General features: G+C 69.6%; 40 protein-coding genes (1 of these 40 cut by a window edge). 19 read left to right on the forward strand and 21 right to left on the reverse strand.

What is annotated here, in order from left to right:
• The 7 genes from AC07O8_RS23085 to AC07O8_RS23115 form a co-directional block, all read left to right on the forward strand.
• Positions 1–767, forward strand: partial view of a substrate-binding periplasmic protein gene (locus tag AC07O8_RS23085; protein WP_495050273.1) — the 3' portion only. 112 nt of this gene lie to the left of the window's left edge; the window shows 767 of its 879 coding nt (coding positions 113–879); its start codon lies beyond the left edge, outside the window; its stop codon occupies positions 765–767.
• A gap of 49 nt (positions 768–816) precedes the next feature.
• A complete protein-coding gene (locus tag AC07O8_RS23090; RefSeq protein WP_495050274.1) occupies positions 817–1,989 on the forward strand; it encodes a patatin-like phospholipase family protein in 1,173 nt (390 codons plus the stop codon).
• A gap of 155 nt (positions 1,990–2,144) precedes the next feature.
• Complete coding sequence (locus tag AC07O8_RS23095; RefSeq protein WP_495050275.1) at positions 2,145–2,786, forward strand: superoxide dismutase; 642 nt, start codon at positions 2,145–2,147, stop codon at positions 2,784–2,786.
• A gap of 128 nt (positions 2,787–2,914) precedes the next feature.
• On the forward strand, positions 2,915–3,616 hold the full coding sequence (locus AC07O8_RS23100; protein WP_495050276.1) for a hypothetical protein: 702 nt from the start codon (positions 2,915–2,917) through the stop codon (positions 3,614–3,616).
• A 268-nt stretch (positions 3,617–3,884) separates the two neighbouring features.
• On the forward strand, positions 3,885–4,901 hold the full coding sequence (locus AC07O8_RS23105) for a phospholipase (RefSeq protein ID WP_495050277.1): 1,017 nt from the start codon (positions 3,885–3,887) through the stop codon (positions 4,899–4,901).
• A complete protein-coding gene (locus tag AC07O8_RS23110; RefSeq protein ID WP_495050278.1) occupies positions 4,898–6,283 on the forward strand; it encodes a hypothetical protein in 1,386 nt (461 codons plus the stop codon). The genes AC07O8_RS23105 and AC07O8_RS23110 overlap by 4 nt, the downstream gene beginning before the upstream one ends.
• Positions 6,284–6,497: 214 nt before the next feature.
• Positions 6,498–6,953, forward strand: coding sequence for a hypothetical protein (locus AC07O8_RS23115; RefSeq protein WP_495050279.1), 456 nt, complete (start codon positions 6,498–6,500; stop codon positions 6,951–6,953).
• Positions 6,954–7,010: 57 nt separating this feature from the next.
• Here the strand turns inward: AC07O8_RS23115 and AC07O8_RS23120 are convergent, their stop codons facing one another.
• The 8 genes from AC07O8_RS23120 to AC07O8_RS23155 form a co-directional block, all read right to left on the reverse strand.
• A complete protein-coding gene (locus tag AC07O8_RS23120) occupies positions 7,011–7,235 on the reverse strand; it encodes a hypothetical protein (protein ID WP_495050280.1) in 225 nt (74 codons plus the stop codon).
• A 228-nt stretch (positions 7,236–7,463) separates the two neighbouring features.
• Positions 7,464–9,038: a methyl-accepting chemotaxis protein gene (locus AC07O8_RS23125; protein ID WP_495050281.1), complete on the reverse strand. Its 1,575-nt coding sequence runs from the start codon at positions 9,036–9,038 to the stop codon at positions 7,464–7,466.
• Between the two features lie 188 nt (positions 9,039–9,226).
• Positions 9,227–10,234: a hypothetical protein gene (locus tag AC07O8_RS23130; protein ID WP_495050282.1), complete on the reverse strand. Its 1,008-nt coding sequence runs from the start codon at positions 10,232–10,234 to the stop codon at positions 9,227–9,229.
• On the reverse strand, positions 10,231–11,019 hold the full coding sequence (locus tag AC07O8_RS23135; RefSeq protein WP_495050283.1) for a DUF5672 family protein: 789 nt from the start codon (positions 11,017–11,019) through the stop codon (positions 10,231–10,233). The genes AC07O8_RS23130 and AC07O8_RS23135 overlap by 4 nt, the downstream gene beginning before the upstream one ends.
• A 1-nt stretch (position 11,020) precedes the next feature.
• Complete coding sequence (locus tag AC07O8_RS23140) at positions 11,021–12,142, reverse strand: glycosyltransferase (RefSeq protein WP_495050284.1); 1,122 nt, start codon at positions 12,140–12,142, stop codon at positions 11,021–11,023.
• Between the two features lie 239 nt (positions 12,143–12,381).
• Positions 12,382–15,387: a hypothetical protein gene (locus AC07O8_RS23145; RefSeq protein WP_495050285.1), complete on the reverse strand. Its 3,006-nt coding sequence runs from the start codon at positions 15,385–15,387 to the stop codon at positions 12,382–12,384.
• Positions 15,388–15,726: 339 nt separating this feature from the next.
• On the reverse strand, positions 15,727–20,232 hold the full coding sequence (locus tag AC07O8_RS23150) for an SPM autocatalytic domain-containing protein (protein ID WP_495050286.1): 4,506 nt from the start codon (positions 20,230–20,232) through the stop codon (positions 15,727–15,729).
• A gap of 130 nt (positions 20,233–20,362) precedes the next feature.
• Complete coding sequence (locus tag AC07O8_RS23155; RefSeq protein WP_495050287.1) at positions 20,363–29,815, reverse strand: beta strand repeat-containing protein; 9,453 nt, start codon at positions 29,813–29,815, stop codon at positions 20,363–20,365.
• Between the two features lie 578 nt (positions 29,816–30,393).
• Here AC07O8_RS23155 and AC07O8_RS23160 point away from each other — a divergent pair.
• Positions 30,394–30,882, forward strand: a complete 489-nt coding sequence (locus tag AC07O8_RS23160) for a VOC family protein (protein ID WP_495050288.1) — start codon at positions 30,394–30,396, stop codon at positions 30,880–30,882.
• Between the two features lie 17 nt (positions 30,883–30,899).
• On the opposite strand, the gene AC07O8_RS23165 is transcribed toward AC07O8_RS23160, so the two are convergent.
• The 4 genes from AC07O8_RS23165 to AC07O8_RS23180 all read right to left on the reverse strand — a co-directional run bounded on the left by AC07O8_RS23165 (position 30,900) and on the right by AC07O8_RS23180 (position 33,581).
• Positions 30,900–31,580 carry a DUF6928 family protein gene (locus AC07O8_RS23165; RefSeq protein ID WP_495050289.1) on the reverse strand — a complete coding sequence of 227 codons (681 nt, stop codon included), beginning with the start codon at positions 31,578–31,580 and terminating at the stop codon, positions 30,900–30,902.
• A 42-nt stretch (positions 31,581–31,622) separates the two neighbouring features.
• Positions 31,623–32,576, reverse strand: coding sequence for an alpha/beta hydrolase (locus AC07O8_RS23170; protein ID WP_495050290.1), 954 nt, complete (start codon positions 32,574–32,576; stop codon positions 31,623–31,625).
• 101 nt (positions 32,577–32,677) lie between these two features.
• The gene (locus AC07O8_RS23175; RefSeq protein ID WP_495050291.1) at positions 32,678–33,112 is read right to left on the reverse strand and encodes a response regulator; all 435 of its coding nucleotides are present in this window, start codon (positions 33,110–33,112) and stop codon (positions 32,678–32,680) included.
• A gap of 58 nt (positions 33,113–33,170) precedes the next feature.
• Positions 33,171–33,581, reverse strand: coding sequence for a FlxA-like family protein (locus AC07O8_RS23180; protein ID WP_495050292.1), 411 nt, complete (start codon positions 33,579–33,581; stop codon positions 33,171–33,173).
• Positions 33,582–33,681: 100 nt separating this feature from the next.
• On the opposite strand from AC07O8_RS23180, the gene AC07O8_RS23185 reads away from it, so the two are divergent.
• Complete coding sequence (locus AC07O8_RS23185; protein WP_495050293.1) at positions 33,682–34,476, forward strand: inositol monophosphatase family protein; 795 nt, start codon at positions 33,682–33,684, stop codon at positions 34,474–34,476.
• A gap of 186 nt (positions 34,477–34,662) precedes the next feature.
• On the forward strand, positions 34,663–36,084 hold the full coding sequence (locus AC07O8_RS23190) for an MFS transporter (RefSeq protein WP_495050294.1): 1,422 nt from the start codon (positions 34,663–34,665) through the stop codon (positions 36,082–36,084).
• Positions 36,085–36,091: 7 nt separating this feature from the next.
• On the opposite strand, the gene AC07O8_RS23195 is transcribed toward AC07O8_RS23190, so the two are convergent.
• A complete protein-coding gene (locus tag AC07O8_RS23195) occupies positions 36,092–37,021 on the reverse strand; it encodes a glucosamine inositolphosphorylceramide transferase family protein (protein WP_495050295.1) in 930 nt (309 codons plus the stop codon).
• 18 nt (positions 37,022–37,039) lie between these two features.
• The gene (locus AC07O8_RS23200; protein ID WP_495050296.1) at positions 37,040–38,116 is read right to left on the reverse strand and encodes a glycosyltransferase; all 1,077 of its coding nucleotides are present in this window, start codon (positions 38,114–38,116) and stop codon (positions 37,040–37,042) included.
• A 412-nt stretch (positions 38,117–38,528) separates the two neighbouring features.
• Between AC07O8_RS23200 and AC07O8_RS23205 the strand changes: the two genes are divergently transcribed.
• Together AC07O8_RS23205 and AC07O8_RS23210 are read left to right on the forward strand one after the other, a co-directional pair.
• On the forward strand, positions 38,529–39,776 hold the full coding sequence (locus AC07O8_RS23205) for an efflux RND transporter periplasmic adaptor subunit (RefSeq protein ID WP_495050297.1): 1,248 nt from the start codon (positions 38,529–38,531) through the stop codon (positions 39,774–39,776).
• Between the two features lie 20 nt (positions 39,777–39,796).
• Complete coding sequence (locus tag AC07O8_RS23210; RefSeq protein ID WP_495050298.1) at positions 39,797–43,030, forward strand: efflux RND transporter permease subunit; 3,234 nt, start codon at positions 39,797–39,799, stop codon at positions 43,028–43,030.
• A gap of 79 nt (positions 43,031–43,109) precedes the next feature.
• Here the strand turns inward: AC07O8_RS23210 and AC07O8_RS23215 are convergent, their stop codons facing one another.
• From AC07O8_RS23215 to AC07O8_RS23225, 3 genes are read right to left on the reverse strand one after another with little or no spacing between them, the layout of a single operon-like run.
• Entirely contained in the window at positions 43,110–46,439 is a 3,330-nt protein-coding gene (locus tag AC07O8_RS23215; protein ID WP_495050299.1) for a sensor histidine kinase, read from the reverse strand.
• Positions 46,436–47,848: an FAD-binding oxidoreductase gene (locus AC07O8_RS23220; protein WP_495050300.1), complete on the reverse strand. Its 1,413-nt coding sequence runs from the start codon at positions 47,846–47,848 to the stop codon at positions 46,436–46,438. The genes AC07O8_RS23215 and AC07O8_RS23220 overlap by 4 nt, the downstream gene beginning before the upstream one ends.
• Positions 47,845–48,315, reverse strand: coding sequence for a DUF2069 domain-containing protein (locus AC07O8_RS23225; RefSeq protein ID WP_495050301.1), 471 nt, complete (start codon positions 48,313–48,315; stop codon positions 47,845–47,847). Before AC07O8_RS23225 ends, AC07O8_RS23220 begins: the two co-directional genes overlap by 4 nt.
• Positions 48,316–48,334: 19 nt before the next feature.
• Here AC07O8_RS23225 and AC07O8_RS23230 point away from each other — a divergent pair, with 19 nt between their 5' ends.
• Positions 48,335–49,684 (forward strand): YihY family inner membrane protein, encoded by a 1,350-nt coding sequence (locus AC07O8_RS23230; protein ID WP_495050302.1) that lies wholly within the window; start codon positions 48,335–48,337, stop codon positions 49,682–49,684.
• Here the strand turns inward: AC07O8_RS23230 and AC07O8_RS23235 are convergent.
• Complete coding sequence (locus AC07O8_RS23235; protein WP_495050303.1) at positions 49,668–49,988, reverse strand: hypothetical protein; 321 nt, start codon at positions 49,986–49,988, stop codon at positions 49,668–49,670. The genes AC07O8_RS23230 and AC07O8_RS23235 overlap by 17 nt on opposite strands.
• Positions 49,989–50,137: 149 nt before the next feature.
• Positions 50,138–50,716: a helix-turn-helix domain-containing protein gene (locus AC07O8_RS23240; protein ID WP_297526646.1), complete on the reverse strand. Its 579-nt coding sequence runs from the start codon at positions 50,714–50,716 to the stop codon at positions 50,138–50,140.
• 195 nt (positions 50,717–50,911) lie between these two features.
• Here AC07O8_RS23240 and kbl point away from each other — a divergent pair, with 195 nt between their 5' ends.
• The 4 genes from kbl (at position 50,912) to AC07O8_RS23260 (ending at position 54,308) form a co-directional block, all read left to right on the forward strand.
• Positions 50,912–52,129, forward strand: coding sequence for a glycine C-acetyltransferase (kbl, locus tag AC07O8_RS23245; RefSeq protein WP_495050334.1), 1,218 nt, complete (start codon positions 50,912–50,914; stop codon positions 52,127–52,129).
• Between the two features lie 58 nt (positions 52,130–52,187).
• Complete coding sequence (locus tag AC07O8_RS23250) at positions 52,188–53,150, forward strand: NAD-dependent epimerase/dehydratase family protein (RefSeq protein WP_495050304.1); 963 nt, start codon at positions 52,188–52,190, stop codon at positions 53,148–53,150.
• A gap of 60 nt (positions 53,151–53,210) precedes the next feature.
• A complete protein-coding gene (locus tag AC07O8_RS23255; RefSeq protein ID WP_495050305.1) occupies positions 53,211–53,897 on the forward strand; it encodes a hypothetical protein in 687 nt (228 codons plus the stop codon).
• Between the two features lie 207 nt (positions 53,898–54,104).
• Entirely contained in the window at positions 54,105–54,308 is a 204-nt protein-coding gene (locus AC07O8_RS23260; RefSeq protein WP_495050306.1) for a hypothetical protein, read from the forward strand.
• 38 nt (positions 54,309–54,346) lie between these two features.
• On the opposite strand, the gene AC07O8_RS23265 is transcribed toward AC07O8_RS23260, so the two are convergent.
• A complete protein-coding gene (locus AC07O8_RS23265; RefSeq protein ID WP_495050307.1) occupies positions 54,347–55,255 on the reverse strand; it encodes a LysR family transcriptional regulator in 909 nt (302 codons plus the stop codon).
• A 105-nt stretch (positions 55,256–55,360) separates the two neighbouring features.
• On the opposite strand from AC07O8_RS23265, the gene AC07O8_RS23270 reads away from it, so the two are divergent.
• A complete protein-coding gene (locus AC07O8_RS23270; RefSeq protein ID WP_495050308.1) occupies positions 55,361–56,293 on the forward strand; it encodes an NADP-dependent oxidoreductase in 933 nt (310 codons plus the stop codon).
• Between the two features lie 87 nt (positions 56,294–56,380).
• The gene (locus AC07O8_RS23275) at positions 56,381–57,265 is read left to right on the forward strand and encodes an SDR family oxidoreductase (protein WP_495050309.1); all 885 of its coding nucleotides are present in this window, start codon (positions 56,381–56,383) and stop codon (positions 57,263–57,265) included.
• A 28-nt stretch (positions 57,266–57,293) separates the two neighbouring features.
• Here AC07O8_RS23275 and AC07O8_RS23280 read toward each other — a convergent pair whose 3' ends face one another.
• Positions 57,294–57,653, reverse strand: a complete 360-nt coding sequence (locus tag AC07O8_RS23280; protein WP_495050310.1) for an Mpo1-like protein — start codon at positions 57,651–57,653, stop codon at positions 57,294–57,296.
• Positions 57,654–57,671: the final 18 nt, after the last annotated feature.

Below are 57,671 nucleotides of genomic sequence, written 5' to 3' on the forward strand. Positions count from 1 at the left end.
CGACCCCACCGCCCGCGCCGAACGCGCCGCTGACGGCCTCCCCCAGGACCGCGGCCATCGCCTCGTCCGTCGGTGCGCCGTCCGCGTCGCTGCGACTGCTGAGCGAGGAATTCCCGCCGATCAACTTCAGCGAATTCGGCCAGCCGCGCGGCCTCTCGGTGGACATCGTCCAGGCGATCCAGAAGCGGCTCGGCCAGTCGCTGCCGATCGAGTTCATGCCCTGGGCCCGCGCCTTCCGCGAAGCGCAGGACGGGCCGCCGGCCGCGCTGTTCTCGATGGCCCGCATCGCCGAGCGTGAGAAGCTCTTCCAGTGGGTCGGCCCGATCGTCAGCTTCCAGAGCACCTTCTACGCGAAGGCCGGCAGCGGCCTCCGCCTGCGCTCGCTGGCCGAGGCGAAACGCGCGGCCAAGGTGCTGGTCGTGCGGGACTGGTACACGCTGACGCAACTCCAGTCGGCCGGCTTCCACAACCTGCAGCAGGTCAGCGATCCGATCCAGGGCGTGCGCATGCTGGCGGCCGGTCGGGCGCCGCTGTTCGCCGCGGAGAAGCTCTCGATGCCGCAGACCCTGGTGCAGGCCGGGGTCGCGCGCGATGCGCTGGAAGAGGTGTTCAGCTTCGCCGCCAGCGACGGCTACATCGCGTTCTCGCGCAGCACGCCCATGGGAACGATCCACGCCTGGCAGTCGCAGCTCAACGAGATGAAGCGCGACGGCACCTTCCAGGCGATCCACAGGCGCTGGCTGCCGAACGATCCGCCGCCAAGGTAGGCTGCGGGTTCCACCGCAGCAGCGCGAGCGTCCCTCGCGCCTTCACGCCATGCCGACACCGCCCCGTTCGATCGACCTCGCCCTGCAGGGCGGCGGCTCCCACGGCGCTTTCACCTGGGGCGTGCTGGACCGGCTGCTCGAGGACGGCTCGCTGCGCATCGACGGCGTCTCCGGCACCAGCGCCGGCGCGATGAACGCCGCCGTGATGGCGACCGGGTTCGCGCGGGGCGGCGCGCTCGGGGCCCGGCAGGCGCTGTCGCGCTTCTGGCAGGACGTCTCCGGCGTGCCCGCGTGTTTCGGTGTCGTGGGCGAGGCCAAGGGGCCGGCCAGCACCGCGGCCCTCGAGACACCCGCCTGGGTCTTCAACCGCAGCGCCTGGCCCGGGATCGCCGCCTGGGACGCGTGGCTGCGGCTGTGGAGCCCGTATCAGCTCAATCCGTTCAACCTCGATCCGCTGCGCGACATCGTGCGACGACATGTCGACATCGAAGCGCTGCACGCCGGTCCGATCAAGGTCTTCGTCACGGCGACCTCGGTGCGCACCGGTCAGCCGCGCGTGTTCCACGGCGACGACCTGAGCATCGAGGCGCTGATGGCCTCGGCCTGCCTGCCGCACAGCGCGCAGACGGTCGTCATCGACGGCGAACCGTTCTGGGACGGCGGCTTCTCGGGCAACCCGGCGCTGTGGCCGCTGGTCTACGGCACCGAGTCGGACGACGTGCTGCTGATCCAGATCAATCCGCGCCAGCACGACGGCATCCCGCGGACTTCCACCGAGATCGACGATCGCATCAACGAGATCACGTTCAACGCCAGCCTGGTGGCCGAGTTGCGCGCCATCCACTTCGTGCAGCGGCTGCTGCGCGACCAGCGCATCGATCCCACGCGCTACAAGCAGATGCGCCTGCATCGCGTGGCCGACGAGGGCGGGCTGGCGCAGTTCGGTGCGTCCAGCAAGCTCAACACCGATCCGCGGCTGTTGACCACGCTGTTCGGGCTCGGTCGCACGGCCGCCGAGGGCTGGCTGACCACCTGCGCGAAGCACGTGGGTCATGAGAGCACGCTGGACATCGGCGAGGTGTTCCTGGCCAACCGCGTGCGCAACGCGAGGCCGGCGATCAAGCCGCCGATCAAGGCGGTCGACAAGGCGGTCGGCAAGCTCATGGGCAAGCCGAGTAGGCTGAGTGGGCCGAGTAGGCCGGGCAAGCCGGGCAAGACCTGACACGGCGGCATGACCCCGTGCGGGCCGGGTCTTCTGATCCTGCGACTTGAGCGCCGAGCGCTGAGCGACAAGAATGGGCCTTCCATCCTTCAACCGCCCCGCACCAGCGACCTTCCCGGCAGCACGACGCGACGGGCTCCTTCCGGAGTCTCACGATGCCTCATGCCCTGCCGCCGCTGCCGTACGCCGTCGATGCGCTCGAACCCCATCTCGACGCGCGCACGATGGAGATCCATCACACCAGGCACCACCAGACCTACGTCAACAATCTGAACGCGGCGCTCGAAGGCACCGCCTTCGCCGACACGCCGGTCGAGACCTTGATCGTCCAGCTCGATGCCCTGCCGGAAAACATCCGCGGCGTGGTGCGCAACAACGGCGGCGGACACGCCAACCACAGCCTGTTCTGGACGGTGATGGCGCCCGCGGGCAAGGGCGGCGGCGGCGCGCCGACGGCTGATCTGGCCAAGGCGATCGATGCGGACCTGGGTGGCCTCGACGCGTTCAAGGACAAGTTCACCAAGGCTGCGCTGACGCGCTTCGGCAGCGGCTGGGCGTGGCTGGCGGTGAATGCGGACGGCAAGCTCGGCATCGAGAGCAGCGCCAACCAGGACAGTCCGCTGATGACCGGCATCGGCTCCGGCGGCACGCCGATCCTCGGCCTGGATGTGTGGGAACACGCCTACTACCTGCAGTACCAGAACCGTCGGCCGGACTACATCGCGGCGTTCTACAACGTGGTGAACTGGGACGAGGTCGCGCGCCGCTTCGAGGCGGTGCGCAGGCAGGTCGCCTGACGCGTCGACGGCGGCATCGGCCGCCCTGGTCGTTCATGCGGGCCATCCCTGTCGTCGCATGCCATCAGGGTCCCGCCGCACCACGTCGTCTATGCTCCGGTCGACGCCATCGCCCTGGGATCTCAGACATGACGACAACGCCTCGCCTCAGCCCCGCGACCCTTGCCCGGTTCGTCCTCGTGCTCGGCCCGGTGCTGGGCCTTTCGGGCTGCGCGTCGGTGGACGGGCAGCGCGCGGCGCTGGCCGACGCTGCGCCCTGCTGCGCGGCGATCCCCGCCGGAGGAATCACCTCGATGACAGCGGCGCCGGTGACGGTGGCGCTGGACGAGCGGGCGCCGGTGGCGGCGTTCAGCACGGGCAACAGCCGCTATCGCGTGCTGGACCTCGGCGGGCTGCAGGAGAAGCCCCCCGCCTTCGCGATCCGTTCGACCGGCACCGTGACCAACGTGTATGCCGGAGGCCAGTCGTGGGGCCCGGTGGTCTATCCGGCGGCGACCTTCCTCGATGCCCAGCGCCAAGTGCTGGGCACATTCACCGAGGACCGCCCAGCCAATCCTTCGCTCGATTGCCAGGCGCTGCTGCATTGCGGCTTCGCGATGATCGTGGTCACGCCGCCGGCACGGGCGCGTTACCTGGTGCTTCACACGCCCTATGCGAAGGTCGGCCAGACCCGCGTCGAGCCGGTGCCGGGAAGGGCGGTCGCGGAACGGATGCTCATGGTCGGCACCACACCGGTGATCGTCCCGGGCGGCACGGCGGCGCTGCGCACGATCGGCATGTCCACCGGCGATCTTGAGGTGCGCGCTCTCGCTGCCACGCCGGGCCGCTGATCCTCGCGGCCGGTGATCGCGCCGGGTCGCGTCCCTCGTCGGAGGGACGCGGAAACCCGGGAGAGCCGCGTCCGGCTCCCCGGCCGGGCCCGCCGCGCGGGGTCAGGCCTTGCGCGGGTGGTTTTCCCCCCACTGTGTCCGCTTGCAACGCGGAGCTCCCACGCCGATATTCCTTCATTGAATCGTCACGGGGTGCATCGAACATCCGGCCCCACATCCATGACGTGCGGAAAGCACGCGGCATTCGGGACCATCAGGGAAGACTTCGATGCGATCCATCCTGCTACTGACCGCCGTGGCGGCGGGGCTCGTCCACCAGACCGACGCCAACGCCTTTGCCCAGGACACCCACAAGCGCATCGCCATCGATGCGGTCCGCTACATGCAGCGGCATTCGGACACCACCAACTACGCCAGGCTGCTGGCCGGCGTGACGCGCGCCGGGTACACGATCGACCAGTTCGCGGAGCAACTGGGCCAGGGCGCCTACGACGTCGACGATTTCGCCGACACCTACCTCTGCGGCGCCGTGACCGGCGACTGCGTGCTCGCGCCCGTCTGGGGACTGGGCTCCGGCATCGTCAACTACACCTCGTACTGGCACTTCCAGAACCGCACGCAGGGGCCGGACGTCCACGGCAACCCCTTCGGCGGCTACGACTACGCCAAGCTCACGGTGAAGGGCGACATCGACGACCTGGCCGCCGCCTGGCTGGTCGGCGACCACCTGGACGACGGCAAGGGCGGCATGAAGGGCTGGTTCAGCGACGGCAGCAAGTACAACGCATACGGCCTGACCGAAGCCAACTACCGCCAGGGCGGTTCGTCGAGCCCGTCGATGTACGCCGACTTCGAGAAGGCGCCGTTCCAGCCGATCGACAACCTCGGCCAGTACTGGTGGTCGCAGTTCCTGACCCGGCCCACCGTGCAGAGCCTGGGCTTCGTGATGCACACCACCGACCTGCTGCAGCCGCACCACACCTGGACGACGTCCGCCTTGAACCACTCCGGCTGGGAGACCTGGGTCAAGGACTACTACGACAGCGAGACGCTGAACGCCGATGCGCTCGTCACCGCGGCGCTGGGCAGCTACACGCCGCTGGCCCCGACGGCCGGCGACATCCGTCCGCTGCTGCGCCAGGGGGGACAGATCTCCTACAGCCGCGGCGGGCAGGTGCTGTCGACGACCGACCATGCGGCGCGTCGCGACGTGGGACGGGTCGTCGTGCCGCATGCGATCGCGATGGTGGTCCATCTGTTGAACCGCGCGGCCGAACGGCTGTGAGCGGGCGCACCTCGCGCGCCGCAGCGACGGTCGTGGCCGCGCTGGCGCTCGCCGCCGCGGGGCTGCTGCCCCTGCAGGGCGGCATCGCGGCCGTGCCGCTCGACGCGCCCGCTGGTGCGTCGAGCTGGATCGCCCGTGTCGGCGACGACGTGATCCCGCGCCGGCCGACCGAGGCGCTGTGGCGGCTCGCCCGGCGCGATCAGCCGGACCTGACGCTCCCCGAATTGACCCGGCATCTGGCGATCGATCTGCTGATGGGCGACGCGGCGGCGCGCGAGGTCGGCGACGCGAACTTGTTCGCGAGCCGGAGGGTGGCTTTCGCGCCGGAGGTCGACGTGCGACGCCAATGGCTCGCGACCCTGCAGCAGGTCTGGCCCGAGCAGATCGAGCGCGACTGGCAGGCGTCGGCACCGGCGTTGCCGTCGGCCGTCGATGCGCAGGCCTGGCAGGCGCTGTGGTCGGTCGGGCAGGGCGATCGCCTGCGGATGGACGAAGCACTCGACGACGCGCAGCGCAACGCCGCGGCGCGCCTGGTGCTGCTGCGGCATCGCGCGTATGGCGACACGCCGGCCGGCGCGATCACCGTGGCCGATGTCTGGCCGCTGCAGAACGTGCAGGGTCGGCGACTCCTGCGCGGCGGTGACCTGGCGTTCGCGCAAGCCCAGGCCCGGCAACTGCTGCGAGAGCGCTACGTCGAGCAATGGCTGCATCGCCGGAGCGGCTGGAGCGAGGCCGAACTCGACTTCGTCCGGCGGGTCATCGAAGCTCGGCAGCGCAAGCTGGCGTGGCAGCGCTGGCAGGGCCTGACGGGCGATCCGCACGGGGATGCGCCGCCTCGGGACGCGTTGGCGACGGCGGTGAGCGCGGACGAGATCGTCGCGTACCACGGCGCACATCTGGACCGCTTCGAACGCCTGGAATCCGTGGAAGGCCTGAGCCTGCGTTGCGACGATCGCGCGGACTGCGCCGATGCGGCGCCAGGTTCGGATCTGCGGGGGCGGCCGGGGGTGAGACCGGTCGCGTGGCGCCTGGGGGAGGCCAGGCCGCAGGCCGAGGTCGACGCCTGGGTGCTCGACCTGCTGCAAGCCTGGCCCGCGGGCCAGGCGTCGCCGCCGATCCGCCATCCCGACGGCAAGGGCTGGGAGCGGGTGCAGGCCCTGTCGGTGAAACACGGCCATCATCCCGCCGACAGCGAGACGGTCCGGCACGAGGCGCGGCAGGCCATCGCCCTGGAAAAGCTGGGCGCGCGCTGGCAGCAAAGACAGGCCGATCTCCTGGCATCGGCAGGCTTGCAGTGGGCACCCGGCATCCTGCCGCCGGAGACGCCGTTCAAGCCACAAGGGCCGATGACCGAGGGCAAGGGGCATGGGCATGCGCATTGAGATCCGACCGCGACAGCGTGACGCGCGGCTCCTCCGGCGATTGGGCCGCATCGACCTGAAGGTCGCGACGGCCCTGGCGCTGGCGGGTGTGATGGCGCTCGTCATTGCGTGGAACGCGGTAGGCGGGCGCGCCCGGACGAGCGATGCCGCAGCTATGGCGTCGGCGGGGCCATCATCAGCCTCTGCTGTGGCGGCGCCAGTTGAAGGTGAGGGCGTGGTCCCGGTGCGCGAGGCGGCAGCCTCGTCAACGATCGACGCGGATGCCGCATCGAATGCCGCATCCAACGCCGTCGCACCTGCCTCGGCCCCCGCGTCCGCGCCGGGCACCGCGGTGCCGGCGGCATGGAGCCTCGCGGACTCCCGCGTTGCCGGAGACGACCGCGCGCCCCCGATCCAGCGCCCGGCGGAAGCGGCGGCGACGCCGGCCTGGCAACTCGACGATCACCAGGGTTATGCGCGACGCGAGCAGGACCGGCACCAGGCGACGCAACGCGCCTTCGTCGACGCCGCCGACCGCGAACTGCCGCGGCTCGACCAGCAGATCGAGCAGGGCCGCGCGATGGGCCTGCCGCCGGAGCAACTCGCCAAGGGCGAAGAAAAACGACGCCGCATCGCGGAGATGCGCGCGCGCATGCATGCGGAACTCGCGGCGAGCGCCGCGGCCCCCTGAGGGGCCACCGGAGTCTGCGCCAGAGCGGGGCTAGGCGTCAGACAGGGTCAGGCAGGGTCAGGCGATGCGCCGGAAGCGCAGCGCCTCGATGAGCGACTCGTCGCCCACGGTGCTCACGCGCTGCTGGACAACCTCGGCCCGGCCGTCGGCGGCGAGCCGCTGGATCTCGCGCGCGGCGCTGTCGAAGACGAGCGGATGCTCCAGGCCGGAGCCGGCGTGCGGCAGGTCGACAAGTTCCCCGGGCGAGGAGTCGAGGAACACCGTCATGGCGATTGAACTCATGCTGGACCTCACGAGCTGGCAGAACACCCGCTGACTCTATGCTGCATCGCAGCAGGTTCAAAGTCGGTTGCAACAAGTTTCCGCGCTCGCGTCCGTCGATCGCACCGTTGGTGGATCCGCACCAGATCAATGCCGAGTGATGAATGAAAAACGGGAGCCTTGGAGGCTCCCGTTTGGTTTTCCGGTTGTCAGTTCTTCCGGTTCTTCCGGTTCTTCCGGATCGAGCCGTCAGGCGGCGGCCATGCCCCGGACCTTGAAACGCGAGATCGCCTCGGTCAGCGCCATCGCCTGCTGGCGCAGGCTCTCGGCCGCGGCGGCGCTCTGCTCGACCAGCGCCGCGTTCTGCTGCGTGCCGCGGTCGATCGCCGCCACCGCCTCGTTGACCTGCACGATGCCGTGCGTCTGCTGGTCGGTGGACGCACTGATCTCGCCCATCAGGTCGGTGACCTTGCGCACCTGCGTCAGCACCTCGTCCATCGTGCGGCCGGCCTCCTGCACCTGCACCGCGCCGGCATCGACCTTCTCGACCGAGTCCGAGATCAGCGTCTTGATCTCCTTGGCCGCCTGCGCGCTGCGCTGGGCCAGCGCCCGCACCTCGCTGGCCACGACCGCAAAGCCGCGGCCCTGCTCGCCGGCGCGCGCCGCCTCGACGGCCGCATTCAGCGCGAGGATGTTGGTCTGGAACGCAATGCCGTCGATCACGCTGGTGATGTCGCCGATCCGCTTGCTGGAGCCGGTGATGGCCTCCATGGTGGTCATAACGCGATGCACCACCTCGCCGCCCTGGCCCGCGACCTGCGCCGCGGCGCCCGCCAGACCCGTCGCCTTGCGCGAGGATTCGGCGTTGACCTGCACCGTCTCGGTCATCTGGGCCATCGACGACGCGGTCTCCTGGAGCGCGCTGGCCTGGGTCTCGGTGCGGCTGGACAGGTCCTGGTTGCCGCTGGCGATCTGCGTGGAGGCCGTGGCGATGCCGTCCGCGGCCTGACGCACGTGGGTCACCATCGTCGACAGGTTGCCGCTCATGGCCTTCAGTGCCGTCAGCAGCTGGCTGAGCTCGTCTCGGCCGTCGACCTGGATCTCGTCGCGCAGGTCGCCGTCGGCCACCGATTGCGCGACCTTGATCGCGCGGTTCAGCGGCGCCGTCACCGCGCGGCTGATCAGCCAGCCCAGCAGGCCGGCCACCGCGGCCGAGAGGATCGCCGTCGTGATCAGGAACAGGCGGTCCTTGGCAAACAGCTCGGTCGCCGCCTTGGTCTCGGCGGCGGAACGTTCGTCCTCGTAGCGGATGAAATCGCCGGTGGCGGTCAGCAGTGCCGCCAGCAGCGGGCGGCATTCCGCGTTCATCTTGGCGACGGCGTCGTCGCGCCTGCCGTCGTTGGCCAGGCCGACGATGGCCAGCGCCACCTTGCCGTACTGCGCCTCGATGCCGGCCACCTTGTCGAGGAGGGCCCGGTCCTGCGGGGTCGCATCCGCAGCGGCGGCCAAGTGCGACTTCAAGGTCGCGAGCGACCGGCCCACCTCTTCATGCGACTCGGTGACGGCGGCGAGTTCCTTCGTCCGGTCCTCCGGCGTCGTGACCAGCACCAGGTTGCGGGCCGCGATGGCACGCGACTTGGCCGCCGACTGCACCGCGATCACCAGGCGTTCCCGGGCGGCGACGCCGCTCAGGTAGTTCTCCACGCGCGAGCTCGACTGGTTCAGCCAGTGCAGCGCCGCGCCGGAGACGGCGGCGACGATCACCGCCATCACGCCGAAACCCGCCCACAGCTTGGTCTTGACCTTGAGGCCTGAGAAGTTCATTTGTTATCCCCCTGATGGATGCGGAATCCGTGGTTTCGGTCCCAAGGTGATCTTCGGCGCTCGGCGGGCGTTTCTCAATGACCATGGCGCCGAATCGCGTGTGCGGGGATCACCTACATCCGCAGGGGGAGCCGGGCGGCGCTCGGTGAAAACCCCGATCCCGCCGGCTCAGTCGGGTTCAGTCGGGCTCAGACACCGAAGGCGTGCGCCAGCCCGGCGACTTCGCGCTCGAAGATCATCCGCTCGCGCTGGACCGCCTGCTGGGCGGGCCGCGACAGGTCCAGGTAGAGCGGGAAGTTGCGCATCAGTTCGTGCGCGCCGGCGAAGACCTGGTCGACCTGGTCCGGCTTGAAGTAGCACTCGCCGGGCAGCGCGTAGTCGCGTGCAGCGCCGACGTCCAGCGCGAAGACGCAGCAGTCGCGCATCAGCGCCTCGCGCGCCAGGCGGTCCTTGCCGGGGAAGGTGCCCAGGTCGATGAAGAGCCGGCTGCGCCCCAGCGCCTCGTAGACCTGCGCGCGCGTCAGCCCGCGGATCAGGTGGACCTTGCAGCCGTTCTCGGCCTCCAGCCGCGCCGCGATCGCGCCGACGTCGTAGACGACCTTGTGGTTGGCGTTCAGCGCGATGTCCGTCTTGTCCGCGGTCGCGAAGACCGGTTCGCCCGGGGCCGGCGCCGGCTTGGCCGGCGTGTAGTCCGACAGCGGCAGCGTGCGCAGGCACCCCAGCGCGCGGATCACGTCATGCGCGTAGCCGGACTGGTAGGTGTGCAGCACCCGCTCGCTGCGCAGCAGGTTGAGGTTGATCTTGTTGACCGACAGGTACTCGAAGGCGTTGTCGATGCTCAGCCACCAGACCATGGGCGTGCAGGGCTGGAAGTAGCGCAGCCAGTGCACATAGGTCTCGGCCAGGACGACGCAGGTGTCCGGCGTCATCGCGATCTCCTCGGCCAGCCGCACCTGGTACTTCTCGTAATCGGCCACGGTGTTGGGCCGCGGCTGCAGTTTCAGCGCCGTGCCGGCGGTCAGGCCGTTGCGGCGGAACAGGTCGTCGATCGCCGGCAGGTCGGTCGGCAGCACGTACCAGACGCGGGCGTCGTGTCCCTGGCGGATCAGCGAGTCCGACAGCTGGTGCAGCGCTTCCGGACCGCCGGTCTGCACGCCGTGGGGGATCAGGATGACGATCTGCTTCTTCGCGTTCATGGGGAGGCTTTCGAGAGAGTGGCCAGCCGGGCCTGCAGCTTCTGCGCCGCCTCGGGCGAGACCGCCTGCAGGCCGGGCAGCAGGAAGCCGCTGCGGGTCTTGACGATGCGGTCGGAAAGGTGGTCCAGCAGGAAGTCGGGCATCTCGCGGTAGACGCTGGGCAGGTGGAAGATGCCGTGGAAACCGAAGGTCGGGTAGGGCACCGCGGGAAACTCGACCGAGAAGTGCGAGGCGATCGCCTTCGGCGCGAAGCGGCAGCCGGCGCGCTCGAGCGTCTCGCGCATCGTGCGGCAGATGTAGAGGTCTTCGGCCTCGGTCGGATCCGGGTAGTCGAGCTGCGCGACCGCATGGACCAGCCGCTTGGAACGCCACGAGAAGCCGCCGTTGCCGACCTCGTTGACCTCGTAGTTGGGCCAGGGCGCGCCGATGTAGTCGTAGTGGAGGAAGTGCGGGGAGAACTGGTCGGCGTTGAGCACGAAGCCGTCGTACTGGATCACCAGCACATGGTCCGCGCTGAGGTGCTTGGCCAGCTCGCGGGTGATCAGCAGGTTGTACTCGGCGATCGAGCGCAGCGTCGGCACCGGGATCACCGGCAGGCCGGGCCAGAGCTCGGGCTTGTCCGAGTAGATCAGCACCTGGCTGAAGGGCAGTCCCTGCTGCTCCATCGCCCGCATGCTGTGCAGCAGCGCCTGTCGCGCGAGCACGTGCAGGTCGGTGTCGACGATGGCGACGGCGATGCTGGGCCGGGTGGCGTTGGCGGTGAGGGGGGCGGGCAGCGCGCTCATGTCACAGCAGGTCCAGCAGCTGCTTCGTCACCGTGGCCCAGGAGAAACGCTTCTCCAGCCGCACCCGGGCCGCCTCCCGGCGAGAGGCCGGGGGCAGGCGTTGCTCGACGACCTGCAGCATCGATTCGCGCAGGTCTTCCAGATCGGGCACGACGAAGGCGCCGACCGGTTGCGGCGCGTCGGCGTCGGTGCCCGGGCGGCTGTGCAGGCGGTGGCAGAGCTCGGGCGGCGTGAAGTCGTCGGTGGCGCCGCCGCCGCTGACGATCACGTGCGTGCCGCAGCCCATCGCCTCCAGCACCGGCAGATTGAAGCCCTCGGCGCGGTAGGGCGAGACGTAGGCGTCGGACAGCGCGTACAGCGAGCGCAATTGCGGCAGGTTGAGGCTGGTGGACAGGATGGAGATGCCGTCCCGCACCTGCGGCGAGTTCAGCTGCGGCGCGCGCGCCGCCAGTTCGGCGAAGACGCGTTCGACGCCGATGCCGTACAGGCCCTGATGGTCCTTGAGGATGAGTCGCACCGGCAGGCCCTGCAGCCGCAGTTCGGCGAAAGCCAGCAGCAGCAGGTCGATGCCCTTGTTCCAGGTCGCGACGCCGACGTTGGTGAAGACGGTCTCATGCGCCTGCATGCCCAGCGCCGCGCGCGCGGTCTGGCGCTGCTCGGGCGTCATCGGGAAAAAGGTGTCGGTCTTGTAGCCGTGCGGGACCACCAGGACCTTGTCCGCGTCGAAGCCGTAGTCCACCAGCCGCGCCTTGGACCAGCGCGTCGGCGTCACGACGATGTCGTCGCCATGCGTCAGCGCGGACGGCGCCATCTCGGGCGGGTCGAAGCTCTTGCCGGAGAGGCCGAATTCGGTGACCACGAAGGTGGCGTTGCGGCGCGCGGCCGCGGGATCGCCCAGCCGCACCGGCGAGGCGATGCGCAGGCGCACGTCCATCACGCGGTCGCCGGGATCGGGCAGGCCGTCGATGAGGGCGCGCTCCTCGGGCGCGAAGCCCGAGTCCAGCTTGCTCTTGTCCCAGTGCGGCATGAAGAAGGGCGCGTCCTTGTGGAACAGCTCGAACCGCGGGTCCTTGACCATCTCCAGGATCTGGTTCTGGTTGACCATCGCGATGGAGTGGTTCACCCCCCGCCAGCCTTCGATGCACAGTGTTTTCAACGCGGAATCCCCTTTGGATGCCCAGGTCGTGCGCCCGCGCGGGCGTCAGCCTTCCCATCCGATCTTTGAGCCATTGTGTCGCGCCGCGAGCGAGGCCATGCCGGGATAAGGGGGACGGGGAGCGGTCAACTCCGCGCGGAGCAGGCGTCGTTGCCGCGTCCTCGCGCTGCCGCAGGTCCGTGCGAGCGCGGGGCGGGACGGGCGGCTCAGTGCGCCAGGGCGATCGTGTCGTGCAGGGCCGCGCCGGAGAAGACGGGAACCGACGACAGACGTGCTTCGTCAGGCCGGCCGGACAGCGTGGCGTCGGGTGCTGCGCCCGGAATCGCCGCGGCGTCCAGCGCGAGCAGGACTTGCCCGCCGACGGCCGTCTGTATCCTGCCAGCCACGGCCAGCCGGCCGCCACCGAGCAGTCGGTCCGCGCCGCTGCCGTTGCCCGGTTGCATCGTGACGCCGGTGTCGACGCCGCCCGACCAGGTGCCTGCCGCCTGCATCGACTGGACCACGGCCAGTTGGTCCGGCAGCCAGTGGGCAGGCTCCGCCACCAGGGCGGCGATCTCGCGCTGGAGTCCCTCCACCTGCTCGAGCACGCCCGGATCCTGCGGCGTCCCCGGCGGCGGCGACCGCTGCAGCACGGCGAGTCGATCCATGCAGGCATTGATCGCCTCGGCGGCTTCCGGCGCAAGGGTCTGACGTTCCTGGTACACGCGGGAGCTGCCGGGAGGCAGATTGACCAACTGGCGCATGAAGTCGTCGTATTTCCGATCCCCGCTGCCGGCCCCCACGTCGGCGCCCCGGTTTTCCAGGGCGACGACCCATCGCGCGCGCTGGGCATTCATCGCCCGGATGAAGTCGTCGCGGACGCCGAACTCCCGGCTGCGGACCGACAGCTCCGGGCGGAGCCGTCCCTCCTCGGTGACAAGGCGGACGAGCCCGTTCTGCGCCTGGATCACCAGCTCCGTCTCGACGCCGACCCGGTGGCGCCCGAACAGCGTGACGCCGCGGCCGGACGGCGTGCCCAACGAGGGATGGCCGATCCCCAGGCTCGCGCCGGCGCGCAAGGCGCTGCGTGAGCCTTGCTCCGCCTGCACGCTGCGGGCCGTGCCGGCAGCGTCCCTCGTCTGCTTGCGGTCGAAGAGGGTGCGCTTCAGGCCGATGCCCGCCGAGGCCGCTGCGGTGACGCCCGGCGCGGGCGTCACGGAGGCCGTCGCATCGAGGGACACGGACACGTCCGCCGCGACGGCCCTGGCCTCGTTCCAGCCGAACGAGATGTCGCGGAAATCACCCAGCCGGTCCACCATCTGCGCCCACATGGCGCCGCCATGGGCGGGACGGTCGGTCTTGCCTTGACCGGCGATCTGGAAGATCGAATTGATGACCAGCTCGTTCATGCGCTGCCAGCCGGTCGCCTTGAGGGCATCGGCCTGATCGGCCGACAGGGTCTCATGGTCGCGGCCCTCCTTGCGGGTGCGGATCATCAACCCCCGCGAGACCAGGTGCGACCCGCCGATCCGGGCCATGGCCTGGGCGGAGACGTTGACGAGCGGACCGACTTCCGCGCCGACCCGCACGCCCGCACCGACGGAGCCGTTCAACTTCCGTTCGCTGCCCAGGTAGAGCGTGCCGGTCTCCGCGATGCCGGCCCGGAACACCGCGGCGCGGGAGCGCTCGGCGCTCACTTCCACCACCGGGGTGATGCCGGTGCTCAGCCCGCCCAGGCCGGCGACGCTGGCAAGGCCATAACCCGCCGTCACGCCGACGGCATGACGGCGGCCATCGCTGTAGGTGCCGAGACGACCTCCGGTGACGGCGTTCATCACCTGGCGCAGCAGGTCGCGACGCTCGGCCGGCGAGGCGGCGTTGAAGCTCTGCTGCAGGCGCTTCGCATCCCGGCGCGTGTCCATCTCGCCTTGCGGTGTCTTGATGGTGGCGGCCGTCTCGATGGGGCCGGCCTTCAGCAGGGTTTCCAGCGGCGACTTGTCCTTGCCGGCGAGGCGTCGCAGCAGGCGCAGCGGCAGCCGGGCCTTGTGCGAGGTCGTCGGCAGCTCGCCGTCGGGCGTCTTGCAGGCGAGGTCGATGTAGGTGACGAACTTCCGCAGGCGCTTGGCCATCAGATGGAAGTCCGAGCCCTGGCCGCTTTCCGTGAAGCCGTTGCGCAAGGCGACATAGGCGGGCTTGAATTCGCGATGCATCTCGCTCTGTCCGGGCGCGCGTCGCAGGTTGTCCGTGGCGTACACGAAGGCCTGGGCGGCCAGCGTGGCGGGATGTTCCGGCTCGTGGGGGCCCCGGGGACTCCGGCGCGCGTTGCCGGTGCCCAGCCGGCTGGCGTCGAGCCATTCGCGCCGTTGCGGATGCGCGTCGAGGGCGGCGCGGATGTCGGCCATCGACCGGGTGCCCTTCACGTCGAGGCCCGAGGCGAGCAGCGCTTCCTCGGCGCGAAGTCCGAGCTTGTAGAGCTCGATCGCCTCCTCGGCGCGGTCGCGGCGCGGATCGCCGGCCGGCGGCAAGGCAAGACCCTGCATGTCGAGCAGCGCCTGGAAACCGCCGGCTGTCGCCGCCAGCGCGCGACGCGCCTCGTGCGTCATGCGCGCGACCGCTGGAGAGCCACGACCCGGATCGGCCAGGGCCGGCGAGGCGGCCTCCCCGGTGCCCCCGGCAGACAGATCGTCCAGCGCCGGCGGCGTCTCCAGGCGCAGGCGCTGATAGACCTGCAAGGCCTGCGCCGGATCGGCGGTGACCGTGCGGAGCACGGTGGCGATCAGCAGGGATTGCTCATGGCGCAGCCGGTGGCCGTCGGGACGCCCGATCGGGTCGGGGTTCGGGTGATCGTGCAGCGTGGTCGCCAGCCGTGTCGCGGCAAGCCGCGTCGATGGCGAGGTACCGGGAAACATCCGCCCGAGCTCGGCGCTGAAGGCGGCTGGGTCTCGTGCGGCGCGGTGGCCGCCCGCCGTGCTGCCCTGGCTGGCGGTGATCCGGGGGCCTGTCATCAGCCCTCGTCCCGCGCTTCGTCCGGCAGCGTTGACGTCGCGGCTGACCGCCTTCAGGCCGCTTTCACTGACGGCCGTCGTCGCACGGACGACCAGGGGACGCTCCTTCAAAGAGATCTCCGGGGCCGAGTTGCTGCCGGAGACGGTGAGCGGGCCGATGACGACTTCGACGCGCGGCACCGCCGCGCGCAATCGCAACGCGTCGAACGGACGGCGCAGCCGATCCATGGCCCCCGGTGCCGAGGGGGCGCTCGGGGACGCTGGCGAGGCGTCGGTTCGTTCGCCGGCCCCGGACGGTGGCGTGCCTGCCGCCTCGGAGGTCGCCACCGCCGTGTCGGTGACAACAGGTGCGGCGCCGCGGGGGCGCCATCCAAAGAGGCTGAACGGCATCGTCGTGCTCCATGGCGGGACCACGCGCCGAACGTCCCGGACCACTGTCGGACCGCACTCCCTCGACGCGTAGCGGCCAGATGACTGGGACAGTGCCGAGGTTGTCGTTCGCGGTTCGTTCGTGAACGGCGAAACCCGCCACGATGCGGACGCTTCACCGGAGCGGCGCGGGGCCGATCAGAGCAAGGGCGCGCCGCCGTTGTTCTCGTCGTCCTGGCGCCGCAGGGCGGAAAGCGCCGCATGCGCCATGGCCGTGTGAGCGTGGCCGGCCGTATCCGCCGTATCCGCCGTATCCGCCGTATTTGCCGTATCCGGCGTGGCAGGCGTGCCGACCGTGGACGCCGACCCCGACGCGACCTCGGCGAGCAGCGCGGTCTCCGACGCCTTGGGCGCCGCGAGCAGTTCCGACGCCGACGGCACGGCCGGGGGCGCGCCTGTGTCCGCCGCCTTGGCGAACCAGACATCGCCCATCTGGTGCGTCACGCCGTCCGCGGTCTTGTAGCCGGAGATCAATCCGATCAGGTTGCCGTGGTCGAGGGTCGAGGTCGACTGCGCGTTCAGGTCCAGTTCGACGATGCCGAGTTCCGCCAGCGACTTGAGTTCGCCGGCGTCGGTCTTGCCGTTGCCGTTCGCGTCGGCCCAGATCCGCAACTGGCTGAAGCCGGCGTCAAGGGCGTTCAACGCATGGTCGCCGTTGGCGTCCATCGCCTGCATCGCCTCGTACCCGTTGGCCGCATGCTTGCCGTTGGCCAGCACGGTGCCGCTGCCGAAGAGCTCCGCGCCCGAGTCGATCTGCCCGTTGCCGTTGAGGTCGCGCGCCAGCAGGCCGTTGCCCTGCGCCATCCACCCCCATTGCTGGGCATGGCCGGTGTTGTTCAAGTCGAAGCTGACGCCCTGCGCCGCCGACACCGTCCCGAGTCCGTGGCCGTCCAGGTTCAGCATGATCGGCGTGGCCAGGAACAGCGCGTCCAGTTGCGCGCCCGACATCGCATGGAGGGTCTCGGTGCTGAACCCCAGCACCTGATCCATGCTGAGCGCGGCCAGGTCCCGGGTCTCGAAGCCGACGATCGCGTCGCTGCCGATGGCATGGATCTGGTCCACCGTCAGCGCCTTGGCCTGGTCGCGGCTGAGCGCCGTCAGGTCGTCGCTGGACATCGTGGCGAAGGCTTCGGACGTGATCGCCGCCAACTGTTGCGTCGTCAGCGACGCAACCTGGCGGCTGTCCAGCGCCTCGATCGCGTCGGAGTTCATTGCCGCGATCGCCTCGGTGTGCAGCGCGCGCAGCGTCTGCGTGGTCAGGCCGTGGATCTGGTCCGAGCCGAGCGCGGCGTAGACGTCCGTCGACAAGGCGTTCAGCGTCGCCGTGCCCAGCATGCGGAAGGCTCCCGAGCTCAGTGCGGCGTAGTCCTCGGTACCGAAGCCGGCCAATTGCGTGCTCGTCATCTCGACCAGCTGCGTGCTGGTCATGGCATGGACCTGGTCGGTGGACAGCGCCGCGAAGTCGCCGGCGTCCATCACGCGGATGGCCCTGCCGGGCAGCAGCGCCACGTCCTGCGCGTCGAGCGCGGCGATCTGGTCGCTGGTCCAGGCCAGCACCTGGACATTCGTCAGTCCCAGGACCTGCGCCGTGCCCAGCGCCTGGATCTGGTCCGTGTGCATCGCCGCCGCCTGCTGGAAGGTCAGCGAGCCGACCTGGTCCGGCCGCAGGGCCGCGATCTGATCGGTGCTGAACAGGGCGATCTGATCCGAGCCCATCGCCTTCAATGCGGTGGTGTGCAGGACGGTGAGGTCCTGGGTCTCCAGTGCGGCGATCTGTGTGCCGCTCAGCGCCGCGAGCTGGGAGGAGCGCAAGGCCGCGAACTGCAGCGTCGTCAGCGCCGCCAGCGCCGTGGGATCCATGGCGGCGATCTGCAAGGAGGTCAGCGCGGCGATCTGTCTGGCCGACAGCGCGGCGACCTGGTCCAGGTCCAGCGAACCGAACTGGTCGCTGCTCAGTCCGAGCAGGGCCTGCGAGCCGAGGCTCGCGAGCTGAGCCGTGCTCAGGTGATCGATTTGATCCGCCGTCAGGCCGAGCAACTGTTTCGAGCTCAACGCCGCGAGTTGCGCGCTGCTCAACGAGGCGATGCTGTCGACGTTCATCGCGCCCAGCTGGGCGGAGGTCAAGCCCAGCAGCGCGCGCGTGTTCAGGCCGACGACGTCCTCGAACTCCAGCTGATGGATCTGGTCCGTCGTGAACGCCGCCAGCTGCTTCGACGAGAAGACCGCGAACTGCGTCGAGTCCAGCGCGTTCAGGTCGGCCTGTTCCATCGCGGACAACTGGGCGGTCGTCAGCGATGCGAGCTGATTCGTGCGCATCGCCGCGAACTGCTCCGGCACCAGGGCGTTGAGCTGGTCGGTGGTGAAGCTCTGCAGCGCCTGCACGGTGAAACCGCGCACGCCGTCAGTGGACAGCGCGTCGATCTGCGACGGCGCCAACGCGGCGACCTGGCCGGTGCCCAGCAACGCCGTCTGCGCGCTGCCGAAGGCGCCGACCTGCTCGCGGCTCAGCACGTGGATCTGATCGGTCGTCAGCGCCGTCAGGTACATCGGCTTGACGCCGGCGAGCAGTTCAGGCGCCAGCGCGCCGATCTCGTCGGTGGAGATCGCGGCCAGCTGGAAGGAGGTCAGGGCCGCGAAGTGCTGTGATCCCAGCGCGTTGAAGCTGTCATGGTCGAGGCTGCGCACCTGGGCCGTGCTCAGCGCGGCGAGCTGGCCGTCGCGCAGCGTGGCCACGCCGAGCGGGCCCAGCGCGTCCAGCTGTTCGGCGCTCAGGCCGCGGATGGCCAGCGTCGAGATCGCCTGCAAGGCCTGAGACGACAGCGCCACCAACTGATCGGCGGTCAGTGCGCCGACCTGCGCGGCATTGAGCGCCCCCGATTGCGAGGTGCTGAAGGCGGCCACCAGGCCGATGTCCAGCGCCTGCACCTGCGCGCTGCTCAGCGAGCGGATCACCGTCGCGTTCAGCGCGCCAAAGTCCTCCGGTTCGAGCTGCGAGACCTGATCGGTCGTCAGGCCGCGGAACTGTGCGGAGGTGAAGGCGGCGAACTGCGAGGTCGTCAGCGCGTTCAGGTCCTCCGGCGACATCGCCGCCAGCTGGGCCGTCGAGAGCGCGCGGATCTGGGCGCTGCTCAAGGCCTGCAGCTGGTCCGAGCTCAGGACGTCGAGCTGGTGATCGGTCAGTGTCGCGATCACGCGCGTCGACAGCGCCTGGATCGCGCCGGTGCCGAACGCGGACAACTGCTCGTCGCTGAGGTCGCGCAGCTGCGTCGTCGACAGCGAGCCGGCCTGCGATCCGCTGATCGCCGCCAACTGCTCCGAACTCAGCGAGGCCAGTTGCGCCGGCGTCAGGCCGCGCAGCGTCGTGCTGCTGAGCGCGGCGAGATCCTCGGTGCTCAGCGAATGGAACTGTTCCGGCGTCAGCGACTGCAACTGCCTGGAACTGAAGGCGGCGATCTGCGCCGTCGACAGCGCGGCCAGATCGTCGGTGTCGAGCGCGGCCAACTGGCGCGTCGTCAGCATCGCGATCTGGACCGTCTTCAGCGCGCCGAGCTGTTCGGCACTCATCGCGCCCAGCACCTCGGGCTTGAGACCCACGAGCGCGCTGCTGCTCAGCAAGCGGAGTTCGTCCGTGCTGAAGGCCGGCAACTGGTCGCTGCCCAGGCCGATCAACTGGGTCGAGGTCAGGCTCTGCACCTGGCGCGAGCTCAGCGCGTCCACCTGGTCCGAGGACAGCGCGCCGAGCTGCTGCGAGTTCAGCGCGCGCAGGCCCTTGGTGCCGATCGCGGCCAGGTCCTCGCCCTCGAGAGCGGCGATCTGCGCAGTGCTCAGCGACTTGAGCTGCAGCGTGTTGAGCGCGCCGGCCTGCTCGGTCGTCAACGCGACCAGTGAGTCGGTGCTCAGCGTGCGGAACTGCTGGCTGGTCAGCGCGGCGATCTGCCGGCTGTCCAGCGACAGGACCGCGTCGGACGAGAGGTGGGACACCGCGCTCGTGCTCAGGCCGCGGACCGCGCCCGTGCTCAGCGCCTGCAGCGCGTCGGTCGTCAGCGCGCTGAGCTGGTCGCCGCTCAGGCCCTTGGTCTGGTTGCCGCGCAGCGCCCCGATCTGGGCGGTGCTGAAGGCATTGAGCTGGTCCACGCTCAGGGCGCCGATCTGGACCGTGTTCAGCACCTGCATCGACGCGGTGCTGAAGACGGCGACCTCGTCGGTGGCCAGCATCCCGATCTGCTGGCTGCCCAGGCCGCGCACCTGCACCGACGACAGCGCCGCGATCTGCGTGCTGTCCAGCGCGGTGAACTGGTCGCTGTCCATGCGGCGCAGGCGGTCCACGGTGAGCGCGGGGATCTGCGTCGTCGTCAGCGCGTGGATCTGGTCGGTGGTCAGCGCGGCCAGCGAGGACGTCGTCAGCGTGCGGATCGCGGCCGTGTTGATCGCCTGCACGTCCTGCAGCTCCATCGCCGACAGCTGCCCCGAAGCCAGGTAGTTGAGCTGGCGGGCCGAGAGCGCCGACACCTGGACGGTCGTCAGCGCCACCACCTGTTCGGCGGTCAGCAAGGCCCACTCCGACCCCGTCAGCGTCGCGAGCTGCGTGGTGGTGAGCGCTGCGATCTCCTCGGGAGTGAGCGAACCGACGTCGAAGGTGGCCATGCGGGAAAGGAAAGTACTTCTGAAACCGTGGCGGTCTGTCGTTTGCGGCCCCTCGCACCCGCGCGGCGCGGGCGGCGGGAGCCGCAAACGGCAAACCGGGGGCGCGAGGCCCCCGGTTCCGGACTGCCGCTTAGATCAGCGGAGCAGCGCCGTTCTGGTCGTCTTCATGCAGCTTCTTGTAGGCCGCGCTCATGACGTCGTGGTTCACCGTGTCGGTGGCCGCGGCGGTGGTCGCCGCCGTGACCGCCGTCGCGGTGGACGCCGTGGCGCCGCCGAGCAGGTTGGCCTCCGGCTGGGCCAGCAGGTCGCCCAGGTGCGGGGTCGCCGCCGTCGCGTTGGTGGCGGTGTGCTGCGAACCGTCCTTGGCGAACCACACGTCCGTCATCTCGTGCGAAGTGCCGTCCGACTTGGTGAAGCTGGACACCAGACCCAGCACGTTGCCGTGGTCGACGTCGGTGCCCTTGGTCGCGCCGAGGTTCAGGTCGGTGATGCCCAGGTCCGCCAACGTCTTGAGCTCGCCCGCGTCGGTCTTGCCGTCGTGGTTGGCGTCGACCCAGACCTGCAGCTTGCTGAAGTCCACGTCCTTGGCGTTGATGTGGCCGTCATGGTTCGTGTCCAGCGAGGCGAGGGCGGCGAAGCCGTCCAGGCCCTTGCGGCCGTTGACCGTGGTGCCGGCGCCGAAGAGCTCCGCACCGCTGTCGATCGAGCCGTTGCCGTTGCGATCCATCACCAGCAGGCCGTCGTTGCCGCCGACCCAGCCCCACTTGTCGTTATGACCGGTGGCGTTCAGGTCGAAGTTCACGCCTTGCGCCGCAGACACCGTCTGGATGCCGTTGCCGTCCAGGTCCAGCACGATCGGCGAGGCCAGGAACAGCGCGTTGGTCTGCTCACCGGTGAAGCCGGCCGTCTGGTCGGACGTCATCGCCAGCACCTGCTGCATGTTCATGCTGGACAGGTCCTGCGTGTCCCAGCCGATGAACTGGTCGGACGTCATCGCCACGATCTGGTCCGTCGACAGGCCTTGCACCTGGATCGAGGTCAGCGCGTGGATGTCGCTGGAGTCCAGCGCCAGGATCTGGTCCGTCGTGAAGGCATGCATCTGCGTCGAGGTCAGCGTCGCGAAGTGCGTGCTGGTCATCGATGCGATGTCTTCGGTCGACAGGGCCGCGATCTGGTCCGTGCCCAGGGAGCGCAGTTGCGCCGTGCTGAACTCATGGACCTGGTCGCTGGTCAGCGCCGCGATCTGGTCGGTGTTGAACGCGTGCAGGGCGGTCGTGCTCAGCGCATGGATGCCGTCGGTGGTGATCGACGCGATGTCGGCGGTCTCGATGCCGGCCACCTGCGTCGCACCCACGGCGCTCCACTGCTGCGACGTCAGCGCGTGGATCTGATCCGAGGTGAAGGCCTCGAAGTCCGCCGAGCCGAAGGCCACCATGTTCGCGCTGCTGATCGCCGCGAGGTCGCCGGAGTCGATCGCCTGCACCTGGTCGGTGGTGAAGGCGTGCAACTGGGCCGAGCTCATCGACACGATCTGCTGCGAGGTCAGCGCCTGCACGTCGTCGGTGGCCAACTGGCTCACCTGCAGCGTGCTCAGCGCGCCGATCTGCTGCGTGGTCAGCGCGGCGATCTGGTTGCTGTCCAGGGCTTCCAGCTGTGCGCTGTCCAGCGAGCGGATCGCCAGCGTGCTCAGGCTGCGCAGGTCACCCGTCTCGAAGGCCGCCATCTGGTCGGTCGTCAGGCCGTCGACCTGAGCCGAGGTCAGTGCCGCCGTCTGCGACGAGCTCAGCGCCACGATCGCATCGGTGCTCAGGGCGCCGATCTGGGCCGAACCGAAGGCCTGCAGCTGCGTGGAGGTCAACGCGGCGACGTCGTCCGTCGTCATCGTCGAGATCTGCGCGGTCGTCAGGGCCTGCAGCTGGGTGTTGCTCAGCGAGCGGATCTGGCCGCTGGTCAGCGCGTTCAGGTCGTCGCTGGTCAGGTTGGCGACCTGGCCGGTCGTCAGCGCGGCGACCTGCAGCGTCGTCAGCGCGGCGATCTGGTTGCTGTCGAGCGCTTCGATCTGATCGGTGCCGAGGGCGCGCAGGGCGGTCGTCGACAGGGCGCGCAGATCCGCGGTTTCCATCGCGGCCATCTGGTCCGTCGTCAGGCCCTTGACCTGCGCCGAGGACAGCGCGGCCACCTGGCCGGAGGTCAGCGCGATGACCGAATCGGTGCTCAGCGCGCCGATCTGGGCCGAGCTGAACGCCTGGACCTGCTGCGAGGACAGCGCGGCCACGTCGTTGCTCTCCATCGCGGAGACCTGCGCCGTGGTCAGCGCGGCGACCTGCTGCGTCGTCAGCGCCTTGACCTGCGCGCTGGTCAGCGCGTTCAGGTCGTCGGAGGTCAGGTTGCTCACCTGGCCGGTCGTCAGCGCGGCGACCTGCTGGGTCGTCAGCGCGGCGACCTGGTCGGAGCCGAGCGCCGCCAGCTGGTCGCTGGTCAAGGCGCGCAGGGCCACGGTCGACAGGGCCTTCAGGTCACCCGTCTCGATGGCGCCCATCTGGTCCGTCGTCAGGCCGGCCACCTGCTTGCTGGTCAGCGCGGCGACCTGCACCGAGCTCAGCGCCACGACCGCATCGGTCGTCAGGGCGCCGACCTGGTCGGAGCTCAGCGCGGCGACCTGGTTGGTCGCCAGCGCGGCGACATCCGCGGTCTCCATCGTCGACACCTGCGCGGTCGTCAGCGCGGCCACCTGGGCGGTGCTCAGCGCCTTGATCTGCGCGCTGGTCAGCGCGTTCAGGTCGTCGGAGCCCAGGTTGCTGATCTGGCCGGTCGTCAACGCGGCGACCTGCTGGGTCGTCAGCGCGGCGATCTGGTTGCTGTCGAGCGCTTCCAGTTCGGCCGAGGTCAGCGACGCCACCTGACCCGTGGTCAGGGCGCGCAGCTGGCCGGTCGTCAGCGCGGCGAAGTCGTCGGTGGCGAACTGGCTGATCTGGCCCGTCGTCAGCGAAGCCACCTGGGTGGTGGTGAGCGCTTCGACCTGGTCGGAGCTCAGCGCCTGCAGCTGGTCGCTGGTCAGGGCGCGCAGGGCGACCGTCGACAGCGACTTCAGATCACCGCTTTCGATCGCGGCCATCTGGTCGGTCGTCAGGCCGGCGACCTGCTTGCTGGTCAGCGCGGCAACCTGCGCCGAGGTCAGGGCGACCACCGAGTCGGTGCTCAGCGCGCCGACCTGGGCCGAGCTCAGCGCGGCGACCTGGTTGGTGGCGAGCGCCTGCACGTCCGCGGACTCCATCGCGGCGACCTGGGCGGTCGTCAGCGCGGCGACCTGCTGCGTCGACAGGGCCTTGATCTGGCCGCTGGTCAGGGCGTTCAGGTCATCGGAGCTCAGGTTGCTGACCTGGCCGGTCGTCAGCGCGGCGACCTGCTGGGTCGTCAGCGCGGCAACCTGGTCCGAACCCAGCGCTTCCAGTTGAGCCGAGGTCAGCGCCTGCAGGGCGTTGGTCGACAGGGCCTTCAGGTCACCCGTCTCGATGGCGGCCATCTGGTCCGTCGTCAGGCCGGCGACCTGCTTGCTGCTCAGCGCGGCGACCTGCGCCGAGCTCAGGGCGACCACGGCCTCGGTGCTCAGCGCGCCGACCTGGGCCGAGCTCAGCGCGGCGACCTGCTGGGAGTTCAGCGCGGCGACATCGGCGCTTTCCATCGCGGCGACCTGGGCGGTCGTCAGCGAGGCGACCTGCTGGGTCGAGAGCGCCTTGATCTGGCCGCTGGTGAGGGCGTTCAGGTCGTCGCTGGAGAGGTTGCTGATCTGCTGGGTCGACAGCGAAGCGACCTGGGCGGTCGTCAGCGCGGCGATCTGGTCGGAGCCCAGGGCATCCAGCTGATCGGTACCCATGGCGCGCAGCGCGACCGTGGACAGCGCCTTCAGGTCACCCGTCTCGAGGGCGGCCATCTGGTCGGTCGTCAGACCGGCGACCTGCTTGCTGGTCAGCGCGGCGACCTGCGCCGAGCCCAGGGCGACGATCGCCTCGGTGCTCAGGGCGCCGACCTGGGCCGAGCCCAGCGCCTGCACCTGGGCAGTGGTCAGCGCGGCGACGTCGTCGCTGGTCATCGTCGAGACCTGGCCGGTCGACAGCGCGGCGACCTGCTGGGTCGTCAGCGCCTTGATCTGGCCGCTCGTGAGGGCATTCAGGTCGTCCGAGGACAGGTTGCTGACCTGGCCGGTCGTCAGCGCGGCGACCTGCACGGTCGACAGCGCGGCGATCTGGTCGGAGCCCAGCGCGTCCAGCTGGTCGGTGCCCAGGGCACGCAGCGCGACGGTGGACAGCGACTTCAGGTCACCCGTCTCGATCGCGGCGATCTGGTCGGTGGTCAGGCCGGCGACCTGCTTGGTCGTCAGCGCGGCGACCTGCGAGGAGGTCAGCGCGACGATGGATTCCGTGCTCAGCGCGCCGACTTGCGACGAGCTCAGCGCGGCGATCTGGTTGGTCGCCAGGGCGGCGACGTCCGCCGATTCCATCGTGTTGATCTGGCCGGTGGTCAGCGCGGCGACCTGCTGGGTCGTCAGCGCCTTGACCTGCGCGCTGGTCAGCGCGTTCAGGTCGTCCGAGGACAGGTTGCTGACCTGGCCGGTCGTCAGCGCGGCGACCTGCTGGGTCGTCAGCGCGGCGACCTGGTCGCTGTTCAGCGCGTCGAGCTGGGCGGTGCCGAGCGCGGCGATCTGGGCGGTGCCCAGGGCGCGCAGCTGGCCGGAGGTGAATGCGCCGAAGTCGTCCGTCGCGAGCTGGCTGACCTGGCCGGTCGTCAGCGCGGCGACCTGGGTGGTCGTCAGCGCCTGGACCTGGTCGGTCGACAGCGCCTGCAGCTGGTCGCTGGACAGGGCGCGCAGGGCGGTCGAGGACAGCGAGCGCAGGTCAGCCGATTCGATGGCGGCCATCTGGTCGGTCGTCAGGCCGGCGACCTGCTTGCTGGTCAGCGCGGCGACCTGGCCCGAGGTCAGGGCCACGATCGAGTCGGTGCTCAGCGCGCCGACCTGGGCCGAGCTCAGCGCGGCGACCTGGTTGGTGGCGAGCGCCTGCACGTCGGCCGATTCCATCGTCGAGACCTGGGCGGTCGACAGCGCGGCGATCTGCTGCGTCGACAGGGCCTTGATCTGGCCGCTGGTCAGCGCGTTCAGGTCGTCGGACGTCAGGTTGTTGACCTGACCGGTCGTCAGCGCGGCGACCTGCTGGGTCGACAAGGCGGCGATCTGGTTGCTGTCGAGTGCCTCCAACTGGGCGGAGGTCAGCGATTGCAGCGCGTTGGTGGCCATGGCCTTCAGGTCGCCCGATTCGAGGGCGGCCATCTGGTCGGTGGTCAGGCCGGCGACCTGCTTGCTGTTCAGCGCGGCGACCTGCGTCGACGTCAGGGCGACGATCGAGTCCGTGTTCAGCGCGCCGACTTGCGCGGAGCCCAGCGCGGCGACCTGCGCCGTGGTCAGGGCCTGCACGTCGGCGGATTCCATGGTGGCGACCTGCGCGGTCGTCAGCGCGGCGACCTGGGCGGTGCCCAGCGCCTTGATCTGGGCGCTGCCCAGCGCGTTCAGGTCATCGCTGGCGAGGCCGGCGACTTGCGCGGTCGTCAGCGCGGACACCTGGACGGTGCTCAGTGCGGCGACCTGGTCGGAACCCAGCGCGTTCAGCTGATCGGTGCTCAGGGCGCGCAGCGCGGTGCTGCTCAGCGCACGGAGGTCACCGGTCTCGATGGCGGCCATCTGGTCGGTGGTGAGGCCGGCGACCTGCTTGGTCGTCAGCGCGCCCACCTGCACGGAGCTCAGCGCGACGATCGCGTCAGTGCTCAGCGCGCCGATCTGGGCCGAACCCAGCGACTGCAGCTGCGCGGTGGTCAGCGCGGCGACGTCGTCGCTGGTCATCGTCGCGATCTGGCCGGTCGTCAGCGAGGCGACCTGGGCGGTCGACAGCGCCTTGATCTGGCCGCTGGTCAGGGCGTTCAGGTCGTCGGAGGTCAGGTTGCTGATCTGGCCGGTCGTCAGCGAGGCGACCTGGGCGGTCGTCAGCGCGGCGATCTGGTCGGAGCCCAGCGCCTCGATCTGGTCGGTGCCCAACGCACGCAGTGCGGCGGTCGACAGCGCCTTCACGTCGCCCGTTTCCAGGGCGGCCATCTGGTCGGTGGTCAGACCGGCGACCTGCTTGGTCGTCAGCGCGCCCACTTGCGCGGAGGTCAGGGCGGCGACGTTTTCCGTCGACAGCGCGCCGAGTTGCGCGGAGCCCAGCGCGGCGACCTGCGCCGTGGTCAGGGCTTGCACGTCGGCCGATTCCATGCCGTTGACCTGACCCGTGGTCAGCGCGGCGACCTGGGCGGTCGACAGCGCGCGGATCTGGGCCGAGCCCAGCGCGTTCAGGTCGTCGCTGGCCAGTGCCTGGACCTGGGCGGTGGTCAGCGCGGCGACCTGGGCGGTCGTCAGCGCAGCGATCTGGTCGGAGTTCAGCGCGTCGATCTGCGCGGTCGTCAGGGCGCGCAGCGCGTTGGTCGACAGCGCGCGGACGTCCACCGTCTCGATGGCGCCGACCTGGTCGGTGGTCAGCCCGCCGACCTGCTTGGTCGACAGCGGGGCGACCTGCTGCGAGCTCAGCGCGGCGATGTTCTCGGTCGAGAGCGCGCCGACCTGGTCGGAATTCAGCGCGGCGACCTGCTGCGTGGACAGCGCCTGGACGTCGTTGCTTTCCATCGTGGCAATCTGGGCGGTCGTCAGGGCGGCGACCTGCTGGGTCGACAGCGCCTTGATCTGGCCGCTCGTCAGCGCGTTCAGGTCGTCGGAGGTGAGGTTGGCGATCTGGCCCGTGGTCAGCGCGGCGACCTGGGCGGTCGTCAGCGCGGCGATCTGGTCGGAACCCAGGGCGGCGATCTGATCGGTGGTCAGCGCGCGGATGGCCGCGGTGCCCAGCGCCTTCAGGTCGCCCGTCTCGAGGGCGGCCATCTGGTCGGTCGTCAGGCCGGCGACCTGCTTGGTCGACAGCGCGGCGACCTGCGAGGAGGTCAACGCGACGATGTTGTCGGTGGACAGGGCGCCGACCTGGTCGGAGCTCAGTGCCTGGACCTGACCCGAGGTCAGGGCCTGGACGTCGGCGCTTTCCATCGTCGAGACCTGGGCGGTCGACAGGGCGGCGACCTGGGCGGTGCCGAGCGCGCGGATCTGGGCCGAGCCCAGCGCGTTCAGGTCATCGCTGGTCAGACCCTGGACCTGGCCGGTCGTCAGTGCGGCGACCTGCTGCGTCGTCAGCGCGCCGACCTGGGCGGAGCCCAGCGCGTCGAACTGGTCGGTGGTCAGCGAACGGATCGCGGCCGTCGACAGGGCGCGCAGATCCTGCGTTTCCATCGCGGCCATCTGGTCGGTGGTCAGGCCGGCGATCTGCTTGGTCGACAGCGCGGCGACCTGCGACGAGCTCAGCGCGGCGACGTTGTCGGTCGACAGCGCACCGATCTGGGTGGAGCTCAGCGCGGCGACCTGCGCCGTGGTCAGCGCCTGCACGTCGGCGCTCTCCATCGCGGAGACCTGGGCGGTCGACAGCGCGGCGACCTGGGCGGTGCCCAGGGCGCGGATCTGGGCCGAGCCCAGCGCGTTCAGGTCATCGCTGGACATCGCCTGGACCTGGCCGGTCGTCAGCGCGGCAACCTGGCCGGTCGACAGGGCGGCGACCTGGTCGGAGTTCAGCGCGTCGAACTGGTCGGTCGTCAGCGAACGGATCGCGGTCGTGGACATGGCGCGCAGGTCGGCCGTCTCGATGGCGGCGACCTGATCGGTCGTCAGGCCGGCGATCTGCTTGGTCGACAGCGCGGCGACCTGCGAAGAGCTCAGCGCGGCGATGTTCTCGGTGGAGAGCGCGCCGACCTGGGCCGAGCTCAGTGCCTGGACCTGGCCGGTGGTCAGCGCCTGCACGTCGGCGCTTTCCATCGCGGAGACCTGGGCGGTCGACAGCGCGGCGACCTGGGCGGTGCCCAGCGCGCGGATCTGGGCCGAGCCCAGCGCGTTCAGGTCGTCGCTGGACATCGCCTGGACCTGGCCGGTCGTCAGGGCGGAGACCTGCTGGGTCGTCAGTGCGGCGACCTGGTCGGAGTTCAGCGCGTCGAACTGGTCGGTCGTCAGCGAGCGGATCGCGGCCGAGGACAGCGCGCGCAGGTCGGCGCTCTCGATGGCGGCGACCTGGTCGGTCGACAGGCCGGCCAGCTGCTTGGACGTCAGGGTCGCGAACTGGCCGGACGTCAGCGCGACGATGGCCTCGGTGGACAGTGCGGCGATCTGGGCCGAGCTCAGGGCGGCAACCTGGCCGGTGGTGAAGGCCTGGACGTCGGCCGATTCCATGCCGGAGACCTGATCGGTCGACAGTGCGGCGATCTGGGCGGTGCCCAGCGCGCGGATCTGCGCGCTGCCCAGCGCGTTCAGTTCATCGGTGGACAGCACGGCGACCTGGCCGGTCGTCAGTGCGCCGATCTGGGTGCTGGTCAGCGCCGAGACCTGGTCCGAATTCAGCGCCTGGACCTGGTCGGTCGACAGGGCGCGGACGGTGGCGGTAGCGAGCGCCTTCATGTCGTCGGAGCTGATGGCCGCCATCTGGTCGGTCGTCAGGCCCTTGACCTGCGTCGAGCTCAGCGCGCCGATCTGGCCGGAGCTCATCGCCTCGATCGAGTCGGTGCTCAGCGCGCCGACCTGGGAGGAACTCAGCGCGCGGACCTGCGCGGTCGTCAGCGCCTGCACGTCGGTGCTGTTGACGCCGGCGAGCTGGTCGGTCGTCAGCGCGGCGATCTGCTGCGTCGTGATGGCGCGGATCTGGTTGGTGTCCAGGGCGGCGATCTCATCGCTGGCCAGCTGGCGGATCTGCTGCGTGGACAACGCGCCGATCTGGGCGGTGGTCAGCGCGGCGACCTGGTCGGAATTCAGCGCGGCGATCTGGTCGGTGCCCAGCGCCCGGACGGCGGCGGTGCTCAACGCGTGGACCGCGTCCGAGGTCAGCGCGGCGGCCTGGTCGGAGGTCAGCGCGGCAGTCTGCGTGCTGCTCAGCGCGGCGGCCTGGCCGGTGCCCAACGCGGCGACGCCCTCGGTGGAGAGGGCGTGGACCTGCTGCGAGCTCAACGACTTGATCTGATTGGTGGTCAGCGCCTGGAGGTCGTCCGACGCCAGCGTGCCGATCAGGCTGGTGGAGATGGCCGCCACCTGCTGCGTGCTCAGCGCGCGGATCTGGTCGGAGGCCAGTGCGTTCAGGTCGTCCGACTCCAGGTTGCGGACCTGGCTGGTGGTCATCGCGCCGACCTGCTTGGTCGTCATCGCGCCGAACTGGTCGGAGCCCAGGGCGTTCAGCTGCGCGCTGGTGAAGGTCTGCACCGCGGCGGTCGACAGCGCGCGCAGGTCGTCGGACTCGATGGCGGCGATGTTGGTCGTCGTGAAGAGCGACACGGCCTTCGTGCCGAGCGTGGCGAACTGCGAGGTCGTCAGCGCCTGGAACTGCTCGGTGGTGAACGCGGCCCAGTCTTCGCTGGTCAGGCGCGCCAGGGTCGTCGACGTGAGGGCGGCGATCTGGTCGGTCGTCAGGTTGGTAATCAGCGATGCCATCTTGGAACTCCGTGAACCTATGGGGGCGGATGCGCCCATAGGCGCGAGTGGGTTGGGTCAGCTTGTTGTTGCCGGGCACCCCAACTTCCGGGTGCCGTCATTCGGTTTTCGGACGCCGATTGACAAACTTGAGTGAGCCCGGAAATGTTATGGGTGGCGCGCTTAACATGAACGGAACAAAAGGGCCCGGAGTCGGCCTCAGTTCACGGTTACAGAAGCGGCGCAAAGCCCGCGAACGCGGGGGAGGCGATGCTTGCCAAGGCAAGGGATTCCGGCCGCGTCATCGAACGATCGTTCGCCGGTCACGCGGCAGACATTCAATGGTGATCGGCACTTACGCGTCATGCTGAAGCCGGTTCGGAGGTCGAAGGCGCCCGCGACGCGCGGTTGACCGCCGCTCGAGTATGTGAAACACGATGTGAGCCGTGTGAAGAAAGGCCCGTGACGCCAGCGTCGGACGAGGGCTTCGACCGGTGTGCTTTGTGTTGGCCGTGATAAGTTCACGAGTTTCCGGCCGTGCGCGTGGCCGTAGTTTCGAAGGTATGCCCACCTCTATTAGTTATTGGCAGCCAATTAATATGACGACAAATGCCACCAGGCCCTATCGGATCCTCGGCGTCCAGCAGATCGCGATCGGTGGGCCGGACAAGGCCGCGCTGCGCCGGCTGTGGGTGGAGGTGCTGGGGCTGGAGGTCGTCGGCCACTTCGTGTCGGCGTCGGAAAACGTCGACGAGGACATCTGCGCGATCGGCAACGGCCCCCACCGGATCGAGGTCGACCTCATGCGGCCGCTGGATCCGGAGAAGAAACCGGCGGTTCACGCGACGCCGCTCAATCACATCGGCTTGTGGGTGGACGACCTGCCCAAGGCGGTCGAATGGATGGCCGCGAACGGGGTGCGCTTCGCGGCTGGCGGCATCCGCAAAGGGGCTGCAGGGCACGACATCTGCTTCATCCATCCGAAGAGCAGCGGCGAATTCCCGATCGGCGGCGAGGGCGTGCTGATCGAGCTGGTGCAGGCGCCGCCGGAGGTGGTGGCGGCCTTGAGCGGTTCAGTCGGCCCCTGAACGGCGCCCCGTCGCCCTCACCAGAACTTCCACCAGGGCGCGCTTGCCGGAGGCTCCTCCTGGGCGGCCTTGCGCCGCGTGCCGGCGCGCTGGAAGTGCAGCAGCGGGATGGCGAACGGATCGACGCTTGCGTCACCGCCGCCTTCGAGCTGGTACCCGAACCGGGCGAGCAGGACGGATTCCCCCAGTTCCAGCGGATGGAAGGGCAAGGGATAGGCGTCCTCGCCGTCGACGGTGCCCACGCGCGGCTGCTCCGCCCAGTACGGCGCCTCGAAGGGCAGGGGCTCGCCGATGTCCTCCAGGATGCCGCTGTCGGGCGACAGGCTCAGGGAGCGGATGAGCCGGCCGTCCTCCCAGACGGCGAACGCGAACCAGTCGACCACGCTGTGCATCGCGTGCAAGGTGATCCGGCGTCTGCCGGCGATGTCGAGGAAGCGTCCCGGCAGCTGCGACGGATGATCGATGGCGAACTCGCTGGCCGCGATGACGGAGACGCCGGGGAAACAGCCGATGAACATCAACGGGTCGGGCGGATTGGTATAGCTCAGGTCGCCTTCGCCGATCAGTTCGAGCGTTTCTCCTGGAAAGAGCCGTTCAGCCAGCGCGCGTGTCGCGTCCCGGTCGAGCGCGGGCTGCGTTTCCAGTGCCGCGCGCGCGTCGCCGTCCGCGATGACGAGCATCCAGGTCTTGGCCCCCATGCGCCACATCCTCTCCGTTGCGTGGCGAGGATGGTAATCGCGTCAGCCCTCGTACGGTCCTTTGCCGGGCAGCGCCCACAGCAGGCCCAGCGTCGCGCCGGCCGGCGCCACGGTGAGGTGGTCCTCGCCGGCCAGCACGCGGCTCTCGATGCGCAACGAGGGGTAGCGGCGCTTGCGCAGGAGCGATTCGAACCGGCGCGCATCGGCGACGAGGTCGGTCTCCTTGTTGAAGCGCGGTCCTGGCGCGACGGACTCGTAGGCGCCGACGTACTGGAAGATCCTCGCCGCCAGATCGGTGTGCTGCTTCGCGTAGGCCGCCTCACGGTCGAACATCAGGTGCCGATCGAACCAGAAGGACGGGCTGCCGAGGATGTAGTGGCTGAACAGCGTCGGCTTGGCGAACAGCACCTGTGACGCGAGGAGCGCGCCATAGGAATGCCCGAGCAGCACGCGGCGGCCCGCGTCGAGCTGATACCGCGCCGAGATCGCCGGCACTGCCACGTCGGCCAGGTACTTGAGGTAGGCCGCGCCTTCGCCGTAGCGGGGCGCGCCATAGCGGTCGGCGGGTCGGCCCGGCCGGGTCCGGGGATCGCTGGGCGTGTAGTCGCGCGACCGCATGTCGACCGCGGACTCGTCCGCGGGCCCCGCCAGCCCGACGACGGCGAAATCGGCGAGGTTGCGGCCCTGCTGGCCCACGCGGTTGCGCAGGGCCCGCACCAGCGGGAAGGCGTAGGGCGCATCGGTGACGAACACGGCCGGTCGCGGGCCGGCGTTCGGCGGAGCGTTGGCCGCTGTGTTCGGCGATGTGTTCGGCGGCAGGTCGATCCAGACCTCATAGCGTCGCCCGGTGACCGGATCGGGCAACGGATGGACGAAGGTGCCGGGGAGGGCGTAGGGCCCGGTGGCCTCCGGCAGCGTGGGCGCGGCGATGGACCGGGCGGTCGGCATCAGCAGCGAACCCATCGCCGCGGCGAGGACTTGCCTGCGGTCGGTCATGCGAGGAGTCGGAGCAACAAAGGGGTCGCGAGTGTGTCGCGCCGCGTCGATGGGACGCTCCCCGGGAGGGGTTACGGGCGTTACGCCCGTCCGGGCGCCGCTCAGTCGACCAGGATGTTGCGGTTCTTCAGCGTCAGGTGGATCTTGTCGCCGACCGTGTCCTTGTTGAACGGCTTGACGATGTAGCCGGTGGCGCCGAGTTTTGCGGCGCGGATGATGTCTTCCTTGCGGCCCTCGGCGGTGACCAGCAGCACCGGCACATTGCGCAGCGGATCGGACTCGGGCCTCGCGCGCAAGGCCTCCAGGAACTGGAAGCCGTTCATCACCGGCATGTTCACGTCGCTGAGCACGAAGTGGACCGGCTCGCCGGACTCGGCCGAGAGTTCGAGCTGACGCAATGCGGCCTTGCCGTCCTCGGCTTCGAGGATCTTCTTGAAGCCGAGTTCGCGCAGCAGCCCGGAAATGATGCGACGCATGGTCGAGAAATCGTCGACCACCAGGAAACAGAACTCTTCGCGTTTGATCGTCGTGACCATGTGGAACCCCTTCAGGGGTGGAATGCTAGCGCGAGGATGCTCAGGCCGTTCAGGCCATTCAGGCATATTGGTCGAGGAAGGCGCCCAGCGTGGCATGGGCGCGGGAGCGCCTGGCGTCGACCGCTTCGGCGTCCTGATCCTGAGCCTGATCCTGCGCCGAGCTTGCAGACACGGTGCCCTGGCCGGACGGCTCCGCGGCCTTCGCCTGCGCGGCTTCCGCCGCCTGCTTCTGGATCTGGGCGATCTGGTCCATGACCACCTGCATCTGGGACTGCAGCAACTTCTGGCGCTTTTCCTTCGCCTGCGCATCCAGGGTCGAGTCCGATGCGAGGTCCTTCATCTGCTTCTGCAACTGCTTGAGCTGCGATTGCAGGCGTGCGATCTGCGCATCGGTGCCCGTGCCGGAAGCCGCGGCGGAGCTTCCCGTCGAGGCCGACGCTGAGGAGGCGGAGGGGACGGCGACATGCATGATGGGTTCCTGGGCGATGCCCTGATATCGGCCGCCAGGGCCGGGTCTTGAGGGCGCCGGGCTCGCGTCGGGGTCATGGCGCAGCGGGTAGCATCTCCGCATGACTTCGACAACGACTGACCCCGTCGCCGCCCTGCTGCGCCACGCCGCCTCCAAATGGATCGCGCCGCGTTTCCGCCATCTGGCGGACGACGAGGTGATGGAAAAAGCCCCGGGAGAGTGGGTCACGACCGTCGATCGCGATGTCGAGGCCTTCCTGACGCCCGAATTGCGCGCACTGGTGCCCGGCTCGCGCGTCGTCGGCGAAGAGCAGTGCGCCGAGACGCCGGAGCTGCTCGACCAGCTCGACGAAGGCGCCGTGTGGCTGGTCGATCCGCTGGACGGAACCTTCAACTTCATCTCCGGGCGGGAACCGCTGTCGTCGATGGTGGCGTTGCTGGAGGACGGCGTGACCGTCGGAGCGTGGATGCTGGACCCGATCTCGGGCGTGCTGCATCACGCCCGGCGCGGGCAGGGCGCCTGGCGCGAGGCGCAGCGGCTGCAGGCCACCTCGGGGCCGGGGCTGAAACGGGCGGTCGTGAAGACGCGCTTCCTGCCCCAGGAGCATCAGGACCGCGTCGCGACCTGGCAGGGCGTCGAGATCCTGTCCGGCCTCAACTGCGCAGGCGCCGAGTACCCCGCGCTGGCCGAAGGCGCGTTCGACGCGACGCTGTACTGGCGCAAACTCGCCTGGGACCATGCGCCCGGCACCCTCTTCATCGCCGAGGCGGGCGGGTTCGCGGCGCGGCTGGACGGCACCCCGTACCGCGCCGGCGACCGGCAGCCGGGCCTGCTGGTGGCGCGCAGCCGCGAGGTGTGGGAAGAGGCGGCGGCCGCCTGGAAGACGACTTCCTGAGGCCAAGCGCGGGCTCTCCACGGGGCATGAGGGCTCCCTCCTGGACCCTCAAGCCCCATTCCGGCCCCAGCCGCACTCGCTGACTCCCTGACTTCCTTGCGCTCGCTGACCTTGGGTGGGCGTTGAGCGTTGAGCGTTGAGGGCTTGGTGGATTGGTACGGAACGTCGATTGCCGACTGGCCGTCGATGACGGCTTCCCTCGATATCGCACGCCGACTCGATCGGCTGCCCTGGTCGCGCTGGCACTGGCGCGTGGTGCTCGCACTCGGCGTGGCCTGGGTGCTCGACGGCCTGGAGGTCACCCTCGTGGGCTCCGTCGGCGCGGTGCTGGAACGACCTGACACCCTGGGGCTGAGCGCCGTCCAGGTGGGCTGGTCCGGATCGCTGTATCTCGCGGGCGCGATCGTCGGCGCTTTGATCTTCGGTCGGATGTCGGACCGGCTGGGCCGCAAGCGCCTGTTCCTGGCGACGCTCGCCCTCTACGCCGTGGCGACGCTCGCGACGGCGTTCTCCACCGACTTCACCTTCTTCGCGCTGTGCCGTTTCGTCACCGGACTCGGCATCGGCGGGGAATACGCCGCCATCAACTCCGCGATCGACGAGCTCGTGCCCGCTCGCGTGCGCGGCCGCGTGAACCTCGCCATCAATGGCAGCTTCTGGATCGGCGCCGCGCTGGGGGCCGCGTCCAGTCTCCTGTTGCTCCATCCGGACGTGCTCGGCCCCGTGCAGGGCTGGCGCGTGGGTTTCGGGATGGGCGCGCTGCTGGCGGTCGGCATGGTGCTCGTGCGACGCCATGTTCCGGAAAGTCCGCGGTGGCTGCTGCGCCACGGGCGTGTCGAGGAGGCCGGCCGGATCATCGACGCGATCGAGGCCGAGGTCGCCGCCCAGCACGGTCCGCTGCCGCCGGTCCCGCCGGCGGCGCAGCGCGAGCATCGCCGCCCCGTGCCGACCATGCGGGAGGTGCTGCATGTGCTGCTGCGCCGGTACCGCGTGCGCAGCGGCGTGGCGCTGTCGCTGATGCTGGCGCAGGCCTTCTTCTACAACGCGATCTTTTTCAGCTACGCCCTGGTGCTGACGCGTTTCTACGGCGTCGCCGACCATCGGGTGGCGCTCTACATCTTCCCGTTCGCACTCGGCAACGTGCTGGGCCCGCTGTTGCTGGGGCCGCTGTTCGACCGGGTGGGCCGCCGTCGCATGATCGCGCTGACCTACGGCCTGGCCGGCGTCGGCCTGGCGGCCACCGGCGTGGCCTTCGTGGCGGACGTGCTCGATGCGCGCTCGCAGGCGCTGTGCTGGTCGGCGGTGTTCTTCTTCGCGTCGGCGGCGGCCAGTTCGGCCTATCTGACGGTCAGCGAGGTCTTCCCGCTCGAGATGCGCGCGATGGCGATCGCGATCTTCTACGCGGTCGGCACGGGCGCGGGCGGCTTCGTGGCGCCGTTGCTGTTCGGGTGGCTGGTGGAGAGCGGCGATCGCGGCAACGTCGCGATCGGCTACGGCATCGGTGCCGTGCTGGTGATCGTGGCGGGCTTGCTGGCGCTGCGCTTCGGCGTCGACGCGGAACGCAAACCGCTCGAGGACATCGCGCCCTCGATGCACGACGCGGACTAGCGCGGCTTCAGCGCTTGCCGAACCAGCGTCGCACGCGGCGCTTCCAGTCCAGCCACTGCCGATGGCGGGAGCGGTCGATGCGCTTCACGTCGATCAGCGTGAGGTCGCCGCAGGCCGACATCGTGTGCAGGCCGCCGGCGAAGTCGCGATGCGCGAGATCGCCGGTGAAGGTCGCCGGCAGCGCCTGGACCTCGACAGCCTCCCGCGACAGGCGGGTGAAGCGCACCCAGCGCGTCGCGCCGCCGTAGCCGTTGCGGCTGTCCTGCACGGGCAGCGTCACGAGGCCGTCGCCGCCGACGAACGGCGTGCCGGCCGGCCGCGCGCCGTCGTGCGCGGACCTCACCGGATTGGAGCGATGCGGCGTCCACGGCCCCTGCAGCGAGTCGGCATGCGCGACGTGCAGCTCGCGCTGGTCGCGCTTGTCCGGGCCGATCACCGCATAGAACATCCACCAGATCCCGTCGTGCCGCAGCAGCGAGGCGTCCACCGCACGCACGCCCGGCAGCAGGGCGCAGACCCGCTCCCAGCGTTCCCAGCGCTCGGCGCCGTCGACCGCGCGGTAGAGCGCGACTTCCTCGGCCTGGCTGGATTCGGGGACCATCCAGACCTGCCCGTCGTGTTCGAACACGAAGGGGTAGGACAGATGGAAAGGCGTCTGCAGCACCGGCTTGGGCGCGCTCCAGGCGCCGTCGATGAGGTTCAGCGTGAGGCGTTGCAGGTCGGCGCGCTTGGTGCGGTAGTCGAAGTTCTCGACGAACACGTGCAGCGCGTCGCCGTCGCGCAGGGCGAAGGGATCGGCGTAGTAGCGCCAGTCCCCGGCTCCGGGCATCCACACGATGCGCTCCCGCAGCTCGTGCAGACGCTCGGGGCTGAGCAGATCGATGCGCTCGGGAACGACGCCGACGGTCCAGAAGTCCGACTTCGGACGCTTAAACATGGACGTCAATCATGGAGGTCAACCATGCGCGTCTTCCACGCTCAGGCCGGCCAGCTCGTGCACGCGGGCGCCTTGGCGCGTCAGCACCTCCCGGTACAGCGCCAGCGTGGCCCGCACGGCGGTCGAGCGGTCATAGCGGTGCATGTCGTAGTCGACCGGGCGGCGCTGGTCGCGTTGCCGCTGCGCGAGGGCGGCAGCGATCGCCTGGCCCATCGCCGGGGCGTCGTCGATCGGCACGATGGCCGATTGCGCCGGGTCCAGCATCTCGCGCGCGCCCAGCGTGGCGGTCGCCACGATCGGCAGGCGCGCGCGCATGGCCTCGAGGATGGCCAGCGGGAACTGCTCCTCGCGCGACGAGGAGACGTACAGGTCCATCTCGCCGAGCAGTTCGTCGACGTTCCAGCGGAAGCCCAGCAGGTGGATGCGCTTGTCGCCGCCGCGCAGCGCCTCGAGATCGGCGCGTTGCGGACCTTCGCCGATCAGCACCAGGTGCGCCTCCGCCGGCGCGCTCTGCTGGAAGGCCTGGATCAGCGTGTGCATGCCCTTGGCCGCATGCAGCCGCCCGACGCAGCCGATCACCGGCGCGGCGTGGGGAATGCCGAGCTCCATCCGCAGCGAGCCGGACGGCAGCTGCGCGGCGCAGGAGCCGGGGCTGCGCTCCGGGGCCCAGTTGTAGATGACGCGATGCATGCCGGCGAATTCCTTCAGGTGACCGACCTGCGCCGAATTGACGCACACCAGCGCGTCCATCCGCGCGTGGTGATGCGTCTTGTACCCGACGTGCAACGTGCCGACACGCACCCGTTCCTTGGCCGCCGCCACCGCCTTGCAAGCCGGCCCCAGATGGCCATGGACGACATCCGCGCGCAGCTTCGCGGCCAGGCGCCGCACGCGCGCGCCGCGCAGCAGCGGCAGACGCAGCCCGTGGTAGGTCACGCGCTGGTCTAGAGCGTGCCGGACCGCGGATCCCGCCGGTCCGATCACGTGGACCGCGTGGCCCAGCGCCGCCTGGGCGTTGGCCAGGTCGACGCAGTGGTGCTCACCACCGGCGATGCGAGACGAGAAGACCACATGGACGATGGAGAGTGCGCGCATGACGTCGAATCGGCAAAAAGGATAAATAACGTATGGAGTCTATTTCTTAACATTCAGCAATAGAGCGGGATTTCCCCCGAGATCGTGGGGTGTACGGTGACTCCGGAGCAAAGGTGTGCGCAATTCCATGGGTGACGTTGACGTCTTCCGAACAATCGAGCCCAAAAGTGGGGTCGAGCCAGCGGGCGAACGACCGTCGTCACCCGGGCGATGATGAAACGCCACGTAACCAAACCGGCAACGCCGGGGCGGGTGGCCTCGGCGCGACGAAGCGCCGTTTCCCTGGGATGAACTGCGGAACGTGACCACCTGCATGCAGGGTCATTGAAGTTAAGCTAGCGCGCCTTTTTGCGGCTTTCGCACGAAGGACACCTCTTTACGTCATCTGCCACGTTCCCCCGGAGCCCGCTTCATGCTGCGTCTGTCGCTGATTGCCCTTGTCGTTGCATCCCTGCTTGCCGGTTGCGGCAAGTCCTCTCCTGACAAGAAGGCGTCGCCCGCGGCGGAGGCAGCCAGCGCGCCGAGCCTGCTGGTGGCCAACGAGGACGTGCAGACCCTGGGCGTGAGCGCCTACGCCAGCGGTCCGGTCATCACCGGCTCGATCCAGCCGGAGCGCCGCGCCGACCTGCGCGCCGAACTGCAGGCCATCGTGCTGCAGGTCTACAAGGAGAACGGCGAGCGCGTGAAGCGCGGCGACCTGCTGGTCCGCCTGGACGACACGGCCATCCGCGACTCGGTCCAGTCGGCCGACGAGTCCGCCCGCGCGTCCTCGCAGAGCTTCGAGCAGGCCGAGCGTCAATATCAGCGGCTGAAGACGCTGCAGGCGCAGGGCATGAGCTCCATCCAGGCAATGGAGGACGCCGAGATCCGCCGCAACAACGCGCAGAGCGACCTGGTCGCCGCCCGGGCCCGCGTGGCCACGGCGCGCCAGCAGCAGCAGCGCACCGAGGTGCGCGCGCCGTTCGACGGCGTCGTCGCCGACCGCAAGGTGTCGCCGGGCGACTCGGCGCAGATCGGCAAGGAGCTGATCAAGGTGATGGACCCGGCGTCAATGCGTTTCGAGGGGCTGGTCTCCGCCGACCGCATGTCCGAGCTCAAGCTCGCGCAGACCGTCTACTTCCGCGTCAATGGTTATCCGCAGGTGGACTTCCAGGGCAAGGTGCGCCGCATCGCCCAGGCCGCCAACGCCAACACGCGCCAGGTCGAGGTGCTGGTCGACTTCGCCGGCGCGCAGCAGCCCGGCGTGGCCGGCCTGTATGCCGAAGGCCGCGTGCAGACCAACAGCGTTTCGGCGCTGATGGTGGCGGACAGCGCGCTGGTGCGGGAGGGCGACAAGTCCTTCGTCTGGCGACTGGACGGCGGCAAGGTCGCGAAGACCTCCGTGACCCTGGGCGCCCGGGACGACCGGCAGGGCTTGTATGTGGTGACGGGCGGGATCAAGCAGGGCGATCGCATCCTGCGCAGCCCGACCAGCACGCTGATCGACGGTCAGCGCGTGGAGCTCGGCAAGGGCGCCGTCGCCGCGGCGGCCACCTCCGGCCTGACGAACGTCGGCGGGGCGCCCGCGGCAGGGTCGACCACGTCCGGCTCGGGCACCTCGGGGTCGACCGCGGTGCCGCTGCCGGTGCTGCCGGTGGCTTCGGCCGCGTCGGCCCAGTGATGCGCACAGGAGCCTGAACCATGTTCCTTTCCAATTTCTCGGTCAAGAAGCCGATCGCGATGATCGTGATCATCATCGGCTTGATGGCCCTGGGCCTGCTGGCCCTGTCCAAGCTGCGCGTCAACGAGCGGCCCGACGTCGACCTGCCGCTGCTGGTGGTCAGCATCAGCTATCCCGGCGCGTCGCCGGAGACCTCCGAGCGCGAGATCGTCAACCGCATCGAGAAGTCGCTGCAGAGCATCTCCGGCGTGAACGAGGTGAGGTCGACCTCGGGGGAAGGCTCGGCGCAGCTGCTGCTGTTCTTCAACTTCGACAAGAACATGATCGAGGCGGCAGACGAGGTCCGCAACGCGATCGCCGCGGTCCGCCACAAGCTGCCCACCGAGATGCGCGAGCCGGTGCTGCAGCGCGTCGACCCGTCGGCGCAGCCGATCATGCAACTGGCGCTGTCGTCCAGCACCCAGTCGCACGCCGAGATCTCGCGGATGGCGGAGGACCAGTTCGCCGACCGCTTCCGCGCCATCCCGGGCGCGGCGACGGTGACGGTGAACGGCTCGCTCAAGCGCGAGCTGTCGGTGCTGCTGAACGCGCAGAAGCTGCGCGAGTTCAACGTCTCGGTGACCGAGGTCGTCAACGCGCTGCGCATGCAGAACACGACGGCGCCGGTGGGCAAGGTGCGCGGTCAGCTCGAGGACCAGAGCATCCGGCTGCTGGGCCGCATCGAGTCGCCGGCCGACTTCAACCAGATCGTCGTGAAGCGCTCCGGCAGCGAGCTGATCCGCCTGGGCCAGGTGGCCACGGTGCAGGACGGCTTCGCGGAGCAGACTGGCCTGTCGGTGCGCAACGGCCACCCGAACGTCGGCATCATGGTGACGCGCTCGCGCGACGCCTCGACGGTGAGCGTGGCCAAGGAGGTCCGCAAGCTGGTCGAGGAGATCGACAAGACGCTGCCCAAGGGCACGAAGCTCGAGGTGGTGCAGGACGGCGGTCAGGACGCGCAGGACAGCCTGAACAACGTGATCCACGCGCTGGTGTTCGGCGCGGGCCTGACGATCTTCGTCGTCTACGTGTTCCTGAACTCGTGGCGCTCGACCATGATCACGGCGTTGTCGCTGCCGACCTCGGTGATCGCGGCCTTCATCGCGGTCTGGCTGTGCGGCTTCACGCTGAACTTCATGAGCCTGCTGGGCCTGTCGCTGGCGATCGGGGTGCTGATCGACGACGCGATCGTGGTCCGCGAGAACATCGTGCGCCACATGGAACGCGGCGCCGACCGCCGCACCGCGGCGCTGAAGGGCACGGCCGAGATCGGCCTGGCCGTCGCGGCGACGACCTTCTCCATCGTGGCCGTGTTCATCCCGGTGGCCTTCATGCCGGGCGTGTCCGGCGAATGGTTCCGGCCGTTCGGGCTGACGGTGGTGGCCTCGGTGCTGGTGTCGCTGTTCATCTCGTTCACGCTGGACCCGATGCTCTCGGCGTTCTGGGGCGACCCCCCGGGGCACCATGAAGCGCCCAAGACCAACTGGGTGTCTAAGAAGCTGCACGCCTTCAACGAATGGTTCGACCGTCAGGCCGACGGCTACGGCCACGTGATCGCCTGGGCGCTGCATCACCGCAAGTGGATGGCCGCGTTCGCGGTCCTCAGCTTCGTGCTGGCGATCTTCCTGCAGGCGACCTTCGGCGGCACCAGCTTCCTGCCGGCGTCGGACTCCGGGACCATCGCCATCGAGGTCCGCACGCCGGCCTCGTCCAGCCTGGAATACGCGCGCCTGAAGATGGGCGCCGCCTCCGCGCTGGCGCGCGAGATGCCCGAGACGGTGGCCACCAACGAGAGCGTCAACGCCAGCGGCGGTCGCGTCTACGTCGACCTGGGCAAGAGCACCAAGCGCAAGCGCAGCGCGGCGGAGATCGCCGCTGACCTGCGCACGCGGGTGGCCCGCCTGGTGGGCGCCGAGTACGTCGTGCTCGACGACCTGAACAACGGCGCGCAGAAGCCGGTGCAGATCCGGTTCTCCGGCGCGGACTCGCGCAAGCTGATGGAGATCACCACCGACTACATGGAGAAGCTGCGCCGCGTGCCGGGCGCGGTGGACGTGGGCCTGTCGGAACAGGATCCGCAGAACGAGCTGCAGATCGAGCTCAACCGCGGCCTGGCCAACACGCTGGGGATCTCGGTGGGCGACGCGGCGAATTCCTTGCGCGTGGCGTTCGCCGGCGTGGAGGTCGGCGACTGGATCGACCCGAGCAGCGAGACGCGGGACGTCGCGGTGCGGCTGGCGCCGGAAGACCGGGTCGACGCGAGCAACATCGAGCGTCTGCCGATCGCCGTGACCGGCGCCGGCGTGATGGTGCCGCTGGAGCAGATCGCGACGGTGACCATGGGCAAGGGTCCGGCCAAGATCCAGCACGCGGACGGCAAGCGGATGATCGCGGTGTCGGCCAACGCGCACGGCCGTTCGCCGGGCGAGGTCACCAGCGATGCGCTGAAGCTGGCCAAGGCGATCAACTTCCCGCCGGGTTACGGCATCGAGCTGGCGGGCGCGGCGAAGGACCAGCAGGAGGTGTTCAGCGCCATGGGCATCGCGCTGGCCTCGGGCATCGGCCTGATGTACCTGATCCTGGTGATGCAGTTCGGCAGCTTCACCGCGCCGCTGGGCGTGATGCTGTCCTTGCCGCTGTCGCTGATCGGCGTGGTGGTGGCGCTGCTCCTGACCAAGGGCACGCTGAACCTGATGAGCTTCATCGGGATCATCATGCTGGCGGGCCTGGTGGCGAAGAACGCCATCCTGCTGCTGGACGCGGCGCGCCAGGAGGAGGAGGCCGGCGTGCCCCGCGAGGAGGCGCTGATGCACGCGGGCCGCAAGCGCTTCCGTCCCATCCTGATGACGACCTTCGCGCTGATCGCCGGCATGCTGCCGGTGGCGGTGGGCATCGGCGAGGGCGGCGAGTTCTATCGCCCGATGGCCGTGGCGATCATCGGCGGCACGATCACGTCGACCTTCCTGACGCTGCTGATGGTGCCGAGCTTCTACGACAGCATCGAGATCAAGCGCGACAGTTTCCTGGCGAAATTCCATCGCCGCGAACAGCGCTGGACGACGGCGGGCGCGCTGGTCGCCGGCATCGTGGAATTCGTGCTGTTCCTGACCTTCGTGCGCTTCGTGTTCCGCACGGTGATGAGCGGCTGGCACGTGGTCAGCGGCAGGAAGCGCCGTCCGGCCGATGTCGCGCCCCACGGCGCGGGCGACGACTGACGGCGGCCGGATCGCTCGCCGGGGAACTCGCCCTGACAACGAAGAAGGCGCCTCATCGAGGCGCCTTTTTTCCGTTCGATCAGCCCCGTCGCGCCCGGCGCCACCACGGGGCGCCGGCCGCGCGGGACGCCGTCGCGCCGGACGGTTCGTAGGCCCGCCCGGCCGGGGCGGACAGCTCGATCTCCGTTCCCATGCCGGCGTTCGACGTGAGGCGATAGGCGATGCCGGCCAGCTCGGCGCGCTCGCGCATGCCGGACAGTCCCCAGTGACCCGGGCGACCGCCACGGTCCTGCACGTCATCGGGCACGCCGACGCCGTCGTCCCTCACGAGGAGCACGAAGCTCGCGGCGTCGTACCGCAGCGTGACCTCGATGCGTCGGGCCCGGGCGTGCTGGAACGCGTTGAAGATCGCCTCGCGCGCGATCAGGCAGAACGACGCGGAAAGCGCCGGCGCCAACGCACGCGGCGTGCCCTCGACGGTCAGCGCGAAGGCGGCGCCGTGCGTGTGCGACAGCTCGCGTCCGAGTCCTTCCAGCGTGTGCTCGAGGCGGTTCGCGTCCGGCGGCGGCAGGCGCAGGTCCGTGACGCGGTCGCGGCCTTCGACGAGCAGCGCATCCGCGTCCGTCAGCACGCGCTCCATGGCCGAACGTTCGGTGCCGGGGAGTCGGCGCGCGATGGCCTCGAAACGCAGGATCAAGCCGTAGACGCCCTGCAGCAGCGTGTCGTGCAGGTCGCGGGCGATGCGTTCACGTTCCTGCACGCGCGCGGCAAGGCGCTCCTGCTCGTGCAGGCGACGCTGGCGCGCGCGCAGCGCGGCCAGGGCACCCAGCGTCGCCAGGCCCACGAGCACGGCCGCCGCGCGGAGCCAGGCGCTCTGGGTCAGGGTCGGCGCGATCTCGAAGTGCAGCGTCGCGGGTGTCGGACTCCACGGGCCACCGTCCTGCGAGGCCTCGACGCTGAACGCGAAGGACCCCGGACCGAGGTTGGTGTAGAAGGCGCGACGCCGCGCGCCCGCGTCCTGCCAGTCCCGGTCCTGCCCGATCAGCCGGTACCGGAAGCGCGTGCGCTCCGGTTGGGCGAGGCTGATCGCGGTGTAGGCGATCTCCAGGTCCCGCGTGCCGGGCGGCAGGCGTTGCGGGCCCCCGCCGCCGTCCTTTCCGCTGTTCTTTCCGCTGCGCTGGCCGCTCTCCTGGTCGCTGTCCTTGCCGCCGAGTCCGCTGACGGGCACCGGCTCGCCATGCACGAACAAGCGTTGGATCTCCACGGGCGGGGGCGCCGGGTCGTCCTTGGGCAGCCGTGCGGGATCGATGCGCACCACGCCGTTGCTCAGCGAGAACCAGAGGACGCCGTCCGGCGTGCGCGCGGCCGTGCGCAGCGGCCACGACTGCTCGGCGCGTCCGGTGAGTCCGTCCATCAGATCGAAGCGCCGTCCGGAAGGGCGGACCACGCCCTTGCCGGGCGCGACCAGCGCGCGGCGGACCTCGTCGGCGGTAAGTCGCGTGATGCCGTTCGCGCCGTTGAGCCACAGCTCGCCTTCGGGGGTCTCGACGATGCCGGACACGCCGTCCAGCGCACCGGGATCCGCCAGGCGCAGCATCGGCATGCCGGCTTCGGAGGCGAGCTGCACGCCGCCTTCGCCACCGATCCAGAGTCGCGATCCCTGGCGCGCGATGACCTTGATCGCACCGACCTTCAATCCGTCGGACGCGCCCAGCTTGGTCGTCCTGCCGTCCTCGCGGCGCAGGACGGTGCCGTCGCCGTAGCCGATCCAGACGCGGCCGCGGTCGTCCGCGCCGATCGCGTCAGGCCCCTTGAGCGGGAACCCGTCGCTGCCGGACAGGCGCGCGATCCGCCCCCCGTCGTAACGCATCAAGCCATAGCGATGCGCGTTGAACCAGAGCGCGCCGCTTGCGTCCTCGGTGATTTCGAAGACGGGGACGGTCCAGGGGAGTCCGTCGGGGGTGGGGATCTGGACGAAGCCCGCGCCCTCCTGTCGCCACAGTCCCGAGCGACCGCCGACCCAGAGCCGCTGCCGGCTGTCGACGAACACGGCGGTGAAGGTCTCCATGCGCGGGTCGGTCGGCATCTTCTCCGGCGTCGACGAGCCGGGCGACAGCCGTTGGATGGAGTTCCCGGAAGCGATCCACACGCGGCCTTGCGCGTCGGCCGTCATCGCGATGCTGGCACTGCGGTCGGGCAGCTCCACGCGATCGACGGCCGCGCCGCGGAAGCGGTCGAGGCCGCCGTTGGTGCCGACCCAGATCGCGCCGTCGCGGTCCTGGAACACGCGTGTCACGAGCTCTCCGGACAGGCCCTTGTCGGTGCCCAGGAATTGATGCGCGGCCGGCGCAGACGCGGCCGCGCGTTCAACGGCAAGGCGGTTCAGTCCGTCCTTCGCGCCGAACCAGAGCCTGCCGGCGCGGTCGAAGGTGGGCGCGAAGAAGCTCTTGGGGACGGCGACCGGTGCCGCTGCGGGACTGGCTGCGGGACTGGCTGCGGGACTGGCTGCGGGACTGACTGCCAAATTGGCTGTCAGATTGGCTGCCGGTTTTGCTGCCGGTTGGACTGCCGGAACGGCCGGAACGGCCGGCACGGCGGCAGCCGTCGATGCGCCCGGCGGTGTCAGCCGCAAGAGGCCGCGGACGGCCGGCGACATGTCGTTGGCCCACGCGCGCCCCTGGTTGTCGATGACCAGCTTCGACTGCCCGAGCGCGGGCATGTCGACGGCGCTGAAACGCGCGGTGCCGGCCGGCTTCACGTAGACGGCGCGGTCGGTGACGACCCAGACGTTGTCACCGCCGTCGACGGCGACATTGAGCGTGGGCGGCGCGTACCCGCTGGCATCCACGTAGCCGGACTCCGGCCCGACGGCGATCCAGGCGTCGCGCTGCCGCTTCAGCAGCGCGCGGCCGGTGGCGGTCCAGAGCGTGCCGTCGCGTTCGGCGGCGAAGGCGCGCGTCGAATACGAGAAGTGTCCGCCCGCCGGATCGAGGTGGATGATGCGGCCTTGACGCACCAGCGCCGCGCCGCCATCGAGCAGGCCGACCCACAGCGCGTTGTCCGGGGTCGCGAAGAGCGACAGCACCTGCCGGCTCGGCAACGACTCGCCGGCGAGCGTGTCGAAGCGCTCGAAGCGGACGCCGTCGAAGCGGAACAGCCCCGCGCCGGTGCCGAGCCACAGGTAGCCGTCGTTGGTCTGCGCGATCGCCATCACCGGGCCCGCCATGCCGTCCTTCAGCGTCCAGGTCGTGTGCTGCAGGTGCGCGAGCGGCTGCTCGGAGGGCGTCGACGATTGCGCATGCGCGGGCGCGGGCGCCGCGCTCATCGCCACGGCGCTGGCAACGACGAGGAAGACGGCGAGTGCGGGGGCGTGGAGGCGGGGAGGGGTCGGCGAGGCGGGCAGACTCACACCACCCGCCCTGGATTGAGCAGGCCGCGCGGATCCAGCGCCTGCTTGATCTGCCGCATCAGCTGCATGGCCACCGGGCTCTTGCGCTGCGCGAGCTCCTCGCGCTTGAGCTGCCCGATGCCGTGTTCGGCGGAGATGGACCCGCCGTGCGCCGCCACCTGGTCGTAGACCACCTCGTTGACCGCGGCCTCGTGTTCGCGCAGGAAGTCGGCGGGCGCGATGTCCGCCGGCGCCTGGAGGTTGTAGTGCAGGTTGCCGTCGCCCAGATGGCCGAAGTCCACCAGCCGCGATCCCGGGAAGCGCGCCGCCAGCAGCGCGTCGCAGCGCTCGACGAACGCCGGGATGCGCGACACCGGCAGCGCGATGTCGTGCTTGATGTTCAGGCCTTCCTCGCTCTGCGCCAGCGGGATGGACTCGCGCAGGTGCCACATCGCCTGGCTCTGCGACAGGCTCTCCGCCACCGCCGCGTCGTCGATCGCGCCGCGCTCGAGCGATTCCTCGAGCAGGCCTTCGAACTGCGCGCGGGCGTGCTCCTCGCCTTCGCTGTCCGACAGCTCCAGCAGCACCGTCCACGGGCGCGGCCCGAGCGGCTGCGTCAACTGCGGGAAGTGCTTGCGGACCAGCGCCAGCGACAGCGCGTTCATCACCTCGAAGCCGGTCAGCGCCGCGCCGCAGCGCGATCGCGCCAGGTCCAGCAAGGTCACCGCGTCGCGCAGCGAGTCGCAGGCGGCCAGGGCCGTCATCCGCGCGCGCGGCAGCGGATGCAGCTTCAGCGTTGCCGCGGTGATCACGCCCAGCGTGCCTTCGGAACCGATGAACAGGTCCCGCAGGTCGTAGCCGGTGTTGTCCTTGCGCAGTCCCGACAGCCCATCCCAGACCGTGCCGTCGGCGGTCACGACTTCCAGGCCCAGGCACAGCTCGCGCGCGTTGCCGTAGCGCAGCACCTGCGTGCCGCCGGCGTTCGTCGCGAGGTTGCCGCCGATCGTGCAGCTGCCCTCGGCGGCGAGGCTGAGCGGGAACAGCCAGCCCGCCTCGCGCGCGGCCTGCTGGACGCTCTGCAGCACGCAGCCGGCCTCGGCGGTCATCGTGAGGTTGGAGGGATCGATCTGGCGCACGCGGTTCAGTCGCTGCAGGCTGAGCAGCAACTGCGTGCCCGAGTCATCGGGAACACCGCCGCCGACCAGCCCCGTGTTGCCGCCTTGCGGCACCAGCGCCACCCCATGCTCGCGGGCGAGTGTCACCACCGCGGCGACCTGCGCCGTGTCGGCCGGTCGCACCACCGCCAGCGCGCGCCCGAGGTAGCGCTTGCGCCAGTCGCGCTCATAACCGGACAGGTCGTGTTCGGCCGGCAGCAGCACGTGCGCGTCGCCCAGCGCCGCGCGCAACGCGTCGATCAGGGCGGCGGTCATCCGAGGTCCTTCGTCGAGGCGTCGGCCCGTCTGGCTTCGGCCAGCCGCTGCCGGATCTGCGCGGCGCAGGCGACGAAGATCGTCACCGAGAGCACCACCTCGACCCACGCGAGCGCCATGCCCAGACCGCCTTCGGACGTCCCGCGCACCAGGCCTTCGGTCACGTAGAGCCAGATCATCAGGCTGACCCAGCGATAGGTGTACATGCGATAGCGCCACAGGCCGGGCAGCGGCAGCAGCAGCGGCAGGGCCTTGATCGCGAGCGTGCCGCGTCCGGTCGGCGCGAGCCACAGCTCCCAGGCCAGGCACACCAGCGCCAGCGCCAGCGTGGCGAAGAACGCCAGTTGCCGGCTGCCGCGCTCGCGCGAGGTCGGCGCCGAGCGGGCGGTCGGTGCGGTTGGGGCGGTCGGGGAGGGCGGTCCTGACCTCCCGGGAGGGGCCGAGGAGGCGGCATCGAAGCTTGACATGGCTGGCATCATAGCCAGCATGATCAGTGAAGTTCAGGCGCAGACGCAGAGCTGGCGCGAGGGAATCCGGGAGCTCGGACGCGAGCTGTTGACGTGGCCGTACGCCCGCACGCTGCGCCTGTTCGTGCAGCGCTTCCGCGAGGAACGCCTGGGCCTGACCGCCGGCAGCCTGACCTTCACGACGCTGATCTCGCTGGTGCCGCTGCTGACCGTCGCGCTGGCGCTGTTCACCGCGTTCCCGATGTTCTCCAGCTTCCAGTCCGCGCTGGAGAAGTACTTCCTCAAATCGCTGATCCCCGACAACATCGCCCGCCCGGTGCTGATGTCGCTGACGCAGTTCGCGGCCAAGGCCAACCGGCTCGGCGTGGTCGGCCTGATCGTGCTGGCGGTGACGGCGCTGTCGCTGATGCTGACAATCGATCGCACGCTCAACCAGATCTGGCGCGTGCAGCGGCCGCGGCCGATCGCGCAGCGCGTGCTGGTGTACTGGGCGGCGCTGACGCTGGGGCCGCTGCTGCTGGGCGGCAGCCTGACCGTCACCAGCCTGCTGATCTCCGCCAGCCGTGACCTCGTCGACAACATGCCGCGCGGGCTGGTGGTGCTGCTCAACAGCGTGGACCTGCTGGTGCTCTGGGCGGCGATCGCGGGGCTCTTCCACTACGTGCCCAACACCGACGTGCGCTGGCGCCACGCGCTGACCGGCGCGGCCTTCGTCGCCGTGGCCTTCCATCTGGCCAAGCTGGCGCTGGCCTGGTACGTGAAACAGGTGCCGACCTACTCGACGCTCTACGGCGCGTTCGCGGCGGTGCCCATCTTCCTGATCTGGATCTACGTCGGCTGGTCGATCGTGCTGCTGGGCGCGATCCTGGCGGCGAACGCGCCCGCCCTGGCCGGCGGCGTCAGCGTGCGCGGCAACAGGCCCGGCATGCAGATGGCGCTGGCGCTGGACGTGATCCGCGAGCTCGACACGGCGCGCCTGGGGGGCGAGTCGGGGCTGTCGATGCTCGGACTGTCGCAGCGGATGTCGGTCGACCCCCTGCAGCTGGAGCCCGTCATCCAGCACCTGCAGAAGCTGGACTGGATCGGGCGTCTGGAAGAGGAGGGCGCCCAGCGCCTGGTGCTGCTGTGCGAGCCGTCCTCCACGGTCGCCGAGCCCCTCATCCGCCTGCTGCTGGCGGACCGCCAGCCCGGGCTGGCGGAACTGTGGGAGCACGCCGGCTGGGAACAGACGACCGTCGGCGTGCTGATCGGGCGCGCGGCGCCCGACGGGATCGCCCCGTCCGCCGCCGCGGTCAGCGGACCTGCCGGGTCCGCGGTCGCCCGGACGTCGGCGGCGTCTTCGACGGCGTCCGCTAGCGCAGGTACATGAAAGCCGCGCCGCCGGCCACGGCCAGCAGCAGGACCACCGAATAGATCGCGCGCCGGTACGGCGGCTTCGGTCTCGTCGCGCCGGTCGGTTTCATGCCGTACTTCGGTGTTGCGCCGAGCGGCAATGCCGCCTTGTCGATCAGGGGGCTGGAGCGGTGCTCGCGCGCTCGTTGCTCGGCGACGCGCAGACGCGCGGATCCATCCAGCAGCTGGAGCTGCTTCGCCTGGGTTTCGGTGTCGATCGTCGCCGGTTGGGTCGGGGTGGGGATGTGGGGGTGCTTGTCTGAAAACGAGCGTTGCTGCATGTGGACTGCCTTGACTGCAATACGCTCCCTCGCCTCCGCGAATCGGCTGATTGTCGGCATCAGGTCGCGAGGGTCAAGTAACAGGAGGTGTGAGCGCTGGAAAGAAAAGCCGCGCGCCAGGCCTGGCCGGGTCGCGCAGCCGCGTGTGTTCAGGCGTGCAGCACGACGAGCAGCGCCGTCGCCGCCTTCTTCGACAGGTTGCGGATCGCATGCGCGCCGTCGACCGCATACCGCGCGGTCTCGCCGGTCTTGACCATCTGCCGGCTTCCGCCAGCGGTCACCTCCAGCTCGCCGCCGAGCACGCTCAGATGCTCGCGCGAGCCGGGTTCATGCGCCTCCGACTCCAGCGCGCCGCCCGGCTGCACGGTCAACTCGTACCACTCGAAGTGGCCGGCCAGATCGATGGGGCCGAGGATCCGCAGCCGGCACAGGCCGTCCGGGCTCGACAGCCCCGGCGTCCCGTGCGACGCGACGATTTCGATCGGCGGCGCGGCGGGTCTCTCGCCGCCCAGCAGTTCCGACAACTCCACCCGCAGCGCATTGGCCAGCCGCCACACCACCGCCACGGTGGGATTGGCCTGGTTGCGCTCGATCTGCGACAGCATCGACTTCGACACGCCCGCTCTTCGCGACAGTTCGTCCAGCGACAGGCCCTGCGATTGCCGCAAGGCCTGCAGGGTCGCACCGACGCGCGGGGGTTCCAGTTTCTCGGCAGGCGTGGCGGACATCGGCGGCGGTTGTTGGGGGAAGTTCGGGGAAGTTCGGAAAAAACGGGGAGTTGGGATAGCGTGCCAACGAGCGTCGACGCCTTGACCGGCTGCGGCGCTTCCTTGATACTGCACACCCGTTCGATATAACGAACGCGTTCGATTTAACGGATTGTGCCGCAGGAGCACCGCATGACCAACATCGTCCCCCCCGCCATGGCTGCATCCACGGCGCCGTCCACCGACGACTTCTATCGCCACCTCCAGAACGAGCTGCAGGGCATCCGCGATGCCGGCCTCTACAAGAGCGAGCGCATCATCACGGGTCCGCAGGGCGCGATCGTGACGACGAACGACGGTCGCGAGGTCATCAACCTGTGCGCCAACAACTACCTGGGCCTGTCCTCGCACCCGCAGGTCGTGGCAGCGGCCCATGAGGCGCTGCGCACGCACGGCTACGGCCTGTCGTCGGTGCGCTTCATCTGCGGCACGCAGGACATCCACAAGGAACTCGAGCAGCGCCTGGCGCGTTTCCTCGGCACCGAGGACACGATCCTCTACGCGGCCGCCTTCGACGCCAACGGCGGGCTGTTCGAGCCGCTGCTGGGCGAGCAGGACGCGATCGTCAGCGACGAGCTGAACCACGCCTCCATCATCGACGGCATCCGCCTGTGCAAGGCCAAGCGCTTCCGCTACAAGCACAACGACATGGCCGACCTGGAGGCACAGCTGGTCGCCGCCCGCGCGGCCGGCGCGCGTCACGTCATGGTGTTCACCGACGGCGTGTTCTCGATGGACGGCACGATCGCGCAGCTCGACAAGATGCGCGAGATCACCGACCGCTTCGGCGCGCTGCTCGCGATCGATGAATGCCATGCCAGCGGCTTCATGGGCAAGACCGGCCGCGGCACGCATGAACACCGCGGCGTGTTCGGCAAGGTCGACATCATCACCGGCACGCTGGGCAAGGCGCTGGGCGGCGCCTCGGGCGGCTTCACGACCGGCCGCAAGGAAGTGATCGAGCTGCTGCGCCAGCGCTCGCGGCCCTACCTGTTCTCCAACACGGTGGCGCCGAGCATCGTCGGCGCGTCGATCGCCGTGCTGGACCTGTTGGAAGGCAGCACCGCGCTGCGCGACAAGCTCGAGGCCAACACGAGCTACTTCCGCGAGGCCATCCAGCAGGCCGGTTTCCAGATCAAGCCGGGCACCCACCCGATCGTGCCGGTGATGCTGTTCGACGCGGTCAAGGCGCAGCAACTCAGCGCGCGCCTGCTGGAACTGGGCGTGTACGCCGTGGGCTTCTTCTATCCGGTGGTGCCGAAGGAGCAGGCCAGAGTCAGAGTGCAGATCTCCGCCGTGCATGAGCGCGAGCATCTGGAGAAGGCGGTCGCCGCGTTCACGCAGGCGGGCCGCGAGCTGGGCCTGGTGAAGTGAGCGGCATCGCAGCGGCAGCCTGAAAGCAGCCTGAGAGCAGTCTGAAAAGTAGATCCCCATGACGAAGATCCTGTTGATCGGCGCGAACGGCCAGATCGGTTCCGAACTGGCGGTGGAGCTCGCGAAGCGCCACGGCAACGCCAACGTGATCACCAGCGACGTGGCGCCGCAGGGCCGCGTGCCGCAGCTGACGCACGAGATGCTGGACGTGACGGACGCGGCCGCGCTGGCGGCGGTGGTCAAGCGCCACGGCATCACGCAGATCTACCACCTGGCGGCGGCCTTGTCGGCCACCGGCGAGAAGCACCCGATGTGGGCCTGGGACCTGAACATGAAGGGCCTGCTCAACGTGCTGGAGCTGGCGCGCACGGTGAAGCTGGAGCGCGTGTTCTGGCCGAGTTCGATCGCGGCCTTCGGTCCGCAGACGCCCAAGCGCGACACGCCGCAGACGACGGCGATGGACCCGTCAACGATCTACGGCATCTCCAAGCTGGCCGGCGAAGGCTGGTGCCGCTGGTACCACGCCAACCACGGCGTGGACGTGCGCAGCCTGCGTTATCCGGGCCTGATCAGCTGGAAGACGCCGCCCGGCGGCGGCACGACCGACTACGCGGTCGAGATCTTCCACGAGGCGCTCAAGCACGGCCGCTACACCTGCTTCCTGAAGGAAGACCAGGCGCTGCCGATGATGTACATGCCCGACGCGCTGCGCGCGACGCTGGAGCTGATGGAAGCGCCGGCCGAGCGCATCACCGAGTGGGGCAGCTACAACCTGGCGGGCGTGAGCTTCACGCCGGCGCAGATCGCCGCATCCATCCGCCGCCGCATCGCGGGCTTCACGATCGACTACGCGCCGGACTTCCGCCAGAACATCGCGGCGAGCTGGCCGCAGTCGATCGACGACTCGGTCGCGCAGCGCGACTGGGGCTGGAAGCTCGGCTACGACCTGGACGCGATGGCGGACGACATGCTCGCCTCCTTGAAGGCGCAGGCGGAGCAAACAGCCCCCGCGCAGGGCTGAGCCGCCAGGCCGGCGAGGACGTAGAGTTCGGGGCTGGTTCCTTCAGCTCAATTCGCCCCCGTGTCACGACTCGCCACCGAATTCCAACGTCTCTATGCCGCCGGTCCTGAAGGATCGGTGCGCGCGCTTGTGCTCGACGTCGGGCGCCCCTCCGATTGGGAGCTGCTCGGCGCTGCCTGGCGCGGCGTTCAGCTCGACCTGTCGCTGCCCGCGCCGGGCATCGCCATCGCGGGAGAAAACAGCTACCAGCTGTGGTTCTCGCTTCAGCAAGGCTGTACGCCGGAGGAGGCGAGGGCCTTCTTCGATGGCCTGAAAGCGCGCTATTTGGGCGGCGTCGCCGCGCCTCGAATCCGTTGCCTGACGGAGCCTCCAGCGGTGCCGGCCGAGGTGAAGGAAGGTCAATGGTCCGCGTTCGTCGCGCCGGATCTCGCGCCGGTGTTCGTCGAGGCGACGTGGCTGGACATTCCGCCGGGCGTGGAAGGGCAGGCGGACCTGCTGAAGTCGCTGAAGAGCATCGCGCGCCAGGAGTGGCTGGCCGCGCTGGAGCAACTCGCGCTGCCGGCAGCGCAAGACCTGGCCCCCGCGGTCACAACGCAGTCGCCCGAGGTCTTGCCGCTGGCCTCCTATTCGCCGGCTACCGGCTTCAGCGACCCGCGCGCGTTCCTGCTGCAGGTCATGAACGATGCGACCGTGCCGATGGCATTGAGGATCGAGGCGGCGAAGGCGTTGCTCCCTGCCAAAGAGTAGATTTGACTCTTATGGGGAGTGAACTTGGCGACATTCACATGCATAGGCCAATGACGATTGCAATGCGACCAGACAAAGTGGCTGCCTTCCTTCCCGGAGGTGCCACATATGTCTCCCGTCGTCGCCGCATCGCAAGCCATGGTCTCGCCCGCGGACCTCTATATCCTCGACGTCACCCAGTTTTCGAAGGCGTTGAAGGAGATTTAGATGCCCGTCAGGTTCATCGTCGGCGAATACAACCTGCTGTGGGAGGCGCTGAGGCACTATCGGCAGCACTTGGCGCATGTTTCGGCGAGTTCGTCGGATGAAGACGAGCAACTGCTCGTGGATGAGAACCTCGTCAAGCTCGACGGCATGTTCACGGATGTGCAGATGGCCGCCAAACAGGACTGGGACCTGAACCTGAAGTAACCGTCGTTGCTCAACGTTGATCCGGAACACCAACCACTTCACCCAGCCAACGTCAGCACCCCGTCCGGATACCTGGCGCACAGGAAATCCACGAAGGCCTTGACCTTCGGGCTCGCGAGGCGGCGCGAGGTGTGCAGCACCCACAGGTCGACCTCCTTGCCGCGGACCGCGCCCCACTGGATGAGTTCACCGCGCGTCAGCTGGCTCCAGACGATGGACTGAGGCAGCATCGCGACCCCCGCGCCGGCGAGCGTGGCGTCCCGCACCATCAGCATGGACGACAGCCGCAGTACCGCGCGCGGCGCGAGCTTGAGCGTGCCGCCGTCGAGTTCCCACACGTCGCCTTCCCGCGAGGTGCTCACGATCGCGGGCACCTCCACGGCGGTCTCGTTCGACGCCGCCTGGCGTGAGCCCGCCTTGCCGGAGGCCGGCATCGCGAACGCCGGTGCGGCGACGACCACCAGCCGGTCCTTCGCGAAGCAGCGGCCCACCAGGGTGGTCGCCATGCGCGGATTCGGCCGGATCGCCACGTCGAAGCGCTCGTCGACCAGATCCACCACGCGGTCCTCCGCGACGACGTCCACGGTCACCCCGGGATGGAGCGCGCGGAAATCGGCGCACAGGCGCCCCATCGCGAGTTGCGAGAACAGCAGCGGCGCGGCGACGCGCAACTGACCGCGCACCTGGTCCGCACCCTCGCGCGTGGACGCGAAGGCGTCGACCACCTCGTTCATCGGACCCTCGGTCCGGCTGAGCAGCAGCTGACCCGCCTCCGTCAGTTCGAGTCCCTTGGCGCTGCGCTCGATGAGGCGCACGCCGAGCTGCTCCTCCAGATCGGCGACACGCCGCGACAGGGTCGCCTTCGATCGGCGGCCGGCGCGGCTCGCGCGACCGAAGCCGCCATGCGTCGCCACCAGGTTGAAGTCCGCGAGTGCGTTCAGGTCCATGTGTTCCAACAATGAGACAGGCGGTATCGATTTTGGCGTCTGTGTTTATTGAATGCAACGGCCTATCGTTCATCCATCGCAACCCTTGATGGAAGGAACTGAACCATGACCACCGTGCAAGCCCTGACCCTGAATGCCTACGGCGGCACCGATGCCGTCACGATGTCCGCGATCGCCGCCCCCGCGGCCCAGGCCGGACAAGTGCTGGTGCGCGTGCGCGCCGCGGGCCTCAATGCCCTGGACTGGAAAGTCCGCGAAGGCTACGTCCGCGACGCCTTCCCGATCGCCTTGCCCGCGGTGCTCGGCATCGAACTGGCGGGTGTCGTGGAGGCTGTCGGACCGGGCGTGTCGCGCTTCCAGGTCGGCGACCGTGTGATGGGGCCGCTCGGCGGCTTGGGCGCCTACGCCGAACGGGTGGCCGTGGACGAGGTCAACCTGGCCTCCACCCCCGAAGCGCTCGATGACCGGACCGCCGCCTCGGTGCCCGTCGCCGCGCTGGCCGCCTGGCAGAGCCTGCACTTCGCCGGCCCGGTCTGGCCGTCGCAGCGCGTGCTGATCCACGGCGCGGCCGGCGGTCTCGGCCGCTTCGCGGTCCAGTTCGCGAAGCGCGCCGGCGCCCATGTCATCGCGACTGCCTCGGGCGACGACTTGGAAGCGATCCGCGCACTCGGCGCCGACCAGGTCATCGACTACCGGACGCAGCGCTTCGAATCCGAGGTGCGCGACATCGATCTGGTGCTGGACTACGTCGGCGGCGAGGTGCTCGACCGCAGCTGGCAGGTCCTGTCCCGCCACGGCGTCGTGGTCGGCACCTCGTCGCCGGAGATCCTCGCCAGCACGCCGTCCGGACTGCGCGGTCTGTGGTTCGTGATGAAGCCCGACGGCGCGCTGCTGGAGCACCTTGCGAAGCAGGTCGCGCGAGGCGAGCTCCAGGCGGGTGTCGGCGAGGTCGTTCCCTTCGCCCAACTGCCCGCCGCCATCGAGCGTCATCGACTCGGCGAGATCCGCGGCAAGGCCGTCGTCGATGTCACGGCCTGAGCCCGGCGCGGTGCCGATTCCCTTGTCGTTCTTCTCCCCCTTCGTTCCCTTCATTCCCTCCACTCCCAACCCGTCCAGGAGATTTCCATGAGCATCCTCGTCACCGGTGCCACCGGCACCATCGGTTCTCTCGTTGTCCAAGGCCTGGCGCGCCAGGGCGCGTCCGTGAAGGCGCTGGTCCGCAAGGCGGGCAAGGCGCAGTTGCCCGCCGGCGTCGCCGAGGTCGTGGCAGACCTGTCGGACATCCCGTCGATGCGCCACGCGCTGTCGGGCGTGCGCACCCTGTTCCTGCTCAACGCGGTCACGCCGGACGAAGTCACGCAAGCGCTCCAGACCCTGAGCCTGGCGCGCGAAGCCGGCATCGAGCGCATCGTCTACCTGTCCGTGATCCACGCGGACCAGTTCACCGACGTGCCGCACTTCACCGGAAAACACACCGTGGAGCGGATGATCGACACGCTGGCCCTGCCCGTGACCGTGCTGCGCCCGGCGTACTTCATGCAGAACGACCAGCAGGTGCAATCGGTGATCGAGGGGTACGGCGTCTACCCCATGCCCATCGGCGGCGCGGGCGTGGCGATGATCGACACGCGCGATCTGGCGGACGTGGCCGTCGCGGAACTGCTGCGCCGGGACGCCGCGCCCGGACCGCTGCCGCGCGAGGTGGTCGATGTCGTGGGGCCCGACGCGCTGTCGGGCGCGTCGGCGGCCGAGACCTGGGGCCGCGTGCTCCAGCGGGAGATCCGCTACGGCGGCGACGACCTGGCCGCGTTCGAGGCCCAGCTGGCGACCGCGATGCCGTCCTGGATGGCCTACGACATGCGCCTGATGATGGCCCGCATCCAGCAGCACGGCATGACGCCGGCGGCAGGCACAGCGCAGCGCCTGGAGGCCTTGCTCGGTCGACCGCTGCGGCGCTATGAGGACCTGGTCAGGGAACTCGTCAAGGAGCCGGTCAGCGCGGCGCGCTGAGCACGGCGGCGCACGGAAGACCGGTTCGTCAGAACCGGATCTTCCCCACCCAGATGTCCTTGTACATGACCCAATCGCCCATGAAGCTGTACAGCGGGCGCTTGAACGAGGCGGGCTTGTTCTTCTCGAAGCCGAAGTGCCCGATCCACGCGAACGCGTAGCCGCACAGCAGGCCGACGAGCAGGAAGCTCCAGGTCTGCGTCGCCAGCGCGTAGGCCAGGCACAGCAGCCCCAGCGTCGAGCCGACGAAGTGCAGCCGCCGGCAGGTGCGGTTGCGGTGCTCGCCGAGGTAGAACGGATAGAACTCGGCGAAGCTGTGCATCGACTTCACGCGGTCGACGCCCGCCTCCGGGTCCTCGGGTGCGTGGGGCAGGGGGCTGGTGCTCATGAGGGTCTCCTGGCGCGG

Source organism: Roseateles sp. GW821-FHT09G09, from assembly GCF_059415965.1.

What these genes read in the sequence shown, in the direction of transcription:
- AC07O8_RS23090 (WP_495050274.1), top strand. Translation starts at nt 817, where the DNA reads ATGCCGACACCGCCCCGTTCGATCGACCTCGCCCTGCAGGGCGGCGGC.
- AC07O8_RS23095 (WP_495050275.1), top strand. Translation starts at nt 2,145, where the DNA reads ATGCCTCATGCCCTGCCGCCGCTGCCGTACGCCGTCGATGCGCTCGAA.
- AC07O8_RS23100 (WP_495050276.1), top strand. Translation starts at nt 2,915, where the DNA reads ATGACGACAACGCCTCGCCTCAGCCCCGCGACCCTTGCCCGGTTCGTC.
- AC07O8_RS23105 (WP_495050277.1), top strand. Translation starts at nt 3,885, where the DNA reads ATGCGATCCATCCTGCTACTGACCGCCGTGGCGGCGGGGCTCGTCCAC.
- AC07O8_RS23120 (WP_495050280.1), bottom strand. Translation starts at nt 7,235, where the DNA reads ATGAGTTCAATCGCCATGACGGTGTTCCTCGACTCCTCGCCCGGGGAA.
- AC07O8_RS23125 (WP_495050281.1), bottom strand. Translation starts at nt 9,038, where the DNA reads ATGAACTTCTCAGGCCTCAAGGTCAAGACCAAGCTGTGGGCGGGTTTC.
- AC07O8_RS23130 (WP_495050282.1), bottom strand. Translation starts at nt 10,234, where the DNA reads ATGAACGCGAAGAAGCAGATCGTCATCCTGATCCCCCACGGCGTGCAG.
- AC07O8_RS23135 (WP_495050283.1), bottom strand. Translation starts at nt 11,019, where the DNA reads ATGAGCGCGCTGCCCGCCCCCCTCACCGCCAACGCCACCCGGCCCAGC.
- AC07O8_RS23145 (WP_495050285.1), bottom strand. Translation starts at nt 15,387, where the DNA reads ATGGATCGGCTGCGCCGTCCGTTCGACGCGTTGCGATTGCGCGCGGCG.
- AC07O8_RS23150 (WP_495050286.1), bottom strand. Translation starts at nt 20,232, where the DNA reads ATGGCCACCTTCGACGTCGGTTCGCTCACTCCCGAGGAGATCGCAGCG.
- AC07O8_RS23155 (WP_495050287.1), bottom strand. Translation starts at nt 29,815, where the DNA reads ATGGCATCGCTGATTACCAACCTGACGACCGACCAGATCGCCGCCCTC.
- AC07O8_RS23160 (WP_495050288.1), top strand. Translation starts at nt 30,394, where the DNA reads ATGACGACAAATGCCACCAGGCCCTATCGGATCCTCGGCGTCCAGCAG.
- AC07O8_RS23165 (WP_495050289.1), bottom strand. Translation starts at nt 31,580, where the DNA reads ATGGGGGCCAAGACCTGGATGCTCGTCATCGCGGACGGCGACGCGCGC.
- AC07O8_RS23170 (WP_495050290.1), bottom strand. Translation starts at nt 32,576, where the DNA reads ATGACCGACCGCAGGCAAGTCCTCGCCGCGGCGATGGGTTCGCTGCTG.
- AC07O8_RS23175 (WP_495050291.1), bottom strand. Translation starts at nt 33,112, where the DNA reads ATGGTCACGACGATCAAACGCGAAGAGTTCTGTTTCCTGGTGGTCGAC.
- AC07O8_RS23180 (WP_495050292.1), bottom strand. Translation starts at nt 33,581, where the DNA reads ATGCATGTCGCCGTCCCCTCCGCCTCCTCAGCGTCGGCCTCGACGGGA.
- AC07O8_RS23185 (WP_495050293.1), top strand. Translation starts at nt 33,682, where the DNA reads ATGACTTCGACAACGACTGACCCCGTCGCCGCCCTGCTGCGCCACGCC.
- AC07O8_RS23190 (WP_495050294.1), top strand. Translation starts at nt 34,663, where the DNA reads ATGACGGCTTCCCTCGATATCGCACGCCGACTCGATCGGCTGCCCTGG.
- AC07O8_RS23195 (WP_495050295.1), bottom strand. Translation starts at nt 37,021, where the DNA reads ATGTTTAAGCGTCCGAAGTCGGACTTCTGGACCGTCGGCGTCGTTCCC.
- AC07O8_RS23200 (WP_495050296.1), bottom strand. Translation starts at nt 38,116, where the DNA reads ATGCGCGCACTCTCCATCGTCCATGTGGTCTTCTCGTCTCGCATCGCC.
- AC07O8_RS23205 (WP_495050297.1), top strand. Translation starts at nt 38,529, where the DNA reads ATGCTGCGTCTGTCGCTGATTGCCCTTGTCGTTGCATCCCTGCTTGCC.
- AC07O8_RS23210 (WP_495050298.1), top strand. Translation starts at nt 39,797, where the DNA reads ATGTTCCTTTCCAATTTCTCGGTCAAGAAGCCGATCGCGATGATCGTG.
- AC07O8_RS23220 (WP_495050300.1), bottom strand. Translation starts at nt 47,848, where the DNA reads ATGACCGCCGCCCTGATCGACGCGTTGCGCGCGGCGCTGGGCGACGCG.
- AC07O8_RS23225 (WP_495050301.1), bottom strand. Translation starts at nt 48,315, where the DNA reads ATGTCAAGCTTCGATGCCGCCTCCTCGGCCCCTCCCGGGAGGTCAGGA.
- AC07O8_RS23230 (WP_495050302.1), top strand. Translation starts at nt 48,335, where the DNA reads ATGATCAGTGAAGTTCAGGCGCAGACGCAGAGCTGGCGCGAGGGAATC.
- AC07O8_RS23235 (WP_495050303.1), bottom strand. Translation starts at nt 49,988, where the DNA reads ATGCAGCAACGCTCGTTTTCAGACAAGCACCCCCACATCCCCACCCCG.
- AC07O8_RS23240 (WP_297526646.1), bottom strand. Translation starts at nt 50,716, where the DNA reads ATGTCCGCCACGCCTGCCGAGAAACTGGAACCCCCGCGCGTCGGTGCG.
- kbl (WP_495050334.1), top strand. Translation starts at nt 50,912, where the DNA reads ATGGCTGCATCCACGGCGCCGTCCACCGACGACTTCTATCGCCACCTC.
- AC07O8_RS23250 (WP_495050304.1), top strand. Translation starts at nt 52,188, where the DNA reads ATGACGAAGATCCTGTTGATCGGCGCGAACGGCCAGATCGGTTCCGAA.
- AC07O8_RS23260 (WP_495050306.1), top strand. Translation starts at nt 54,105, where the DNA reads ATGCCCGTCAGGTTCATCGTCGGCGAATACAACCTGCTGTGGGAGGCG.
- AC07O8_RS23265 (WP_495050307.1), bottom strand. Translation starts at nt 55,255, where the DNA reads ATGGACCTGAACGCACTCGCGGACTTCAACCTGGTGGCGACGCATGGC.
- AC07O8_RS23270 (WP_495050308.1), top strand. Translation starts at nt 55,361, where the DNA reads ATGACCACCGTGCAAGCCCTGACCCTGAATGCCTACGGCGGCACCGAT.
- AC07O8_RS23275 (WP_495050309.1), top strand. Translation starts at nt 56,381, where the DNA reads ATGAGCATCCTCGTCACCGGTGCCACCGGCACCATCGGTTCTCTCGTT.
- AC07O8_RS23280 (WP_495050310.1), bottom strand. Translation starts at nt 57,653, where the DNA reads ATGAGCACCAGCCCCCTGCCCCACGCACCCGAGGACCCGGAGGCGGGC.